At 38.5% G+C, this 57,671-nt stretch carries 60 protein-coding genes and 1 tRNA gene (1 of these 61 running past the window's edge); 45 read left to right on the top strand and 16 right to left on the bottom strand.

The features are described 5' to 3' along the window. A protein-coding gene (locus BABA_RS11950; protein WP_007085449.1) for a hypothetical protein crosses the window boundary here: on the bottom strand, positions 1 to 182 show its 5' portion. 43 nt of this gene lie to the left of the window's left edge; 182 of the gene's 225 nt are visible here — the first part of the coding sequence; it begins with the start codon at positions 180 to 182; its stop codon lies off the left edge, out of view. A 166-nt stretch (positions 183 to 348) separates the two neighbouring features. On the opposite strand from BABA_RS11950, the gene BABA_RS11945 reads away from it, so the two are divergent. Continuing rightward, positions 349 to 421 (top strand) — tRNA-Val (locus BABA_RS11945). A gap of 617 nt (positions 422 to 1,038) precedes the next feature. On the opposite strand, the gene BABA_RS11940 is transcribed toward BABA_RS11945, so the two are convergent. Both BABA_RS11940 and BABA_RS11935 read right to left on the bottom strand, forming a co-directional pair. Further along, positions 1,039 to 1,680 carry an endonuclease III domain-containing protein gene (locus BABA_RS11940; protein ID WP_007085448.1) on the bottom strand — a complete coding sequence of 214 codons (642 nt, stop codon included), beginning with the start codon at positions 1,678 to 1,680 and terminating at the stop codon, positions 1,039 to 1,041. 304 nt (positions 1,681 to 1,984) lie between these two features. Continuing rightward, on the bottom strand, positions 1,985 to 2,902 hold the full coding sequence (locus BABA_RS11935; protein ID WP_007085447.1) for a DNA-3-methyladenine glycosylase family protein: 918 nt from the start codon (positions 2,900 to 2,902) through the stop codon (positions 1,985 to 1,987). 128 nt (positions 2,903 to 3,030) lie between these two features. On the opposite strand from BABA_RS11935, the gene BABA_RS11930 reads away from it, so the two are divergent. From BABA_RS11930 to BABA_RS11915, 4 genes are all read left to right on the top strand, one after another. Continuing rightward, positions 3,031 to 3,615 (top strand): bifunctional transcriptional activator/DNA repair enzyme AdaA, encoded by a 585-nt coding sequence (locus BABA_RS11930; protein ID WP_007085446.1) that lies wholly within the window; start codon positions 3,031 to 3,033, stop codon positions 3,613 to 3,615. Further along, entirely contained in the window at positions 3,612 to 4,130 is a 519-nt protein-coding gene (locus tag BABA_RS11925) for a methylated-DNA--[protein]-cysteine S-methyltransferase (protein ID WP_007085445.1), read from the top strand. The genes BABA_RS11930 and BABA_RS11925 overlap by 4 nt, the downstream gene beginning before the upstream one ends. 179 nt (positions 4,131 to 4,309) lie before the next feature. Continuing rightward, entirely contained in the window at positions 4,310 to 5,317 is a 1,008-nt protein-coding gene (locus tag BABA_RS11920) for a DUF3231 family protein (RefSeq protein WP_007085444.1), read from the top strand. Between the two features lie 118 nt (positions 5,318 to 5,435). Beyond that, a complete protein-coding gene (locus BABA_RS11915) occupies positions 5,436 to 6,362 on the top strand; it encodes an aldo/keto reductase (RefSeq protein WP_007085443.1) in 927 nt (308 codons plus the stop codon). Between the two features lie 52 nt (positions 6,363 to 6,414). Here BABA_RS11915 and BABA_RS11910 read toward each other — a convergent pair whose 3' ends face one another. Then, a complete protein-coding gene (locus BABA_RS11910) occupies positions 6,415 to 7,776 on the bottom strand; it encodes a hemolysin family protein (protein WP_007085442.1) in 1,362 nt (453 codons plus the stop codon). A gap of 234 nt (positions 7,777 to 8,010) precedes the next feature. Here BABA_RS11910 and yknW point away from each other — a divergent pair, with 234 nt between their 5' ends. From yknW to BABA_RS11875, 7 genes are all read left to right on the top strand, one after another. Then, positions 8,011 to 8,682: a YknW family membrane protein gene (gene yknW, locus BABA_RS11905; protein ID WP_007085441.1), complete on the top strand. Its 672-nt coding sequence runs from the start codon at positions 8,011 to 8,013 to the stop codon at positions 8,680 to 8,682. Next, positions 8,682 to 9,809 (top strand): efflux RND transporter periplasmic adaptor subunit, encoded by a 1,128-nt coding sequence (locus tag BABA_RS11900; RefSeq protein ID WP_007085440.1) that lies wholly within the window; start codon positions 8,682 to 8,684, stop codon positions 9,807 to 9,809. Before yknW ends, BABA_RS11900 begins: the two co-directional genes overlap by 1 nt. After that, positions 9,806 to 10,498, top strand: coding sequence for an ABC transporter ATP-binding protein (locus BABA_RS11895; RefSeq protein WP_007085439.1), 693 nt, complete (start codon positions 9,806 to 9,808; stop codon positions 10,496 to 10,498). The genes BABA_RS11900 and BABA_RS11895 overlap by 4 nt, the downstream gene beginning before the upstream one ends. Next, positions 10,495 to 11,688, top strand: coding sequence for an ABC transporter permease (locus BABA_RS11890; protein WP_007085438.1), 1,194 nt, complete (start codon positions 10,495 to 10,497; stop codon positions 11,686 to 11,688). The genes BABA_RS11895 and BABA_RS11890 overlap by 4 nt, the downstream gene beginning before the upstream one ends. A 160-nt stretch (positions 11,689 to 11,848) precedes the next feature. After that, the gene (trpB, locus tag BABA_RS11885; protein WP_007085437.1) at positions 11,849 to 13,015 is read left to right on the top strand and encodes a tryptophan synthase subunit beta; all 1,167 of its coding nucleotides are present in this window, start codon (positions 11,849 to 11,851) and stop codon (positions 13,013 to 13,015) included. A gap of 74 nt (positions 13,016 to 13,089) precedes the next feature. Then, positions 13,090 to 13,974, top strand: coding sequence for a GNAT family N-acetyltransferase (locus BABA_RS11880; RefSeq protein ID WP_007085436.1), 885 nt, complete (start codon positions 13,090 to 13,092; stop codon positions 13,972 to 13,974). 166 nt (positions 13,975 to 14,140) lie between these two features. After that, a complete protein-coding gene (locus BABA_RS11875; protein WP_040346107.1) occupies positions 14,141 to 14,761 on the top strand; it encodes a YitT family protein in 621 nt (206 codons plus the stop codon). A 99-nt stretch (positions 14,762 to 14,860) separates the two neighbouring features. Here BABA_RS11875 and BABA_RS11870 read toward each other — a convergent pair whose 3' ends face one another. Continuing rightward, positions 14,861 to 15,664: an alpha/beta fold hydrolase gene (locus tag BABA_RS11870; RefSeq protein ID WP_007085434.1), complete on the bottom strand. Its 804-nt coding sequence runs from the start codon at positions 15,662 to 15,664 to the stop codon at positions 14,861 to 14,863. Between the two features lie 533 nt (positions 15,665 to 16,197). On the opposite strand from BABA_RS11870, the gene BABA_RS11865 reads away from it, so the two are divergent. The 6 genes from BABA_RS11865 to BABA_RS11840 all read left to right on the top strand — a co-directional run bounded on the left by BABA_RS11865 (position 16,198) and on the right by BABA_RS11840 (position 21,479). Then, complete coding sequence (locus BABA_RS11865) at positions 16,198 to 17,832, top strand: long-chain-fatty-acid--CoA ligase (protein ID WP_007085433.1); 1,635 nt, start codon at positions 16,198 to 16,200, stop codon at positions 17,830 to 17,832. Between the two features lie 18 nt (positions 17,833 to 17,850). Continuing rightward, the gene (locus BABA_RS11860; RefSeq protein WP_007085432.1) at positions 17,851 to 18,630 is read left to right on the top strand and encodes an SDR family oxidoreductase; all 780 of its coding nucleotides are present in this window, start codon (positions 17,851 to 17,853) and stop codon (positions 18,628 to 18,630) included. Positions 18,631 to 18,725: 95 nt separating this feature from the next. Beyond that, positions 18,726 to 19,196: a hypothetical protein gene (locus BABA_RS11855; RefSeq protein WP_007085431.1), complete on the top strand. Its 471-nt coding sequence runs from the start codon at positions 18,726 to 18,728 to the stop codon at positions 19,194 to 19,196. Beyond that, positions 19,189 to 19,809: a hypothetical protein gene (locus tag BABA_RS11850; protein ID WP_007085430.1), complete on the top strand. Its 621-nt coding sequence runs from the start codon at positions 19,189 to 19,191 to the stop codon at positions 19,807 to 19,809. Before BABA_RS11855 ends, BABA_RS11850 begins: the two co-directional genes overlap by 8 nt. A gap of 14 nt (positions 19,810 to 19,823) precedes the next feature. After that, on the top strand, positions 19,824 to 20,390 hold the full coding sequence (locus BABA_RS11845; RefSeq protein ID WP_007085429.1) for a hypothetical protein: 567 nt from the start codon (positions 19,824 to 19,826) through the stop codon (positions 20,388 to 20,390). Positions 20,391 to 20,411: 21 nt separating this feature from the next. Further along, on the top strand, positions 20,412 to 21,479 hold the full coding sequence (locus BABA_RS11840) for an alpha/beta fold hydrolase (protein WP_007085428.1): 1,068 nt from the start codon (positions 20,412 to 20,414) through the stop codon (positions 21,477 to 21,479). 81 nt (positions 21,480 to 21,560) lie between these two features. Here the strand turns inward: BABA_RS11840 and BABA_RS11835 are convergent, their stop codons facing one another. After that, a complete protein-coding gene (locus BABA_RS11835) occupies positions 21,561 to 22,340 on the bottom strand; it encodes an alpha/beta fold hydrolase (protein WP_007085427.1) in 780 nt (259 codons plus the stop codon). Positions 22,341 to 22,642: 302 nt separating this feature from the next. Between BABA_RS11835 and BABA_RS11830 the strand changes: the two genes are divergently transcribed. The 3 genes from BABA_RS11830 to BABA_RS11820 all read left to right on the top strand — a co-directional run bounded on the left by BABA_RS11830 (position 22,643) and on the right by BABA_RS11820 (position 25,765). Beyond that, positions 22,643 to 23,779, top strand: a complete 1,137-nt coding sequence (locus BABA_RS11830) for a sensor histidine kinase (protein WP_007085426.1) — start codon at positions 22,643 to 22,645, stop codon at positions 23,777 to 23,779. Next, positions 23,776 to 24,375 (top strand): response regulator transcription factor, encoded by a 600-nt coding sequence (locus tag BABA_RS11825; protein WP_007085425.1) that lies wholly within the window; start codon positions 23,776 to 23,778, stop codon positions 24,373 to 24,375. Before BABA_RS11830 ends, BABA_RS11825 begins: the two co-directional genes overlap by 4 nt. 169 nt (positions 24,376 to 24,544) lie before the next feature. Beyond that, positions 24,545 to 25,765, top strand: a complete 1,221-nt coding sequence (locus tag BABA_RS11820; protein ID WP_007085424.1) for a multidrug effflux MFS transporter — start codon at positions 24,545 to 24,547, stop codon at positions 25,763 to 25,765. A 26-nt stretch (positions 25,766 to 25,791) separates the two neighbouring features. Here the strand turns inward: BABA_RS11820 and BABA_RS11815 are convergent, their stop codons facing one another. Beyond that, positions 25,792 to 26,637 carry an alpha/beta fold hydrolase gene (locus tag BABA_RS11815; RefSeq protein ID WP_007085423.1) on the bottom strand — a complete coding sequence of 282 codons (846 nt, stop codon included), beginning with the start codon at positions 26,635 to 26,637 and terminating at the stop codon, positions 25,792 to 25,794. A 235-nt stretch (positions 26,638 to 26,872) separates the two neighbouring features. On the opposite strand from BABA_RS11815, the gene BABA_RS26025 reads away from it, so the two are divergent. The 7 genes from BABA_RS26025 (at position 26,873) to BABA_RS11785 (ending at position 32,129) form a co-directional block, all read left to right on the top strand. Further along, positions 26,873 to 27,241, top strand: a complete 369-nt coding sequence (locus tag BABA_RS26025; protein ID WP_051186044.1) for an ATP-binding cassette domain-containing protein — start codon at positions 26,873 to 26,875, stop codon at positions 27,239 to 27,241. Positions 27,242 to 27,251: 10 nt separating this feature from the next. Then, a complete protein-coding gene (locus BABA_RS26020; protein ID WP_051186043.1) occupies positions 27,252 to 27,782 on the top strand; it encodes an ATP-binding cassette domain-containing protein in 531 nt (176 codons plus the stop codon). After that, on the top strand, positions 27,775 to 28,617 hold the full coding sequence (locus BABA_RS11805; protein WP_007085422.1) for an ABC transporter permease subunit: 843 nt from the start codon (positions 27,775 to 27,777) through the stop codon (positions 28,615 to 28,617). Before BABA_RS26020 ends, BABA_RS11805 begins: the two co-directional genes overlap by 8 nt. Positions 28,618 to 28,719: 102 nt before the next feature. Beyond that, positions 28,720 to 28,914: an IDEAL domain-containing protein gene (locus BABA_RS11800; RefSeq protein ID WP_007085421.1), complete on the top strand. Its 195-nt coding sequence runs from the start codon at positions 28,720 to 28,722 to the stop codon at positions 28,912 to 28,914. Between the two features lie 286 nt (positions 28,915 to 29,200). Beyond that, a complete protein-coding gene (locus BABA_RS11795) occupies positions 29,201 to 29,776 on the top strand; it encodes a DeoR family transcriptional regulator (RefSeq protein WP_007085420.1) in 576 nt (191 codons plus the stop codon). 29 nt (positions 29,777 to 29,805) lie between these two features. Continuing rightward, the gene (locus BABA_RS11790; RefSeq protein ID WP_007085419.1) at positions 29,806 to 31,455 is read left to right on the top strand and encodes a copper resistance CopC/CopD family protein; all 1,650 of its coding nucleotides are present in this window, start codon (positions 29,806 to 29,808) and stop codon (positions 31,453 to 31,455) included. A 23-nt stretch (positions 31,456 to 31,478) separates the two neighbouring features. Next, positions 31,479 to 32,129 carry a YcnI family copper-binding membrane protein gene (locus tag BABA_RS11785; RefSeq protein WP_007085418.1) on the top strand — a complete coding sequence of 217 codons (651 nt, stop codon included), beginning with the start codon at positions 31,479 to 31,481 and terminating at the stop codon, positions 32,127 to 32,129. A gap of 51 nt (positions 32,130 to 32,180) precedes the next feature. Here the strand turns inward: BABA_RS11785 and BABA_RS11780 are convergent, their stop codons facing one another. Next, positions 32,181 to 32,825, bottom strand: a complete 645-nt coding sequence (locus BABA_RS11780; protein ID WP_040346102.1) for a YczE/YyaS/YitT family protein — start codon at positions 32,823 to 32,825, stop codon at positions 32,181 to 32,183. 238 nt (positions 32,826 to 33,063) lie between these two features. Here BABA_RS11780 and BABA_RS11775 point away from each other — a divergent pair, with 238 nt between their 5' ends. The 7 genes from BABA_RS11775 to BABA_RS11745 all read left to right on the top strand — a co-directional run bounded on the left by BABA_RS11775 (position 33,064) and on the right by BABA_RS11745 (position 43,872). Then, positions 33,064 to 33,513: an SRPBCC family protein gene (locus tag BABA_RS11775; RefSeq protein WP_007085416.1), complete on the top strand. Its 450-nt coding sequence runs from the start codon at positions 33,064 to 33,066 to the stop codon at positions 33,511 to 33,513. 172 nt (positions 33,514 to 33,685) lie between these two features. Continuing rightward, positions 33,686 to 36,448: a phosphoenolpyruvate carboxylase gene (gene ppc / locus BABA_RS11770; protein WP_007085415.1), complete on the top strand. Its 2,763-nt coding sequence runs from the start codon at positions 33,686 to 33,688 to the stop codon at positions 36,446 to 36,448. Between the two features lie 284 nt (positions 36,449 to 36,732). Then, positions 36,733 to 39,336, top strand: coding sequence for a bifunctional acetaldehyde-CoA/alcohol dehydrogenase (gene adhE / locus BABA_RS11765; protein ID WP_007085414.1), 2,604 nt, complete (start codon positions 36,733 to 36,735; stop codon positions 39,334 to 39,336). A 390-nt stretch (positions 39,337 to 39,726) separates the two neighbouring features. Then, a complete protein-coding gene (locus BABA_RS11760; RefSeq protein WP_007085413.1) occupies positions 39,727 to 41,358 on the top strand; it encodes a long-chain-fatty-acid--CoA ligase in 1,632 nt (543 codons plus the stop codon). Between the two features lie 116 nt (positions 41,359 to 41,474). Continuing rightward, positions 41,475 to 42,209, top strand: coding sequence for a hypothetical protein (locus tag BABA_RS11755; RefSeq protein WP_007085412.1), 735 nt, complete (start codon positions 41,475 to 41,477; stop codon positions 42,207 to 42,209). Between the two features lie 20 nt (positions 42,210 to 42,229). Then, on the top strand, positions 42,230 to 42,772 hold the full coding sequence (locus tag BABA_RS11750) for a hypothetical protein (RefSeq protein ID WP_007085411.1): 543 nt from the start codon (positions 42,230 to 42,232) through the stop codon (positions 42,770 to 42,772). Between the two features lie 20 nt (positions 42,773 to 42,792). Then, entirely contained in the window at positions 42,793 to 43,872 is a 1,080-nt protein-coding gene (locus BABA_RS11745; RefSeq protein ID WP_007085410.1) for an alpha/beta fold hydrolase, read from the top strand. A 70-nt stretch (positions 43,873 to 43,942) separates the two neighbouring features. Here the strand turns inward: BABA_RS11745 and BABA_RS11740 are convergent, their stop codons facing one another. Next, positions 43,943 to 44,725, bottom strand: coding sequence for an alpha/beta fold hydrolase (locus tag BABA_RS11740; RefSeq protein ID WP_007085409.1), 783 nt, complete (start codon positions 44,723 to 44,725; stop codon positions 43,943 to 43,945). Between the two features lie 147 nt (positions 44,726 to 44,872). Here BABA_RS11740 and BABA_RS11735 point away from each other — a divergent pair, with 147 nt between their 5' ends. Both BABA_RS11735 and BABA_RS11730 read left to right on the top strand, forming a co-directional pair. Further along, the gene (locus BABA_RS11735) at positions 44,873 to 45,310 is read left to right on the top strand and encodes a helix-turn-helix transcriptional regulator (RefSeq protein WP_007085408.1); all 438 of its coding nucleotides are present in this window, start codon (positions 44,873 to 44,875) and stop codon (positions 45,308 to 45,310) included. Next, positions 45,291 to 45,878, top strand: coding sequence for a hypothetical protein (locus tag BABA_RS11730; protein ID WP_007085407.1), 588 nt, complete (start codon positions 45,291 to 45,293; stop codon positions 45,876 to 45,878). The genes BABA_RS11735 and BABA_RS11730 overlap by 20 nt, the downstream gene beginning before the upstream one ends. Before the next feature lie 151 nt (positions 45,879 to 46,029). Here BABA_RS11730 and BABA_RS11725 read toward each other — a convergent pair whose 3' ends face one another. Genes BABA_RS11725 through BABA_RS11715 form a run of 3 tightly spaced genes read right to left on the bottom strand, consistent with a single transcriptional unit; the run spans position 46,030 to position 47,858 of the window. After that, complete coding sequence (locus BABA_RS11725) at positions 46,030 to 46,728, bottom strand: hypothetical protein (protein WP_157273170.1); 699 nt, start codon at positions 46,726 to 46,728, stop codon at positions 46,030 to 46,032. A 38-nt stretch (positions 46,729 to 46,766) separates the two neighbouring features. Further along, positions 46,767 to 47,207: a DUF6114 domain-containing protein gene (locus BABA_RS11720; protein ID WP_051186041.1), complete on the bottom strand. Its 441-nt coding sequence runs from the start codon at positions 47,205 to 47,207 to the stop codon at positions 46,767 to 46,769. A 39-nt stretch (positions 47,208 to 47,246) separates the two neighbouring features. Continuing rightward, positions 47,247 to 47,858 (bottom strand): DUF6230 family protein, encoded by a 612-nt coding sequence (locus BABA_RS11715; protein WP_007085404.1) that lies wholly within the window; start codon positions 47,856 to 47,858, stop codon positions 47,247 to 47,249. 291 nt (positions 47,859 to 48,149) lie between these two features. On the opposite strand from BABA_RS11715, the gene BABA_RS11710 reads away from it, so the two are divergent. The 4 genes from BABA_RS11710 (at position 48,150) to BABA_RS26510 (ending at position 50,359) form a co-directional block, all read left to right on the top strand. After that, the gene (locus tag BABA_RS11710; protein ID WP_007085403.1) at positions 48,150 to 49,331 is read left to right on the top strand and encodes a response regulator transcription factor; all 1,182 of its coding nucleotides are present in this window, start codon (positions 48,150 to 48,152) and stop codon (positions 49,329 to 49,331) included. A 189-nt stretch (positions 49,332 to 49,520) separates the two neighbouring features. Continuing rightward, on the top strand, positions 49,521 to 49,946 hold the full coding sequence (locus tag BABA_RS11705; RefSeq protein WP_007085402.1) for a CotY/CotZ family spore coat protein: 426 nt from the start codon (positions 49,521 to 49,523) through the stop codon (positions 49,944 to 49,946). Positions 49,947 to 50,091: 145 nt separating this feature from the next. Further along, positions 50,092 to 50,196, top strand: a complete 105-nt coding sequence (locus BABA_RS26515) for a YjcZ family sporulation protein (RefSeq protein ID WP_083865370.1) — start codon at positions 50,092 to 50,094, stop codon at positions 50,194 to 50,196. A 22-nt stretch (positions 50,197 to 50,218) separates the two neighbouring features. Next, positions 50,219 to 50,359 (top strand): YjcZ family sporulation protein, encoded by a 141-nt coding sequence (locus BABA_RS26510; protein WP_007085401.1) that lies wholly within the window; start codon positions 50,219 to 50,221, stop codon positions 50,357 to 50,359. 46 nt (positions 50,360 to 50,405) lie between these two features. Here BABA_RS26510 and BABA_RS11700 read toward each other — a convergent pair whose 3' ends face one another. Then, complete coding sequence (locus tag BABA_RS11700) at positions 50,406 to 52,142, bottom strand: AAA family ATPase (RefSeq protein ID WP_007085400.1); 1,737 nt, start codon at positions 52,140 to 52,142, stop codon at positions 50,406 to 50,408. Positions 52,143 to 52,252: 110 nt separating this feature from the next. Further along, positions 52,253 to 52,513, bottom strand: a complete 261-nt coding sequence (locus BABA_RS11695; protein WP_007085399.1) for a hypothetical protein — start codon at positions 52,511 to 52,513, stop codon at positions 52,253 to 52,255. 180 nt (positions 52,514 to 52,693) lie between these two features. On the opposite strand from BABA_RS11695, the gene BABA_RS11690 reads away from it, so the two are divergent. From BABA_RS11690 to BABA_RS26015, 4 genes are all read left to right on the top strand, one after another. Beyond that, complete coding sequence (locus BABA_RS11690; protein ID WP_040346124.1) at positions 52,694 to 54,274, top strand: peptide chain release factor 3; 1,581 nt, start codon at positions 52,694 to 52,696, stop codon at positions 54,272 to 54,274. Between the two features lie 114 nt (positions 54,275 to 54,388). Beyond that, positions 54,389 to 54,865: a hypothetical protein gene (locus tag BABA_RS11685; RefSeq protein ID WP_007085397.1), complete on the top strand. Its 477-nt coding sequence runs from the start codon at positions 54,389 to 54,391 to the stop codon at positions 54,863 to 54,865. A gap of 155 nt (positions 54,866 to 55,020) precedes the next feature. Beyond that, entirely contained in the window at positions 55,021 to 55,767 is a 747-nt protein-coding gene (gene sigI, locus BABA_RS11680; RefSeq protein ID WP_040346095.1) for an RNA polymerase sigma factor SigI, read from the top strand. After that, positions 55,764 to 56,843 carry an anti-sigma factor domain-containing protein gene (locus BABA_RS26015; RefSeq protein WP_007085395.1) on the top strand — a complete coding sequence of 360 codons (1,080 nt, stop codon included), beginning with the start codon at positions 55,764 to 55,766 and terminating at the stop codon, positions 56,841 to 56,843. Before sigI ends, BABA_RS26015 begins: the two co-directional genes overlap by 4 nt. Positions 56,844 to 56,884: 41 nt before the next feature. Here BABA_RS26015 and BABA_RS11670 read toward each other — a convergent pair whose 3' ends face one another. Both BABA_RS11670 and BABA_RS11665 read right to left on the bottom strand, forming a co-directional pair. Further along, on the bottom strand, positions 56,885 to 57,088 hold the full coding sequence (locus BABA_RS11670) for an alpha/beta-type small acid-soluble spore protein (RefSeq protein ID WP_007085394.1): 204 nt from the start codon (positions 57,086 to 57,088) through the stop codon (positions 56,885 to 56,887). A gap of 138 nt (positions 57,089 to 57,226) precedes the next feature. After that, positions 57,227 to 57,580 carry a DUF3905 domain-containing protein gene (locus BABA_RS11665; RefSeq protein ID WP_007085393.1) on the bottom strand — a complete coding sequence of 118 codons (354 nt, stop codon included), beginning with the start codon at positions 57,578 to 57,580 and terminating at the stop codon, positions 57,227 to 57,229. Positions 57,581 to 57,671 lie beyond the last annotated feature (91 nt).

Here is a 57,671-nt window from a genome sequence, read left to right as displayed (position 1 = left end):
GATAAAATGTTTTCGCGTTTAAAAGTACGCATTTGTTTTCGTGCCAAACAATAGGCGCGGATGTAATCACCATTTACTTCTTTTACAATGAGTTTCCGCTGTGATAATTCTTGGTTTTCCGCAAGATAAATCATCTCTAGGGGCATATGTTCTTCGATTGATCTGTTTAAAAGCCCATCCATTAAAATCACTCCTTTCTTTATTTAGTATTATTATAACCGAACATTAGTTCTTTATTCAAGAGAGAACAAGAATGTATGTTCCTTTAATAAAAAAAAGGAAAAACCATAAAAATAATATTGACATTTCTAGCTTTTTCACTATAATTAGATTTGTAGCTTAATAAGAGATCTGTTAGCTCAGTTGGGAGAGCGCAACCTTGACAGGGTTGAGGTCGGGGGTTCGAACCCCTCACAGGTCATCCAACAAAAAGCCTGGATAACGTCACAGTTATCCAGGCTTTTTTGCATTATTGATGTAAATTATATTTTTTTATTTTAAGATATAGTGTATTTCGACTTATACAGATTTCGAAGAAAAAACACCCCTTACACTTATTAACGCAGAAATTGATGCAATCAAAAAGGCATTATTTTCTGTAGAATGGAACATAAGTAAGGCAGCAGATGTTTTAAATGCCGCTCATACTCATCTACAAAATGTAAATCCTCAGCCCTTATCACATTTCCTTCAGCAAAAAAGGATGCTTGCATAAGAATGCTATTGAGCTCCCGGCCTTATGTGGTAGATAGTTTATTAGGGGGTAACATAAACTGGGTTCAATTTCCAGTCTACGTTATTGGATCTCTAATTGGTGCAATCGCAGCTGCAATCACTTATAAAATAATTGCAAGTTCAAAGTAATTACCGCTATCAAATGAAACATCTCAAAATGAAGTAGTTAAATAGAAACCACAGCTTTTATTGGTATCAAAACATCATTAAAGCAAACGGTCAAGATATTATACAGTTCCGGGCTATCCCAAAAGGGGGAGCCCTACTTTTGCTATCTTCCTTTATTTAATAAGACAATATATCCTAGTCCAGTCTACAATCACATATCCCCAATAACGGACAGCCTTCACATATCGGTTTTGCTTTGCAATGCTCCTTCGCATGTTCGACGACGAGGGCGTGGAATTCATTATATAGCACTAAGTCTCTTGGTAATTCTTTTTCAATTTGTTTTCTAAATGCATCATACGATTCCGGCATATCATATCCTAAACGGTAAAAGATTCGTCTTGCATAGGCGTCGACGATAAAAATGGGGGTATCAAATGCGTAAAGCAAGATGACATCCCCCGTTTCACGGCCGATGCCCTTAATGCTTAATAGTTCATTTCGCAGTAGATGTTTGTCTATTTTTTTTATCAAATCGATATCATACTCCAAGGTTTTAAACCATGCCATATATGACTTGATCCGCTTTGCCTTTATATTGAAAAAGCCGCTTGGCCGTATTAGCTGGGCAAGATCTTCAATAGGCAATTGAGCAATCCCTTCAGGATGCAAGAAGGGTCGTAAATTTATTAATGCCTTGTCGACATTGCGCCAGCTTGTATTTTGAACGAGTATTGAGCCCATCATCATTTCAAACGGTGTCTCCGCTGGCCACCACCCTTGAGGGCCGTAGTGTTCGTATAATTTGTTATAAATATATTGATAATCGTGTTTCATAGTATCACCGATTCGCTTCCTATTTCGCTTTCTGGGTCAAGTGCGAGGGGAAAGATTCTAGAATTATTCTACTGGGAGTTTGTGGATTTTGGGCCAAACGTTGATGTAGAAGGTTCTAATGGACAAAACTTCATGAATCCGGATGAAAATGTCCAATAGAAGGGTCCTAATGGACAAAACTTCACGAATCTGGATAGAAATGTCCAATAGAAGGGTTCTAATGGACAAAACCTCACGAACCCGGATAGAAATGTCCAATAGAAGCCTTTTCCTTGTCCATCAGAAACTTTTAAGTTTCTCATTTTTAGTAAAGCACCCGCCATAAATAAAACGTGGCATAGGCCTGCCAGCCCTCCCATCGTAACGCTAGCTTTAAAAGCACTTCCTTTGAAGGCTTTTGCTCTGATTTGGTTAGATGTTTGATGGCGTTATGCAGTCCGACATCATCAATCGGATATGCCGAGGGATATCGTAAGCAGCGCATCAAAACATAATTCGCTGTCCAGGGACCGATTCCGCGGATTTTTATTAGACTTTTTTCGGTTTCTTTAAGGTTTTCCATTTTCATTAATTTATCCTTTGATAATTCTCCTCTAGCCATTAATTGGGCAATACCAATGATGTATTCACTCTTTTTCAGGGTCATTTTAATATCAGCCAAATCTACAGGGGTTAATTTGGCTATTTTCTCATAGGTTGGAAAAATCCAATAGTTTTTCCCGTTCCATTCAATCGAGTCACCAAACTTTTCAACAAATTGGCTTTTTAAGGTGTAGGCGAAGGCTAGATTAATTTGCTGTCCTAAGACACCCCAGCAAAGGGCCTCAAATAAATCGGGGACGCCGATTAGACGTAATCCGAAAAACTCATTGACGGGTCTGAGAAGTAGCGGGTCTGCTTTTGCCATTGTGTAAAATGGGGTTAAATCGCGATCAAGGTCGAACCATTCACGAATGTATTTAACCACCTCTTCAAGCTCCAAACGTTTTTGAGGTCTGGAATTTTTTAAAAAAGTTACTATCATCTGATTTTGTTCATTTACGTATATCTTTACTAGGGTTTGCGTTTCTCCAATGACAATTACCCTCGTGATCATTTCATTTTCAACTTCAAACATACACTCATTTTTGTTGCGCTCTAAATAGCCAAGATTGGCTTTGATATTAAAATCCACTGGCAGGTTGATGATGATGTTCCCATTGTCCTCTAGAACTTCTTTCATTTTATCGCCTCCACGTCATTTTCAGTTACTATTATCGCAAAAATATACTTCGTTATCTTGCTTTTTTATTCACAAATGCTTACCTATCGATTGAGACGAAGCTATAATAGTAACTAGGGGTGGACTACATGAAAAGAGAGAGTTCAAGTAATGAAATCATGTCAGATGAAAAATGGCAGGCCATTATCAATAACGACGACTCATACAATAATCAATTTTTCTATGCAGTTAAGACCACGGGGATTTTCTGTAAACCTTCATGCAAATCACGCACTCCTAAAAAGGAAAATGTACGTATTTTTCAAAATGCGGAAGAAGCATTATCTGCCAATTTCCGTCCTTGTAAACGATGTAAACCTACGAATGAGCGATTACCCGACAACGAATGGGTTGCGCTTATTACCGAATACATTGATAAAAATTATACCGAAAAGCTGACACTTGAAACGCTGGCTGAAATAAGTCATGGAAGCCCGTATCATTTGCAGCGGACTTTTAAAAAGATTACCGGCAATACGCCTGTCGAATATATCCAGGAGGTAAGAATAAATACAGCTAAAAAATATTTACTACAATCGGGTCGAACGGTTTCAGAAATAGCAAAGATGGTTGGAATCTCTAATACGCCTTATTTTTTTACATTATTTAAAAAGATGACGGACGCGACACCCGCCCATTTCCGTCAATTACAAGAAAGGGAGGAAACAAAATGAAAGATCACAATAATAAGACCCCCATTTATTGGTCATTTCTCAATTATAAAAATTGGAATCTTTATATTGCTACGACAGACAAGGGGCTTTGTTACGTCGGATCACTGAACAAGGAATTTGAGGAATTGTCTGCTTGGGTAGAAAAACGTTTCCCAGGATGCCCTCTCGTAGAGGACAGGGAGAAGCTAAAGCCTTATGCAAATGAACTAATCCAATATCTTGATGGAAATCGAAAGAATTTTACTGTCCCGTTTGATTATCATGGAACAGACTTCCAAGTTGCTGTATGGAACGCACTTTGTAAGATTCCGTTTGGGGAGACAAAATCCTATTCCGACATCGCAAAACAAATCAATAAGCCAGCGGCAGTACGTGCAGTAGGAGCGGCTATTGGAGCGAATCCGGTGTTAATTACTGTGCCATGCCATCGGGTAGTTGGTAAAAATGGCTCACTAACTGGCTATCGCGGCGGACTAGAGATGAAGACACAATTGCTTGATTTAGAGCGAAAATAATAAAAAGTAAACAACACGACGAGTATAAGGAACATGTCGTTTTTTTCTCCAAAGGTAGCCAGATTTAATTATTCAAAGATCAACAAACCCATCCTCATAACTTTTCTCTATTTGTGGATACTATTCCCAAAGCTTTGCTCATTAAAATTAAAGAGTAGATCATTGGAGGTGGTATGTATATGGAAGACAAATCAAAAATACCATTAACTGCTGCGGAAATGAGTGGATTATGGACTCAATTTATGAATGACTCATTGGCAGTGTGTGTGAATAGGTACTTTTTGGAGACGGTGAATGACGAGGAAGTTCGCCCAATTATTGAATTTACCATACACACAGCAAAAAGGAATATAACGATAATGCAAGACATTTTTAAAAAGGATGATTTCCCAATACCAATGGGATTTACTGACCAAGATGTTAATCCGAAAGCACCAAAGCTGTTTTCGGATACTTTTGTCTTAACATATTTGAGGCATATGTCGATTCTTGCGATGCAGGCAAGTGGCGGTGTTTTAGGTTTAGTCACTCGCCCTGATGTGGTCACTTTTCATAAAAGTGTCCTAAACGCAGGAGTTGAATTACAAGATTTAACACGGAACCTTTTATTGAAACAAGGAACATATATAAAACCACCATACATAACGACGCCTGATGCGGTGGAATTTGTAAAGCAAACCCATTATTTATCAGGGTTTTGGGGTAAGAAAAGGGCTGTAACCTCAGTGGAAATCAGCCATTTATTTTTCAATGTTAAAACGAATGCAATTGGAAAAGCATTAATAACAGGGTTTGCGCAAATTGCTAAGGATAAAGAAGTCAAACAGTTTTTTGTAAAAGGAATGAAATTGGCACAGGATCACATAGACATTTTTAGTAACTTTTTAAAGGAAGAGGGGCTGCCTGTTCCGATGAGCTGGGATGCAAATGTCTCAGATTGTACATCAAGCATTTTTTCTGACAAGCTGTTGATGTTTCATATAGCGGCAATGAATGCATCAGGTATTGGGAATTATGCGATGGCAATGGCGGCAAGTCCGCGAAGGGATATAGCGTTAAAATATGCCTCCTTAATACCGGAAGTATCTCTCTATGCTGAGGACGGTGCCAAAATAATGATTAAAAAAGGATGGTTGGAGGAACCACCGCAAGCAGATGACCGGCAGGAGTTAATCCAAGGACATTAAGTCGTTCACAAAAAATTCATTTAAGCAAATGCAGTGCTTTTCCAGTAGGCATTGCATTTTCAATGTGCTTCCATACAAGAGTATAATGATAGTGAAAAAAATAAAAGGAGGGTTCGAAATGAAATACATAAACATCGCCAATACTGACTTAAATGTTTCTAACATGATTATGGGAAATATGCGTTTAACACAGCTTTCTTTGCCTGAAGCTGAGAAGTTAATCAGAACAGCATTGGATGAGGGAATTAACTTTTTTGACCATGCTGATATCTATGGAAAGGGTAAGTGTGAGGAGATTTTTTCGGAAGCCATTCAAATGAATTCGAGCATTCGTGAAAAAATGATCCTCCAAAGTAAATGTGGTATTATCTCTCCAGAAGGCTATTTTGATTTTTCGAAGAAGCATATCATTGAGTCTGTTAATGGGATTTTAAAGCGATTAAAAACAGAGTACCTTGATATACTGCTGCTGCATCGTCCAGATACATTGATGGAACCAACTGAGGTAGCGGAGGCATTTGAGGAGCTGCATACTGGTGGGAAGGTTAAGTATTTTGGAGTATCAAATCATAATCCGGCACAGATTGAACTTTTACAAAGATATATACCTTATAAATTAGTGGTGAATCAACTTCAGTTTAGTATTGCGCATACACCGATGATTGACTCCGGGATTGCATTAAATATGAAGGATGACCAAGCGATTAACCGCGATAGCAGCATTTTGGAATATTGTCGTTTACATGATATTACGATGCAAGCATGGTCTCCATATCAGCACGGTTTCTTTGAAGGTTCGTTTTTAGGTGATTTGGAACGTTTTCCAAATTTAAATAAAGTAGTAGATTCTATTGCCGAAAAGTATGGTGTAACGAATACCGCCATTGCAACTGCGTGGATTACGCGTCATCCTGCTAACATTCAAGTAGTACTTGGTACAACTAATACTTCGCGATTGAAAGATGCATGTAAAGGTGCTGAAATCAAATTGACGAGGGAAGAATGGTATCAAATCTACAAGGCTGCGGGGAATATCGTACCTTAAAAGCAAAAAACGGACTGAATACTAGATTCAGTCCGTTTTTGGTAGATATTCGTTAAGAAACCGATTTTTCAGGTAGAGTGAACTCCTTTTCAGCCAGTTTCTGTATCTCCAAAAATAAAATATGATGTTCTTCCATTTCCTTTATTCTAAATGAAAAACCGTCCATTTCAATGCTATCACCAATTTTAGCTTCGAATTTATTAGAAAGGAACCAGCCGCCAATGGTATCTAAATCCTTATTTGAATACGATGTGCCTAAAAGGTCATTAATTGTCTCAATAAGAACCTTCCCATTGACAATATAATGCTGATCCTTAATTTTTCGTACTTCAGGAACTTCATCGGCATCGAATTCATCTCGGATATCCCCAACAATTTCTTCGAGGATGTCTTCAACTGTTACGAGACCTGAAGTACCACCAAACTCATCCAAAAGGATGGCCATATGGGTTCTATCTTTTTGCATTTTTAGCAATAAATGTTGAATTGGGATGGTGTCAATTACGCTAATGACCGGTTTAATGAAAGATGTAATTGACTTCTTATTAGCTATGTCATGTGCTAGTTTGCTGGTTAAGATATCTTTGATATTTACTATACCAACAATATTATCCTTATCACCGTTAAAAACGGGATAGCGCGTATATTTTTGTTCTTTAATTAACGAAAGGATATTTTCAGGCTGATCATCGACAGAGATTCCTACCATTTCAGTCCGAGGGACCATAATTTCTTTGGCCATTCGATTATTAAAATCAAAAACGTTATTCACGTAGGTTAATTCTGATTCGTTAATTTCCCCGCTTTTATAACTTTCAGAAAGAATAATCCTTAATTCATCTTCTGAATGGGCTAACTCGTTTTCAGAAGATGGTTTAAGCCCGAATAACCCCGTAATCTTCCTTGAGGAAGTATTAAGCAGCCAAATGAAGGGATAAAACAATTTGTAAAACCAGATCATCGGCTTAGCAAATAAAAGAGTAACTGTTTCAGCTTTTTGGATGGCAAACGATTTAGGAGCCAATTCGCCGATAACCACATTAATAAATGTCACAAACGCAAAGGCAATGATGATGGATAGAATATGGCTGACGGAACTATTAAGATGAATGATATGAAATAGCGGCTCTAGTAGTTTTGAAACAGTTGGCTCTCCTAGCCAGCCTATACCTAGAGCGGTAACGGTAATACCGAGCTGACAAGCGGATAAATATTCATCCAAATGTGTCACTACCTGTTTGGCAGACTTTGCTCCTCTTTTTCCTTCATTCATTAGTTGATCGATTCGTGTGCTTCTTACTTTTACAATTGCAAACTCCACCGCAACAAAGAATGCAGTTAATGCGATGAAGATAGCAATAATGAACAAGTTTACTATGTCCAAATGGCAGGCCTTAACTTCGTTAAGGCTCACACCTCCAGTTGTATATTTTTTGAAAATATTAATCTACTTATTGGTTGGTATTAACATGAACTATAGTTCAATTATTGCATAATCCTTTTGTTTTGTCAATATAACATGAACTATGGTTCATGTTTATGGGCTGGGTTTGAGGTACTATTTTCCAAAAAAAACGAAACTTTCCCTTCATTTTATCGTATACTTAATAGGAATATTTTACATAAGTGGAAATAGGGGTGTTGAAAAATGGAATTAGAAAAAGAAATGAATGTGAAGAAAGAGAGACCAAGTTTAGTAGGAATGTTTACAAGCCCGGGGCTGCAGTTTGAGAGGATAAAGGGAAATCCGAAAATATGGGGGCCGCTGATCTTAATAAGTATCATCTATGCAATTGGGATGACGCTAATGGCACTGTCAATGGATGTGGAAACCTTAATTGGTTCAGGTGTACCAGAAGATCAAGCGGAAATAATTTTAGCAGTTACAAAGGTAACAGTTGCCGTAACGGGAATTTTCGCACCTATTTTGGGTGTTCTTATTAGCAGTGTGATCCAATTAATTATTGCAAAAATAGCGAATGCCGCTGTTACCTTTAAACAGTTATTTTCTATGAATACCTATATCATGATCATCGGAGCAGCCGGACTCTTATTAAATATGGCGATTAGGTTTGGAATTGGCGGCAATCCGGAAATCTATATTACCAGTTTAGCAGGTTTGTTAAATTCAGAAAAAGCGGGGGTCCTAGGCTCATTTGAAGTATTTGGGATCTGGGGCGTTATATTAACCGCTTTAGGACTTAATAGAACAGCTCAATTTTCTAAAGGGCTGGCTTGGACAATCGCAATTGCCTTCTTCCTACTTCAAATTGGATTTGGATTGATTGGAACTCTATTTCAAGGAGCGCCGAAACTATAATGAAGAAGAAAACGTGGATTGTAATTGGTGTTATCTGCTTGGTCATCATCATGATTTCCGTCAGCGTTTACCGGCAGGTTTTTGCAAAAGGACCTTCCGTCAAAACGGCTGAAATCAAACAGGAGGAAATTTCCTCGCTATTGATGGTTCCTGGTACGGTAAAACTACGAGAGGAACAAATTGTATATGCCGCCCCTGATAAGGGGGAGCTGAAGGAACTGCTTGTGGAAGAAGGGCAGGAAGTCACTAAGGGGACTGTTGTGGCAAAACTTCAAAATCCTCAACTAGACTTAGAAATTGAGCAAAACAAATTGGCGATTGAATCGGCAAATTTGAAGATTAATCAAATGGATAAGAAAATAAAACAGTTAAAAGACAAGGAAAAGTCATTAGCAGACCAAGTTGGCAAGGAAGAAGCAAAGAAACAGCTTGCCCCGGAACTCGAACAGCTAGAGATGGAAAAAAAATTAGCTAATTTGGATTTGAAGCAAACCTCACTTCAAAAGGATATGATCAGCAAACGTGAAGCTGAATTGGAGATTAAGAGTACAATAGATGGTGTGGTCTTATCCGCGAAGAAGCCTGACTCTACTTCCTTGGAGGGAACCATGGCTGAACCTGTTATACATATTGGCAAGCTTGAAGAAATGACGGCAACCGGTCTTTTATCTGAATATGACACATTAAAAGTTAGCAGTGGACAAAAGGTTACAGTAAAGTCTGACGCAGTGCCTGATCAGGAATGGCTAGGTGAAATCACTAAGATTGCGGTTCTACCGCAGCAAAGCCAAGCGGGCATGCAAAATGGCAGCCAGGCCGTTCAGTATCCCGTCACTGTAAATATTTTAGGTGACACAAAGACCTTAAAACCGGGTTTCCAGGTGATAATGGAAATTGAAACAGAGAAAAGGACTGCTATGGTGCTGCCAATCGATGCGGTGCATGATGATGGTGATAAGCCTTATGTGTTTATTGTAAAGGATGGAAAGGCCGGGAAGCAGGATGTGAAAACGGGGATTACATCTGGTGAAAAGATTGAAATTCTTGATGGTATTATAAAAGGAGATCGAGTCATCATTAATGGGCCCGACAATCTTAAGAATGGGTTGGAAGTGACAGTCAAATGATCCAGCTCGATTCCATCACTAAATCATTTTTACTTGGAAAAGAAAGTGTGCATGTATTAAATGGGATTAGCCTTGGGATTAAGCAAGGTGAATTTGTTGCCATTATGGGACCTTCAGGTTCAGGGAAATCAACTTTAATGAATATCATAGGCTGTTTGGATAAGCCTTCTGAAGGAGAGTACTACCTTGGAGGGGAAAATGTCTCGCAATATAATGATAAGGAATTGGCGCGGGTTAGGAATCGGTCTATCGGATTTGTCTTCCAACAATTTCATCTTCTGCCGCGCTTATCTGCATTAAAAAATGTTGAACTTCCGATGATTTATGCCGGGATATCCAAAAAAGAGCGTCAGATCCGCGCAGAAGAGGCGTTATTCAAAGTGGGCTTATCAGATCGGATGGATCACCTTCCAAATGCACTATCAGGCGGACAAAAGCAGCGGGTAGCTATTGCCAGGGCAGTCGTTAATAAGCCAAAGCTTATTTTAGCAGATGAACCGACAGGAGCACTTGATACGAAAACTAGTATGGACATTATGGAACAATTTAGAGAACTAAATAATGAAGGCGTTACGGTAATCGTTGTTACCCACGAACCCGAAGTAGCAGAGTATGCCAACAGGACGATTATGGTTAGGGATGGAATGATCCAGACCCCTGATACGACGGAGAGGGGGCGATTAAAATGAGTTTTATGGAAAATCTCTCCATGGCATTAAGTTCACTTAAGGCACATAAGATGCGCAGTATTTTGACAATGCTTGGGATTATCATTGGAGTCGGTGCGGTCATTATCGTTGTTGCCATCGGTCAGGGGGGAGAAGCGATGCTGAAATCTCAGATCACTGGACCCGGTAATACGATTGAACTGTTTTATCAACCCTCTGATGAAGAAATGCGGGCAAACCCTAACGTCTTTATGCAGGCACCATTTAAACAGGAAGATATCCGAGCCCTCGAACAAATTCCGGAAATTAAGCGAGTTGTTGCTTCGAGTACAAAATTATCTTCAGCCAGATTGCAAAAAGATGCATTGGATATCTCGGCAACTGGGATTAATCAGGCTTACTTACAACTTAATGAGTTAAAGGTCGCAAAGGGCAGAAGTTTATCCTCTGCGGATTTCCTTGGAGGCAGACGTGCAGGTCTCATTAGCGATAAATTGAAAGAAGAATTGTTTAAAGAAGAAAACCCAGTTGGAAAGGTTATGATGGTTGCTAACCAGCCAATCGAGATTATCGGTGTCTTGGAAAAGCCGACAGGGCTCCTATCATTTGGTTCAATGGAGGTTTACCTTCCATTTCAAACATGGAAAAATATATATGGAACCAGTGATTTTACCCAGGTAACGCTTCAGGCTGCTTCTCCTGAAAAACTGCAGGCTGCTGGCAAAAAGGCAGCTAAGCTGCTCAATAATATGCATAATACGGAAAAATCCTATCAAGTGATCAATATGGAAGAGATTGCCCAAGGGATTGGTCAGATTACGAAAATTATGACCTTAATTATCGGAAGTATTGCTGGCATTTCTTTGTTTGTTGGCGGAATTGGGGTCATGAATATTATGCTTGTATCAGTAACAGAAAGAACAAGAGAAATTGGGATCCGCATGGCACTTGGAGCAACCAGGGGACAGGTTTTAACACAATTTCTCATTGAATCGATTACATTAACATTGATTGGCGGTATTTTGGGGATTTTTCTTGGCTGGGGAACAGCAACGATTGTCAGCTTCTTTGCTGGCTGGCCATCCCTGGTATCCTGGCAGGTAGTGTTAGGCGGGGTTTTGTTTTCAATGGTTATTGGTGTCTTGTTTGGCTTACTTCCGGCCAACAAAGCCGCCAAGCTTGACCCGATTGATTCGCTTCGGTATGAATAGCGGTAACTTTTACGTTATATAGTGCCTTTTTTAGCTTTGGATTGTTGTCGGAAAGTTGGCAGAAAGGGCACGGTATGATAAGATAATTTGTGGAATATTCAGTTAATCACTTTATAGTTAACTGATCCAAAATGATAGTTTAGAAGGAGACGAGTCGAGGATGGAAAAAGTGAGTGTAGTGAGCAACGGTTATTTTGGAGAGTTTGGCGGCAGTTTTGTCCCTGAGGATTTGCAGCAGGTAATGAATGAGCTTGAGGAACAATTTTTAAAATATAAGGATGATCCGGAATTCATTGAAGAATATAAATATTATTTGAAAGAATATATTGGCCGGGAAAATCCGCTGACATTTGCCGAAAATTTAACGAAGCAAATTGGCGGTGCAAAGATGTATCTCAAACGTGAGGATTTAAACCATACAGGTTCCCATAAAATTAATAATGCGATTGGACAAATTTTACTAGCAAAACGGATGGGTGTGAAGCGGATTATCGCGGAAACCGGGGCTGGACAGCACGGGGTTGCGACGGCCACAGCATGCGCGATGTTTGGGATGGAATGTATTATTTATATGGGTAAACTGGACACTGAGCGTCAGGCTTTGAATGTCTTTCGAATGGAATTATTGGGTGCAAAAGTTGTTCCTGTTGAAAAAGGGCAAGGCCGTTTAAAGGATGCTGTTGATGAAGCATTGGGCGACCTGGTGCAAAACTATAAAAATACCTTTTATTTACTAGGTTCGGCGGTGGGGCCGCATCCATATCCTACCATGGTCAAACACTTCCAGGCGATAATCAGCGAAGAATCAAAGCGTCAGATCCTTGAAAAAGAAGGGAAATTGCCAACAGCTGTGATTGCCTGCACAGGCGGCGGCAGTAATGCAATAGGGGCATTTGCTCATTATATCGAAGAGCCAAATGTTCGCTTAATTGGAGCCGAACCAGCGGAAGCACCGACCTTATCCGAAGGTGTTCCTGCGGTTATCCATGGCTTTAAATGTTTAACATTACTTGATGAAAATGGTGATCCGAAACCAACATACTCCATCGCTGCAGGTTTGGATTATCCTGGTGTTGGCCCAGAGCATAGTTATTTGAAAACAAGCGGCAGGGCAGAGTACGTAAAAGTTACTGGTCAAGAGGCATTGGAGGCCTTCCAATTGTTAAGTAAAACGGAAGGGATCATTCCGGCATTGGAAAGCTCCCATGCTGTTGCCTATGCTATTAAACTGGCAAAAGAATTAACAGCCGATGATGTGTTGATTGTGAACCTCTCCGGCCGTGGTGATAAAGATGTTGAACAAGTATTTCATATGTTAAAAAAATAATAGGTGGGACGGGTCGATTATTGACCCGTCCTTCTTAAAATCCAAAAAGTAAGGTTTCAAGAGGGAGGCTCCACGTGAGAAAATTAACTTTTATAAAAGGCTATCAAGATAACGAACAATTAAGGAACAGCTTTAATCAATTGGCGTTAAACACGTTTGGGATAGAGTTTGAAACTTGGTACCAGCACGGATTTTGGACAGAAAAGTATCAACCGTACTCTTACATAGATAACGGGATGGTCGTAGCGAATGTTTCTGTAAATCTCTTAAACCTGGTAATCAATGATGAAACTAAACCGGCGATTCAAATCGGTACGGTCATGACGCACCCCGATTATCGGGATAAAGGGCTCGCAAGAAGGCTGATGGAGAAGGTTTTAGAAGATTTTAAACACGTTGACATAATCTATTTATTTGCGAATCAAACGGTTTTAGACTTTTATCCGAAATTTGGTTTTCAAAGAGTGGAGGAAGTGCAGTTTTCTATGGGATACAGCCATAAGCCCTCACCTAATCCACCAACAATAAAAAAATTAGACGGCGGGAATTCCAAAGATTTAGCATTCATCTATTCGTTGGCGGCTGATAGGATTTCAGGTACGAGAACCTTTGGAACATCAACCGGTGAAGAACTTTTAATGTTTTATAGTATCATGGTATTCGGACAAGATCTCTATTACCTTGAGGAGGAAAAGGCGCTTGTGATCTATCAAACTGAAGGCGATACCTTACACCTTTATGATATGGTTTGTAGGGAGAAAATAAATGTTCATGGCATTTTGACCAAGATAGCCACAGGAAATATAAATAAAGTGGTATTCCACTTTCATCCCGATGTAATAGAAGTTGCCAAGCTGGACAAGCAGCAACACCAAACAAGCAATCCCCTCTTTATCAAAAACCAAACCAACATCCCCTTACCGGCCGAATTTAAACATCCATTTACATCACAAGCATAAAGTAAATGGTGCCTGACACCATTCCTAATCTACCGCTAGTGGCAAACTTATTTTTGTTTCTTTCTAGCGGGTTTTATTTTTTTATTTGTGCTGAGAAGAATCTTTTTTTGATAGCAGAATATATTTAACCGTACTTAGTGGGTAATTTGAATAAAAGGGGAGTCATATGTATTGGACAAGGGTTAGGTTTTACATAAACTATAGTAGGGCAGAAAATATGTCTTTTTATAAGCGTGGTTGTTTTATTTTTTTCGGTTCGTCTCTTGTTGCCCTATCCTTGCAATTATTTTTGGTGAAAAATTTCGTAATTGATGGGGGTATCATTGGCATAAGCATTATTCTCTCCTATATCACCCGCCAGGAAGTAGGTTTATTTCTCTTACTGTTGAATACCCCTTTTTTCATCATTGCTTATACCTACCTAGGTAGAAGGTTTCTCATGCTCAGCCTATTCGCAATCCTTGTTCTGTCGGCGGGAACGTATCTACTAGAACCGATACCTGTTTTAACTCATAACCCCATTTTAGTGATTTTCCTGGGTGGATTCAGTTTAGGATTGGGTGTCGGAATCACAATTCGGTATGGTGGCTGTTTGGATGGGACGGAAGTATTAGCAATCTTGTTTAGTAAACGTTCCCCTTTTTCGATTGGGCAATATGTTCTTTTATTTAATTTATTCATCTTCGGAAGTTCCATTTTCATATTTGGCTTGTACGAAGCGATCTACTCATTAGCCACTTTTTGCGTCGCTTTTAAAACGATTGATTTATCTATTCAGGAACACTAATTATTTACTGAAACTATGTTAACACTGTTTTCCAGGTTTTTTAAGTAACTAAATTAGAAAAATGCCCGATCGCCATTAAGATTGGGCATTTTCATGTTCTCATTGTTTTTCCAGAAACTCTAGTACCTTTTTGTTCACTAAATCATTTGCTTCGGTAACATAGATATGTCCGGCACCTTGAATGGTTAGAAATTCAGCTCCTTTTATATTCTCCGCTAAGGTAACTCCATTTTGATAGGGAACTAATTTATCTTCATTACCATGTATGACTAAGGTCGGGGCCGTAATTTGGTCAAGCTCACCAGAGGAATCATGTGCCATGCAGGCTTGAAGCTGGAGTATATATGCATAGGGCTGAACCGGTAATTCGATTCGCTTTTGGATATCTTCTGCGACAAAATTGCGATGATTTTCAATAAAGGATTGGCTGTATAGAATAGGGGCTGTGGCCCAGGCCATTTCTTCAGGTGTAGCAATGGAAGAAGCCCTTGAAAGCATAAGCATGGAGACATCGGCGCTTGCTTGTACACTACTAGCACCGCCAGGGGTTGTGCAGCCTAAAATAAGGGAACGAATTCGTTCGGGATATTTAATGGCGAGCCTTTGGGCAATCATTCCCCCCATCGAAATTCCATATACGTGTGCAGCTTCAACACCTGCAGCATCTAAAACAGCCCGTGCATCTTCCGCCATAAGCTCGATGGAATATGGGCTATTTGGTTTACCGCTTTGTCCTACACCACGATTATCAAAGATAATGACCTTGTATTTCTCACTTAAGGCAGGTACTGTTCTAAACCATGATTTTGAATCAAGTGACAATCCCATAATTAGTAATAATGGTTCGCCTTCACCATGGATTTCATAATAAAGGTCAATTCCATTCGCCTTCGTTATTGGCATGTCAAACAACACTCCTCTTCTTCCAGATAATAGTAGATTATATGAGGATAGGAACATCAGAAGAACTAAAACAAGGAAGATTGCTTAGAAAACCAAACAAGTATTTCGGAGTAAAACAAAATGATATTTATTCTGTCTTAAAACAAATAAAAGTCTTATAGGGATATATTATATATGTTTTGAAAATCATGTTAAGCATAAGTTAAAATTGATATTTTTTATGAAAGCGGTTTCTCGTTAAGGGAATATTTTCCGACAAATTTCGTCACTATCCTTCGTGATTGGTAGAGTGATTAATAAAGAGAATGTATCTAAATAAGGAATTTCAAGAGTGGTAAATTAAATATTTTAGGTCAGCCTGTTCAATTGCGGAAAAATGTCGATAATGATTGGTTTACAAAACAACATTTTACGACAATAATCATAATTATATTAATATTCTAATTAATACGGTATTCGATGACATCCAAGAAATGTAACAGCTTTAAAAGGAGTATTGATATGATCAAAAATTTTAGGAGGCATCGTTGTTTATGGTTTATCAGCAAAAGCCGTGGTTGAACACTTATGACTCAAGAATTGAAGAACATGTCAGTATTGAACATTTTTCACTTTATGATTTCTTAGAAGATGCAGCAAACCGTTATCAAAATAAACCGGCATTTACCTTCTTTGGTAAGGTCGTAAGCTTTAATGAAACAAAAGCATTAACCGATCGTTTAGCCTCTGCTCTACATAAAGAGGGCTTTAAAAAGGGGGATCGGCTGTCGATCATGCTTCCGAATGCCCCGCATTATATTTTTACCCTTTTTGCCGTTTTTCGTCTTGGGGGTATCGCAGTTCAAGTGAATCCAATGTATGTTGAAAGAGAGATCGAACACGTTTTAAATGATTCTGGTTCGGAATACATAGTCGTTCTGGATGCATTATATCCAAAAGTAAAAAAGGCTCAGCCAAAAACATCGTTAAAAAAAATAATTGTGGTTAGCTTTGGCGGTCAGAAGATTGACCTTGCCGAGGGTGACTGTTATTTTGATGCATTCCTTAACTGCGAGCTTAACATACCTGATGTTGAGATTAATCGTGATGAGGATGTTGCCCTTTTGCAGTATACGGGGGGAACTACTGGGCTTTCCAAAGGCGTTATGCTTACACACACAAACCTTTTAGCAAATTTCAATCAAGTCTGTGATTTTGCCTATAAAACCTGTGAGGATAAGCCGGAAGATTTTAAAATGATTACTGTCCTTCCGATGTTCCATGTTTACGGACTTTCTAGTACTGCCCTATGCGGAATTAGAGAAGGTGCGAACCAAATCTTGCTACCCCGCTTTGATCCGAAAGAGATTATGGAGATCGTTAAGCGGGAAAAGCCTTTCCAAATGTCAGGCGTACCTACGATGTTTTTTGCCTTAAACTCTAGCCCTGGACTAGAGGAAAGCGGCTTTGATGATCTTTACTATATAAGCTGTGGCGGTGCACCATTGCCAGTGGAAGCAGCGAAATTATTCGAAAAGCGTACAGGTGCCATGCTCTTGGATGGATATGGACTTTCTGAAGCAGCCCCAACCGTTATTTTTAACCCGCCGTTCGTGCCTAGAAAATATGGCAGTATCGGCATCCCTGTTCAAAGCACAACTGTTCGAATCGTTCAAGAAACAGATGATGGTTACATTGATGCACCTGTTGGAGAAGAGGGTGAGTTAATTGTCCAAGGCCCGCAGGTAATGAAAGGCTACTGGAATCTTCCTGAAGAGACTGCTGCCGTATTGAAGGATGGCTGGTTATTTACTGGTGATATTGGCAAAATGGATGAGGAAGGCTATTTTTATATCCTTGATCGGAAAAAGGACATGATTATTGCAAGCGGCTACAATGTTTATCCGCGCGAAATCGAGGAAGTTCTTTATCAGCTTCATGAGATTGAAGAAGTACTTGTTGTCGGTGTACCTGATCCTTATCGCGGGGAAACAGTGAAGGCCTATGTCAAGCTAAAACCGGGACAAATGATTTCCGAAGAGGAAATCAAACAATATGGTAAGGAAAACCTTGCACCGTATAAGGCGCCAAAGGATGTAGAAATACGAGAAGACCTGCCTAAATCAACGGTTGGAAAACTATTAAGAAGAGTACTGAAAGATCAGGAGAAAATGAAAGTAAAAGCTTAATAGAAAGAAGTGGAGAAAATGAATATTCAAGATTTATTTAGCTTAAAAGGGAAAACCGCGATTGTTACTGGCGGCGGAAGAGGCTTAGGGCAGCAAATTGCCATTGCCTACGCGGAAGCAGGGGCCAATATCGTTGTTTGCTCAAGGAATGTCGATGCCTGCAAGCAATTTACTGAAGCACTTCAAGAAAAAGGGGTTCGTGCACTTGCCTTAAAATGTGATGTATCCAATTCGGATGACATCCAGCATGTGGTAGACCAAACGATGAAAGAATTTGGCCGGATTGACATTTTAGTCAATAATAGCGGGACTAGCTGGGGGGCGCCTGCGCTCGAGATGCCTGCCGATAAATGGGATAAGGTGATGGATATTAACCTTAAAGCCGTTTTCCTATTTTCTCAGGCTGTGGGGAAAATTATGGTCGAACAAAAATCCGGTAAGATTATTAATATTGCTTCGATTGCCGGTATGGGCGGGCAAGACCCATTAGTAATGGATGCGATTGGCTATTCTGCCAGTAAGGGTGCCGTCATTACCTTTACAAAGGATTTAGCTGTTAAATTGGCTCCATACAATGTCCATGTAAATGCGATTGCCCCAGGATTTTTCCCAACAAAGATGGCAAAAGCTATCTTGGATTATTCAGGAGAAAAGATTCTTGAGCGGACACCTGCAGGCCGCTTCGGATCAGATGATGATATGAAAGGGCCGGCGTTGTTTTTAGCTTCAGATGCTTCAGATTATGTTTTTGGCCATGTTTTGGTTGTTGATGGCGGAACGACTGCCGGTGTTCAATAATTTTTCAATATTAATGTAATATTATGATTGACTTAATGACTTGTATTTATTATGTTTAGGTAAACATACCAACTGGTTAGTTAAGAGGGGGAGTCATGGATTCTAAGCATTGTGATCTCGTTTCAATCTATAAAAAAATCGAAGCACAGATGAATAATAGAATCCATGCAGAGACCAATACACGAACCTTTACGATGGCATTTGGAAGGGAAATGGAGGCACATCTGAAAAAGGCAAGGATTCACAGAAGGTTAACAACTAGGTGGTTAAATCGCCAAGGACTTGTGAATAAAGATGAACTAGCCGCTATTTCTAACAGAATTATAGATTGTGAAGAAAAGATTGATCTTTTGGATGACTCCATTTATCACCTTAATAAGATCCTAAAGGAAAATTATATCCAGCTAAGAATGGTTCGGGAATCGTGGGATGAATGGTTTATTTTTCTAAAAGATGAAGTAAGGGCAATACATGACGATAATGTCAATACACTTGAAAAAGAACTGCAAGAATTAAAACTATTATTTCATAATGAATTTGATTTGGAGGAGAGCGACAATGACTGAAACAAACGAAAAAATACTAGAAAGTCAAGAAACTGAGGGCAGCATGGATAAGGAGCTAACGAGCCTTGACCTATTATGGAAGCTTGGTTTTGACGAAGTAGATGCATGGGCTGAGCGTTTTAATAAACGTGATGAACGTTTCCTAGAGGCAGTGAGGAACTTCGTCGAAAAAGTGAAACAGAATCAAGAAAATGTGATCACGATTGCAGCTCAATTTAGTGTGGAGCTTAAGGACTGGGAGAAGGCGGCTCGCGAGGAATTCCTAGCAACCACAACGCCATTACAGCATTTCTTCCCGGTTAAATCATATGAGGAAATTAATCAAGTTGTGGAAGACATTCAAAACAAAACTACTCAATTATTGTTAACACCAGCACAAGCGCTAACAACTGGCCAATTTCAAGCCCTCGATAAGTACTTAGAAACCGTTGAACAATATATTTCTTTCAGAAAAAAATCGAGAGAAAAGTATATTGAAAGTGTGAAGAAAACAACGAATGTCTTATATGAAAATCAAAAATTATTTGTAAATTTGTTTGCAAAGCAAGTAAAAACAGCGATGTTCCCGTTTCAAAAGTATATGAAAAGTGTATCTGAGTTAACAAAAGCATAACGAGGTGAATGTAGATGTCTGGGAAAAAGCCATACGATCCATATGAATCCCTTCATAAGTTTAGCTTATTATGGGAAAAACAGGTCAATGATTTTATCTATCTTTGGACAAATAATAAAGAATTTGTGAAAATGTCTCATTTAGGGACGGAACTTCACTCCCGTTCACTTGAAACATTCAAAAAAAACCAAGAGGCAATCGCAAGTATGTTAAATTTGCCTACTAAAAACGATGTGACGAATGTAGCCAGCCTAACCCTTCAAGCAGAAGAAAAAGTCGAAGCTTTAGAGGAGCAAATTTGGGAGCTGCAGGATTCCGTGAAATCCCAAAGTAAAGAGATTGAAAGTGTTGTCGAGGTATCCAAGGAAATTATTAAACTAACAAAGCAGTTGAAAACAGAGTTAGTGAAAACAAAAAAGGAACTGGCCGATAACAAGGATTTACATGCTGAACTTCAGGAATTGAAATTTGAATTATTGAAACTTAATGATTTTAAAGAGGAATTTGAGACAATTAAAGGTCTTATTAAACAGGACAGGGCGGCAGAACCGGTATTAACTGGTACCGGTTCAGGAAATTAATAGAAGGGAGCGGAAAACACCTTGGCGATAGAATCACCTTTTAAAGAATACATTCAAGAATTGGATGTTGAGAAAGAAAAGAAGCGCTGGGAACAGCTGTTTAAGGTTTTTAGTGAACCGGAGCCGAAGATTGGTCATACACCAAGAACTGAAGTATGGCGAAAAAATAAATCGGTTTTATGGCATTATCCAGCGAAACAGAAAAAATATGAAATCCCATTATTTTTCGTGTATTCCCTTTTTAATAAACCATATATCTTAGATATCGCCCCAAAGGCAAGTGTCATTGAAGGACTTACCAACATGGGTTATGAGGTGTATTTATTAGATTGGGGTTCCCCTGGCTATGAAGACAAAAAAATGGGTCTCGATACGTATATTGAAAAATACCTAAGGACAGCTGTCAAGCGGGCAATACGCCATTCAGGGGCGGAAGAAATTACCCTTATCGGTTATTGCTTAGGGGGTACGATTGCATCCATCTACGCTTCGATAGCTGATGAGCCGATAAAAAACTTGGTTGTGGCAACAGTACCGATTGATTTCAAACCTTTTATCGGGCCAGATCAATGGGCAGAAGGCATGAGACAGGGCGATATAAATATTGACCGCTTTATTGACGCTTATGGGGTTGTCCCGCCACAATTAGTAGAGGGGATGTTCAGAGCAATAGGAGCACCAATTTATTTTACGAACTATACCATGCTGTTAAGTCGAGCACATGATCAGCGCTATGTAGATAAGTGGCGCAGGATGAATAGATGGACACGTGATCAAGTTCCTTTTGCCGGTGAAGCCTATAAACAATTAGCCAATGATCTTTTTAAAGAAAATAAGCTTGTTAAAGGCGAATTGATGATTGGCAATAAAAAGGTAGACTTAAAAAATATCACGGCAAATCTATATGTAGTTTCCGGGTCTAGAGACAATTTGATTTTGGAAGAGCAAAGTAAACCACTAATGGACTTAGCCTCAAGCGAGGATAAAACCTATGTTTCGGTTGAAGCTGGCCATGTTAGTTTAGCCCTTTCCGGACTGTTCGCTAAAATTGTTGATCAGTGGGCATCAAGCCGTTCAAATCAACTTTAACAGAATTTTGTAATAAATTTGGGTACAAGTAAATATATTATTAATAGGCAAATAAAGAGGGGAAGGATTAGTCCTTCCCCCTTAGCTTGCCATTTTGTGCTTATTTAAAAAATTGCGCAGTACTTTGTTAAAATCATCCTTGGCTTCGAGTTTTGCAATATGGCCGGTATTCCTAAAAATGACAAATTCTGAATGGGGAATTTGTTTGTGCATCAACAATTGAACCCAAACAGGAATGACAGAATCATATTGTCCACCTATGATTAATGTAGGGACATTAATTTTAGGCAGTAATCCTAAATTATTTACTTTTAGGCAGGCCTCCATTGATTTGAAATAGAATTCGCTATTTGGCCTGTAAAATTGATAAAAGTCTTCGAAATTCTCTCTTGTCCAGGAATAAAGACATATCTTTGCAGCTGTTTCTCTCAGGACTTCTGGGGATTTATTTTCAGCACGGGCCTGGCGGTATTTTAAAAATAGCTTTCCAAGATTTTTCGGGGCATAATGGAAGGTGCTGACAAGCATTAATGAACGGCACATTTTAGGGGCCTGGCGATAAATTTCTTGCGCAACCATGCCACCCATCGATAATCCGCAAATGTGCGCGCTTTCAATTCCAAGACCTTTTAAAAGAGTAATGATGTCATCGGCAAAGTGTTTAATTGAGATTTCACCAGGTGATTGATACTCACCGTGTCCGCGTAAATCCGGTATAATTAAGTCGTATTGTTCAGCAAAGTCAAACTGGTTTGACCAGCCCTCTTTTACCTCTCCAAGACCATGAATAAAAACTAAAGGTTCACCAGCGCCAAACCGCAAATAAGGAATATCGGAGCATAGCTTAAATAATTCTCCCAACTTGGATTCCTCCTAATGTTTTTAATAACATATGTTGCCTAGATTTGCGAGGTGTAAACATTTATAATATTCAGATTAGTTAAGTATATCATGACGATAAACATTTTATTACCTTATATATGTAAATTACATATATGAAACAGGCCAAAGATCCATATTTCGGATGAGGAAGGTAAAAAGCTTGTAAGGTTTAAAGATGTAGGGATTTCAGCTAAAATAGAAAATATAATAGAGGAAAATGAAGGCACTGTACGGTAATATAGAGTAAGTAAGACAATTCATTTTGCAAATGAGGTCTCGTTATGATTAAAAGGTATTTCACTTTCCAAAAAAATAATGGCATTGCGCCATATACTTGGACTATTCTTGCAATATTACCATTTTACTTTATTTTCCAATCCTCCTCCGCTATTAAAATAGTTGTGGGGATTTTACTTACCCTTGTGTTCTTTATCCTCTACCGGATTGCGTTTATTTCTAAAGGCTGGCCGGTATACCTATGGACATTGATTCTCATTGGAATCTCCATCACAGCGTCAAGCCTTTTCAGCTATGTTTATTTTGCTTTTTTCTTAGCCTATTTTATCGGGAATATTAAAGATCGGATTCCCTTTTTTACCTTGTATTTTATTCATTTGATTAGTACCTCTGCTTCGATTAACTATAATATCGTCATACATGAGAAGTTATTTTTAACACAGCTGCCTTTTGTTATTATCATTTGGATTAGTGTTATCCTTCTACCGTTTAGTATTTATAATCGGAAGGAGCGGGGGCAACTGGAAGAAAAGCTCGAGGATGCAAACAAAAGAATTTCTGAGCTCATCAAAATAGAGGAGCGGAATCGAATTGCTCGTGACCTTCATGATACGCTTGGGCAAAAACTCTCATTGATTGGTTTGAAGTCTGATTTAGCCCGGAGATTGATTGTGAAGGATCCAGAGCAGGCGCGCCAGGAATTAAAGGATGTTCAACAGACAGCCCGAACAGCGTTAAGCGAAGTTAGGAAAATGGTTTCTTCGATGCGGGGTATTCGCTTGAAGGATGAGATTCTTCGGGTTAAACAAATAATCAAAGCGGCTCAAATCAATTTCGTAAGTGAAGGTGAATTCACCTTGGTAAATGTGTCGCTGCTAACTGAGAATATATTAAGTATGTGTTTGAAAGAGGCCGTAAACAATGTGGTGAAACATAGTGAAGCCAACACCTGTTTCATTTCAATCGAACAATCGGGGAAGGAAACAGTGATGACGATTCGTGATGACGGTGTTTTTAAGGATAAAACGGGGATTTTAGCGGAGGGTCATGGACTGATTGGGATGAAAGAACGGCTGGAATTTATTAATGGCAATTTAAAGCTATTGACTAAGAATGGAACTACATTAATTATTAGCGTACCGAATGATGTCAAGCCATTTGAAAAGGAGGGGCGAAAATGATTAGAATCGTCATTGCCGAAGACCAGCAAATGCTTTTAGGTGCTTTTGGCTCATTGCTTAATTTAGAAGAGGATATGGAAGTAATCGGAAAAGCCTCAAACGGCGAAGAGGCCGTTACGTTAGTAAAGAAATTTCTGCCTGATGTCTGCATTATGGATATTGAAATGCCGGGTAAGAGTGGTCTTGAGGCCGCAGAGGAGATTAAAGGCCTTGGTTGCAAGGTAATTATTTTAACTACCTTCGCCCGCACAGGTTATTTTCAACGTGCGTTAAAGGCTGGTGTTAGCGGCTATTTGTTGAAGGATAGTCCAAGTGAAGAGCTGGCAAGCTCCATTCGAAACGTGATGGCGGGCAGACGGATTTTTGCACCGGAATTAATGGACGATGTGTATGGCGAAGAAAATCCGCTAACTGATCGGGAAAAAGAAGTGTTGGAGCTTGTTGCAGATGGGAAGAATACGAAAGAAATCGCCGAAGAATTGAGCATTAAAACTGGAACTGTACGGAACTACATTTCCATTATTTTAGATAAACTTGAGGTAAAAAATCGCATTGAAGCCATCACCCAATCAAAAGAAAAGGGATGGTTTAAATAAGGTATTTTTACGGTGTGGTACACCGTAAAAATACCTTATTTTATTTCAATAGCACAAATTAGTTTTATTTTTCTGAATAATGTACTATTATTTTTTTATTGGGTTGAAGGGAATGGACGCCAATCCTGTTCGGCTTTTTATAAAAATTTGAAAGGAATTGATTCACTAAATGGGAGAACCTTTAAATAACGTAATAAATAGTGAGGGAATCTCTCGCTCAAAAAGGCTATGGATGGCAGCTGTATTGGGAACATTAGCAGGGTTTGGCCCGTTATCCATTGATATGTATTTGCCAGCGCTTCCTGAACTGGCAAAAGATTTTCATGCAAGTCAGTCACTTGTTCAATTAAGTTTAACCTTTTTCTTACTCGGGTTATCTTTTGGGCAGTTATTGGCAGGACCAATCAGTGATGTTCGCGGTCGCCGCTTGCCGCTTCTTATTGGATTGATAACCTATTTTGTCGTTTCACTATTGTGCGTATTCAGTCCTTCAATCTGGACACTAATTGGATTACGGTTCGTACAGGGGTTAGCAGGTTCCGCCGGGATTGTCATCTCAAGGGCAATCGTCCGCGATTTATATTCCGGCCCAGAATTAACAAAATTCTTCGCATTGCTTGCATTAGTTAATGGTGTTGCCCCGATTTTGGCGCCTGTATTGGGTGCACAACTTCTTAAAATGGTTCCTTGGCAAGGCGTGTTTGTGGTCTTAAGCATAGTGGGATTAGTTATGTTTTTTGTCGTATATTTCGGTTTACCGGAGACACTTCAGAATGAAAGAAGATCAGCAGGTGGAATAAAAAATACATTCAGTACCTTTTGGAATTTAATTACGGATCGCAGCTTCTTCGGCTACGCTCTTGCTCAAGGACTTGTTTTTGCTGCCATGTTTGCCTATATATCTGGCTCCCCTTTTGTTGTGCAAAATATATATGGCGGTTCCCCACAATTGTTTAGTCTGATTTTTGCCATCAATGGTGTAGGGATTGTAATCGCCAGTCAAACAACCGGCAGACTGGCTGGAAGGGTTCACGAGTCCAAGCTTTTTGTTTTCGGATTGGGAGCATCCTTAATCGGAGGAATTGTGTTACTTACTCTTTTGTATTTACATGCAAGTTTATTTCTTATTTTGCTGCCGTTATTTTTTGTCGTTTCAAGTGTTGGAATGGTGAATACATCAGGATTTTCACTTGCTATGCAAAGCCAAGGGAAAAATGCGGGCAGCGCTTCCGCTCTGTTAGGGGTTTTGTCACTTGCAATGGGTGCGCTCGTAGCACCGCTTGTTGGGATAGGGGGAGGGCAAACGGCTATTCCAATGGGAATTGTGATTTTATGTGCTGGTGGGAGTGCAGTCCTTTCCTACATTTTTCTTGTCCCAAGAAATAAATAAATTCAAAATGGCAGCCGAACCCACTTCTAATCGGCTGCCGTTTTAAATGATCCTATAAAACTTTTGATATATTCGAATACCTCAATGGGACGTTCTTCTGGGAGTGCATGGCCAGTTTCTTTTAAAATGATCAGTTCCGAGTTGGCTAAATCTTTGTTAAGCTGTTCTCCGACTTTAAGTGGCATCGATTTATCATGATCCCCCCAAAGCAATAGGCAGGGGGTTTTAATTTGTCTAAGAATGCAGGCAGGAAGATCCCCCTCGCGGTCACGAATCATTCTGGTAAGTGCCACGAAAATTTCATCTTGTAAAAATGGCTCAAGGTAGCCATTAATCATTTCATCATTGATGATAGCGTGGTTATAAAGTGTATCCTCTAAGTTTTTCTTCACTCCCATTCGGGCAAACTTATACTTCACAAATAAATGGAAATAGGGAATGTAACTGGAGATGATTAATGGCAATTTAAAACGCTTTAGATAGGCTGAGCTGCAAAGAAGAATAGCTTTGTCGGCAAGCTCTGGCATCATATGCAGGATATTTAGAACTATTTGCCCACCCATGGAATGACCAATAAAGGTCATTTTTTTTAACCCTAATGATTCTGTAAGTGTGATGACAGTTTGAGCAAGATTCTTATAAGAATACACATATTGATTGCATTTCGCACTTTTACCAAAAGGGGGAAGATCAATCGACAACACTTGATATTCTTTCTTTAAAAGAGAAATTAAATGGCGGAATGTAAAGGTGGAAGAAAGAAAACCATGCAATAAAACAAACGTTTTTTTTGATGTTTGGTGTGGATAAAATTCATAATAGACATTAATGTTATTGACCGGTTGACAGCCAGTGAATACGGCTTGTTCCATTTATCCTTCCTCCTGTTCCTAGTTGTAAATAATTAAAATTAATATACCCCAATTATCAATCCTTCCATCAAAAAAAATGAGAAAAGACAAATGGAAATACGGGAATTGATTTGTGACTCTTCAAAATATTAGTACAAATCTCCTATGCAAATCTGATAATATTAAGTCAAATTGCTATTTAAAATGGTGAGAATGTTTTTTTGGTGCCTGACACCAATATTAAGGGAGTGATGGTTTGAATATTATTGAGGTTTTTCAAGTGGATAAACTGTTTAATGGCCGTCCCATTCTGAAGGATGTTTCTTTTTCGATTGAGGAGGGAAGTATCAATGGTCTTTTAGGGCCAAATGGTGCGGGAAAGACGACGATGATCCGTTTGCTTAATGGGGTCATTGAGGCTACAAATGGAAATATGAAGGTGATGAATTATGATCCCAAAACGCAGGGGGATGAAATTAGAAGGAAGTCAGGTATCGTGACAGAGAGCGCAGCCTTATACCATGACATGAGTGCATGGGACAATCTAGTCTTTTTTTCTAAGATTTATAATGCCTACGATCCAAAGCGCATCACCCATTTACTTGAACAATTTGAAATGGGATAAAAAAGACCAATTGGTTGGAACGTATTCGACAGGGATGAAAAAAAGAATAACCTTAGCAAAGGCCCTTCTTCATAAACCTAAAGTTTTATTTCTAGATGAACCAACCAACGGATTAGATCCGGAGGGAATTAATGATGTGATGCATTTATTAAAGAAGGTAAATAAAGAGGAAGGGGTAACCATTGTTATTTGCTCTCATGTCCTCCACCAGCTTGAAACAATTTGTGATTCTTTCTTGTTTTTACAAGAAGGTCGGATTATTGAAAAGGGAACTAGAAGAGATCTGGAAGAGAAGTATTTAACAGAGATTAAGCTATTGGTCGAAACGGGTCTAAAACTAGCCAATACCACCGGAACTTACATGGGATTCCAATACACAAGAAAAAGTCCAACACAGCTTGAATTCACGTTACCTTCAAAATATGAAATTACCCAGCTGCTTCAGGGAATTCTTAAAGAAACATGGGTGCACTCAAGTGAAATTACCAACAGGAGTCTTGAAGCCCTTTACTTTAAAATAAGAGGTGAAGACTATGAATAAACAAATCATATCGGCCATTGCCCGGAAAGATCTTAAGGCGACCTTTTCTTCCAAAAAGATTTGGGTTCCGATGATTATTCTTCCATTACTCCTTTGTATTATTTTTCCGACAATCTTTGCTTACATTGGCATCCATACGGGTTTAATTGGCGATTCCTCCAAGGATTTGGAAAAACCAATTAATGACCTTATAAGGAGCTTTCCAAATGAGCACATACGAAACACGCTTGCAGCCTTACCGAATTTGGGATATCAATCAGTTTATTTCTTTTTAAACTTTATGATGATTCCTTTTTTCTTACTAGTCGCAATCATCAATTCGATGGTAACGGCCTCGAATAGTTTTGCCGGAGAAAAGGAAAGAAACACACTAGAAACATTGTTGTTTGCGCCCATTTCCGTAAGTGAATTATTCTTAGGAAAGGTTATTGCTTCCTTAATTCCATCCTTACTGATATCATTTGCTGCCTTTATAGTTAGCGCAATTATTGTTAATTTCATTACCTATCCATATTTCAAAGAAATTTTATTTTTAAATTCCACATGGCTCATTTTAATGTTGTGGGTGATTCCCGCGCTGGTAATCTTTAATATCATTTTAAATGTGCTCGTTTCTGCAAGGGTGAAATCTTTTCAGGAAGCACAGCAATTTGGTGGGCTTTTGGTATTACCGGTTGTTGGCCTTTTAATTAGCCAAGTGAGCGGTCTGTTTTTCCTAAGTCCCTTCATACTTCTTATAATTGGTGCAGCCCTGCTCATTGCCAATGGATTATTATTAAATGTTATCACAAAATTCAACCAAAGAAACACCTTATTCGAAAGCCAAATTCATTAATTAATAAAACAAATAAAAAATATTTTTGAAAAGTAAAATAAAGTGTTTGAATTTTTAGAAAACTAAAGGTATAATAAAAAAAAGCTCAAGGAGTTGATTTCCATGGAAAAGAAATTACTAAATTCACCACAACATTCGGAAGAGTATACAGATGCTGCAGTCGCTGAGATGTTCTTAAACAATGTCCTGCTTGAATTTAAAAAGGAAAAGATCCGTAAGGAAATCGACCAAACATTACAAGATGGCAACAAAGAATTGTTCCTCAAACTAACAGAGGAATTAAAGAAAATTTCGTAATTCAATTACTAACGAACCTACTTCTATTAAAAAGAATCCCCAATCCATTGGACTGGGGATTCTTGGCCGTAATTAAACATTTAGAACCGTTTGGGATCCTCCATTCGGTTTTTTTATTTTTCTTTTCTCAAAAGGGGCATAATAATGGTTATGTTAGTTTTTGTTTAAAAATGTGAAAGTTCAACAATAATTCACAAATTATTCATATTGTTATATTGTTTACATCGTTTACCTCGGTTAAACTAGAGCCATGGGAGCGGTCATTTAGAATAAAGAGGGGATGAAAATGTTACCGATTGAACGGAGGCAACAGTTGTTAAAATGGTTAAAAGAAGTGGGCTCATTATCCATTGCTGAAATTAGCGGCCGTTTACATGTTTCTGAGATGACGGTGTATCGGGATATTAGACCATTATTAGATGAAGGACAAATTATTAAAACTTCTGGGGGCATTTCGTTAGCACCAGTTTCTCAAATGTCTTCAAATACCTGTAATTATTGTCTAAAAGAATTACATAATCGTCATCCTTTTCAAATCATTACCAATGATTTAAAAGTGGAGCAATTATGCTGTCCGCATTGTGGTTTATTAAGGTACAAGGATATCGAAAAGGATGTATCGCAAATTATCTGCCGTGATTTTCTGCAGAATTCTACCATTAGTGCCAAAATGGCTTATTATCTAATGGACACAGATTTCAACTTGAATTGTTGTCAGCCACAAGTATTAACATTTGAGTCTTTAAAGCACGCAGAACAATTCCAAAAAGGTTTTGGCGGAGTTGTGATGCGCTTTGAAGAGGCAATAGATGAAATTCAAAAAAGAATGAACGGCGCAATGGGATGTTTATGTAAAAAATAAACAATTATTTTCTTTAGGGGAGTGGTGGATTGAAAATAAAAATGAAATTCAGCATGTTTATGGTGATCGTTTCCCTGTTTCTATTTTTATTTCCATCTATTTTTTCTGCCCATGCTTATATTAAAAAGTCGACACCGCTAGAAAATGAGATGATTGAAAAATCACCAAATGAAGTAACCATTCAATTTGATGAAACCATTCAGCCTGCCTTTAATTCGCTTAAAGTCTTTGATTCGGAAGGGAATAGGGTCGATAAAAAAAATGGACGGATTGATCCAAAACAGCCGTCTATTCTAAAAAGTGGATTAAAGAAAAATCTTCCGGATGGGATGTATCGAATAAAATGGAAGGTTGTATCAAGCGACGGCCACCCTGTTGAAGGAGTTATTCCTTTTCAAATAGGTACTGAAGATCAAGGCTCAGCAGTTATACATAAAGAAACAAACGGCTACACACCGAAAGCAGATCTTATTATCATCCGCTGGCTGCAATATTTCAGCAATTCTTGCTATGTCGGGCTTCTGTTTTTTTACATGATTATTTTGCCAAAAGAATATCGGCAAAATGGTTCCAAAGATAAACTGTTCATTAGGTTGTTAAGTTCGAGTTTTGTGCTTTTATTCCTTAGTATTCTGCTCAGTTTGCCATTACAGGCCACAATTGAATCTGGTTTCCCATGGAGTGAAGTGTTCAGCTTTCAAACATTCGAAAATATGTTAATGAACACATCCTTCGGCCAAACATGGATTTACCAGGTTGCCATCCTGTTGACACTTGCCCTAATAACGTCATTTATCGGAATGGCAAAAAGCACGAAAAAGATCATTTTATGGGTCTGTTTAGCTTTAGGCACAGCATTGCTTCTGACAAAGGCACTAACAAGCCATGCAGCAGCCCAAACCAACCAATTATTAACGGTATCATTGGATTTTCTTCATTTACTGGCTGCATCAATTTGGATAGGAAGTTTAATTGGATTTGTAGCTTTGTTACCTTGGCGTAAGACCGAAGAAACGAAGCAAGAATTTATCCAAATGATAAAAAGCTTCTCTAAGTGGGGGATTATCCTTGTACTTCTTTTAACCTTTACTGGGGTGTTTGGCAGTCTATTATATATCCCAAACCCTTCCTCTCTTGTTCAAACGAGCTATGGAAAGGTATTAGGTATTAAGGTTATATTGTTTTTGTTCATGCTCATCCCTGCAACTGTAAATTTTATAATTGGAAAAAGGAAAAAAGAAAAGGGACTTGCAGCTTCACTATGGGGCGAACTTTCCGTTGGAGTGGTGATCCTTATTCTTTCCGTTGTTTTAACCAATTTACCAACTGCAATGCAATCACCTGGGCCATTTAAGGAAACAAAAAATGTGAACCAGGGGGAACAGGTTATATTAAGTGTGACGCCCAATAGTATAGGGGAAAATTTATATGAAGTTACGTTAAAAGACCGTAAAGGGAAGCCAATCAATGATATTGAACAACTACACCTAACCTTTACCATGCTTGACATGGATATGGGAAAGGAAACAGTTAATATGGAAAAAGTTGCTGAAGGCAAGTACAGGGTGCAAGGTTTACATTTCATAATGGCTGGCGACTGGAACGTCCATGTTCACGTTTTGACTAAATCGTTAGAAAGCATCGATACCGATTTTAGCGTTTTGGTGGGAAGCCAATAATAAAACATTCGAGGAGAATTCATATGAAAAAAATGATGAGTAAGATTTCAAAAGTATTTATTCCAGCCGTAATCAGTTTGTTTTTCTTTTCAAGTATTGCAAGTGCGCATGTAACAGTAATTCCGAAAACCTCCGCAACAGGTGCATGGGAAACCTATACCTTAAAGGTTCCGGTTGAAAAAGAGTTAGCAACAACGAAAGTTACCGTTAAAGCCCCTGAAGGAGTAGAGGTAATGTCCTATCAAGCAGTTCCTGGATGGACCTACTCTTCTGAAAAAGATGCTAGTGGGAAAGTAAAAACCTTTACATTCGAAGCAACTGGTGAAGGGATTTTACCTGGTCAATTCCAACAATTTGTTTTCGTGGCGAAAAATCCTGATAAGGCAACAAAGGCAGCATGGGATGCTTTTCAATATTACAAAGATGGCAGTGTCGTTGAATGGACTGGCGATGAAGGTTCTGATTCTCCCCATTCCATTACGGATATTGTGACAGCAACTTCAACCGATCACCATGATACAGCGACGACGGAACATGCTGAAAAAACGGATAAGGCGCAAACAACTGATACAGAGAAAGAGGACGAAACTTCCGATTCTCTGCCACGTATCTTATCTGGTGTAGCAGCATTACTTTCACTTATAGCGCTTGTTCTTGCTATTCGAAAGAAATAACTAAATATTTAATTTGAAAACAGGAGAAGCCTTTTTGCTCTCCTGTTTTCATTATATAGCAATTTTTTCATTTGCCTGGTCTTTTTTCTTCTTGACAGTTTCCACCAACACTTTAAATAGCATTAAAGAGCGTTGAAAAACAGGGCTTTGTATGAAGGTATAAAGGAATGTGGCGATAAACACCGGGCCGCCTAATAAGAACCCAATCACGAGGACGAAACTTTCCACGATCATACGAGCTTGGCTTACTGACAATCTAGTTTTATCAGAAATCGAAAGCATAAAGCCATCCCGTGGACCGGCACCAATCCCTGCTGCGACATACATGCCGCCGCCGATACCTGTAATCACTATCCCAGAAAGGAGAATCAGATAATCTAGCCAAGTATTTGTTGCCTTTGGAAGAATATCTAGCCAGAGGAAAAAATCCATGATAGGTCCAATACACAGTGCATTTAAAATGGTTCCCAGGCTTATATAATTGCGGGCGACAAACAAGGAAATGATGATTAAGACCAGCCCGCATATTACGCCCCATGTGCCGATGGTTAATCCAAAATGCTGATAAAGTGCCACATTTAGAACTTCCCAAGGGTGCAATCCCACATATTTGACCTTAACGGCGATGGCATTACCCAGCCCAAAAAAGGTTAACCCCAAAAAGAATAAAAAATACTGAAAGAGTTTCAATCTTATGTTCCCCCAATGGTTTTGATGACTTTTCTGAATATTAAAACCTATCTACATATCTTAAAATGTACTGTCCATTATTTCAATAGCTAATTTGAATTATGATTAGAATAATACAACCATAACATTTACGGTAAATGGGGATATGTTTCTTCTATAAACAAAAAATTCAACATATATTTTAAAAATAGACCTTCAGTGATTTGAAGGGTTTTTACATTGACAATGAAAGAGGGATACAACAATGCCAAGTGAATTACAACAAGTAGAATTAGATATCCCGATTGAAGTGATTTGGGACTTTATCAGGGACGAAAATAATTGGGCACCCCTTGTCCCAGGGTATATACAACATGAAAAAATTAATGACCGGCAGATCAGCTGGGAGTTTAAAAGTGACCTTGTTGTCATGAAAAAAAAGGTCACGCTTGTCATTGATATTAAAGAGTGGAATGAACCAAGTAAGGTAAGCTTTGAACTAAAACGGAAGAACGAAAAGTATATTGGTGAAGGCTATTTTGAAGCAAAAGCAATAAATAGAAATAAAACACGGATTACCGGGTTTCTCGAAATCAACGCAACAGGGCCAATGGGAACTTTAGCAAATACGCTCTTCAAAAAGGCCATCCAAATAACAGACGAAGAAGTGGCCGTTGCCATCTCTTCAAAACTCGAAGATTTTACTAAAAAATAAAAAGTAAAGTCGTAAATCCTGATAAACAATGGGTTTCGGCTTTTTAATTTGTCCTTTTTCTGCCTAAAGTGATAAAGTAAATATTAATTAATTATTGAACTTGTTCAATAAAGAATGTTATATTTATATAAAAAATTTAGCGAATCTTTTGAATAAAGGGAAGGTGATCAATATGGCAACAGAAGAATTGAAAGTGAATGACAGCAGTCTTCCATTGCGCCGCGATGTAAAATTACTAGGGAATATGCTAGGAGAAATTCTGGTTAACCATGGTGGTCAAGAGCTTTTTGAAAAAGTAGAAAAAATAAGACTTATGTGTAAAACACTTAGGACTCATTTTGATCAAGAGATTTATAAAGCCTTAAAGGAAGAGATTGCCGGCTTAAGTTCGCCCATGCGAAAACAAGTCATTAGGGCATTTTCAATGTACTTTCATTTAATCAATGCTGCGGAGCAGAACCACCGTATAAGGAGACGTAGACAGTATCAGCTTCAAGACGAAACAATTGTTCAGCCTGCCTCGATTGAAAGTGCTATATTAAAACTTAAAGAAAATGACATTCATGATGAGGTCATTCAAAATGTATTGCAAACCTTATCGCTTGAATTAGTCATAACTGCACATCCAACAGAGGCAACCAAACGTTCCATCTTAGAGATTCAGCAGAGGATTGCCGTGTTATTAAAACAGCTCGATCATCCATTACTATCGACAAGAGAACAAAAAAAGATAGAGGAAAGCTTGTTTAATGAAGTAGCTATTCTTTGGCAAACCGATGAGTTACGCGAACATAAACCGACTGTTTTGGATGAAGTACGAAATGGGTTGTATTATTTTGATCAGACTCTATTTGAGGTGCTGCCTGAAATTCATCAGGAGGTCGCAGAGTGCCTTGAGAAAAATTATCCGAACACATCTTGGGATGTTCCCAATTTTCTTCGTTTTGGATCATGGATTGGCGGCGACCGTGATGGAAACCCAAATGTTACCCATGATGTGACTTGGGAAACCTTAGCTAGACAGCGAAGACTTGTCTTAAAAAAGTATAAAAATGTATTAATAGATTTAATGAAACGATACAGTCATTCCACGACAAGGGTTGAGGTTAGTGACGAGCTTCTTACCTTCCTTGAGGAAAAGGAAGACTTATTTTTAACAGAAGAGAAAAAATGGCCGATAAAAACCGAAGTTTACCGCCGGGTCTTTGCTATGATAATTGAAAGAATACGGCAAGTCGGTAAATCCGGCTTAGGTTATCAATCAGCTGATGAATTATTAGCCGATTTGTTCATGATAGATAATAGCCTAAAACAACATCATCCAACGGCACATGAATTAAAAATTATTCAAAAGCTGATTCGTCAAGTCCAGATGTTTGGCTTCCATTTAGCCACACTTGATATCCGTAACCATAGCGGTGAGCATGAGGCTGCTATGACGGAAATTCTGCACAAAGTCCAGATTGCTGAAAATTATGCAGCACTGTCTGAGGAAGAAAAGATAAAAATATTGCAAGATATTCTTATGGATCCGCGGCCGCTTCTTTTACTAAATGAAGATTATTCAGCGGAAACACAGGAAATGATTAAAGTGTTCCAGATGATTAAATCTGCTCAGGAGGAATTTGGAAAACGAGCAATCACTGTATATCTTGTTAGTATGACAAAATCATCTAGTGACTTATTGGAGGTTCTTGTGTTAGCAAAAGAAGCGGGACTTTACCGGCTTCATGCGGACGGAACCCTAGAAAGTCATTTACACGTTGCCCCATTATTGGAGACCATTGATGATTTAACAGCCGGTCCAGTGATAATGGAAAAACTTTTCAACATGCCTGTATATCGCAATCATTTGCAGATCTTAGGAAATCAGCAGGAAATTATGCTTGGGTACTCTGATGGCAGCAAAGACGGCGGAACATTAACGGCTAACTGGAAGCTGTATAAGGCACAGATTGAAATTCATGAAATGGCCAAAAGGTATCATATTGGACTAAAATTTTTCCATGGCCGCGGGGGATCATTGGGACGTGGCGGCGGTCCATTAAATAAAAGTATCCTTTCTCAGCCGGCGGAAACAGTTGGCGATGGCGTTAAAATTACCGAACAAGGTGAAGTGTTGTCTTCAAGATATCTCCTTGAGGATATTGCCTTTCGTAGTTTGGAACAAGCGACATCTACCTTAATTCTAACTGCAACGCATGTTTTGAAAGAAGAGCACGGGTATTTTCGGAAACAGGAATGGGAAGTTGCGATTGAGGAAATTTCCAGCGATGCTTTAGCAAAATATCAATCACTTGTCTTTGGAGACCCTGATTTCCTAACCTACTTTACGCAAGGAACACCATTAAAAGAAATCGGTGACTTAAATATCGGCTCGAGACCAATGAGCCGTAAAAATAAAGGCCGATTTGAGGACTTAAGGGCGATTCCATGGGTGTTTGCTTGGACACAAAGCCGTCAGCTCCTTCCGGCATGGTATGCTGCTGGTACGGGATTAGAAAGCTTTGCTGCAAATAACGAGCAAAACCTTAAGCTTCTACAGGAAATGTATGAAAAGTGGCCATTCTTTCAATCAACGATTGATAATCTCAATATGGCATTGATGAAGGCAGATATTACTACTGCAAAAGAGTATTTAACACTTGTTGAAGATCAATCAATTGCAGATAGAATTTTTACCGATATTCTAGATGAGTATGAAAAAACAAAAGCAATTCTTCTTAAAATTACCGGTGATAAAGAATTACTTGATCACACACCAAATATTAAAGAATCTGTATTCAGACGAAATCCATACGTGGATCCGTTAAACTTTTTGCAGGTGGATCTAATTAAAGAATTACGAAAACAGGACGAGCCGAATGAAGAATTATTAACGGAAGTCCTCCTCACCATAAGCGGAATCTCTGCCGGTTTACGGAATACAGGTTGATATAGCTTTAAAAGGCGATAAACTTTTTCAAAAGGTTTATCGCTTTTTTTTATCGCGAAATTTGAGAAAAAACAAACACTTTAAGTGCGTTATATTTTTGAACATTTTGTGAACCTTTTAAAAATGAATGGCTATTCATTCATTTTTGCGCAAAATTCGACACTTTTTGATTAATGCAACATGGTATATTTTAGCCAACAGAGAGATAAAGGAGTGAATCTGAAAAGTTCAAGTACTGTTCTTGTTAAAATACAAAAGTTTATGAATTCTGGAGGGGATTATGAATGGCTGTAAAAGAAAAAGTTGTACAAGAAAAACATTTAGTTCCAGAAATGATTGATACATTAGCCAATAACGCTGCAAAGGCACTAGGAGAATTTCGCAGCTTCAATCAAGAAATGGTGGATGAAGTTGTCAAACAGATGGCTCTTACAGCACTCGAAAACCATAGATATCTAGCGAAACTAGCTGTTGAAGAAACAAAAAGAGGTGTTTATGAGGATAAGGTTTTCAAAAATATGTTTGCTACTGAGTGCATCTATAACAACATTAGAGATATGAAAACAGTGGGAGTAATAAGTGAAAATGAGAATGAAGGTATGGTTGAAATGGCTGAGCCAGTAGGTGTCATTGCTGGAATTATCCCAATAACAAATCCAACTTCGACTGTGATCTTTAAATCGTTAATTTCACTTAAAACGAGAAATCCGATTATTTTCGCCTTTCCTCGTTATGCTCAAAAATGCTGCACGGTTACAGCTGAATTGCTAAGGGAGGCAGCAATAAAAGCAGGGGCACCAGAACATTGCATCCAGTGGATTGAAATTCCTTCCCATGAAGCGTTCCAAACCTTGATGAAACATCCAAAAGTTTCGCTCATTCTTGCAACAGGCGGACCTAACCTTGTGACAGCTGCTTACAGTTCGGGAAAACCTGCACTTGGTGTCGGCGCTGGGAATGTTCCATGTTATATCGAAAAAACAGCCAATATCAAGCGGGCCATCAATGATCTTATACTGTCGAAAACGTTTGACAATGGGATGATTTGCGCTTCAGAACAGGCGCTTATTATTGACAAAGAAATATATGACGAAGTAAGGCAAGAATTAATTGCAAACCATTGTTATTTCCTAAATGAAGAGGAGCGGCAATTGGTTGAGCAAATTGCTATTGATCCAAAACACTCCGCCCTGAACCCAATGATTGTTGGATTGTCTGCTTATTTGATTGCAAAAATGGCAGGTGTAAATGTTCCCGTTCATACGAAAATCCTAATTGCCGAGTTAGAAGGAGTAGGTCCGAAATATCCGATTTCATGTGAAAAATTAAGTCCGCTTTTGGCCTGTTATAAGGTAAATAGTACGGCAGATGGTTTGCAAATTGCTGAGGAAACATTAGAATATGGCGGCCTCGGGCACTCTGCGGCAATTCATACAGCTGACCAAAATCTTATCAATCAATTTGCACTGCGGATGAAAGCAGGACGAATTATTGTCAATACACCTTCAACACATGGGGCAATCGGGGATATCTACAATACATCATTGCCATCCTTAACAATTGGATGTGGAACCTATGGGGGTAACTCTGTGTCGCAAAATGTTGGAGCAGCAAATTTAATCAATATTAAAAAGGTAGCAAAAAGGAGAAAAATGACGCAATGGTTTAAAGTGCCCTCACAGGTTTTCTTTGAGCAAAATTCAATTCAAATGCTGGCTCAGATTCCAGGCATCTCAAAAGCATTTATCGTTACAAGTGGAAGCTCTATAAAAAATGGTTATGTTGATAAAGTTCTCTATTATTTGAAAAAGAATGGCGCTCATATCCAGTTTGAATCATTCTCAGAAGTAGAACCAGATCCTTGTATTGAGACGGTCATGAATGGTGCAGAAAGAATGAAAAAGTTCCAGCCGGATTGCATCATCGCTCTTGGCGGCGGTTCCGTTATGGATGCTGCAAAAGCAATGTGGTTATTTTACGAACATCCAGATACGGATTTCCATAGTCTAACGCAAAAATTCTTTGATCCGTCTAAGAGAGTGGTGAAATTTCCCGCTCTTCGCAGGAAAGCAAATTTGGTGGCAATTCCAACCACATCCGGGACAGGTTCAGAGGTTACTTCCGTTACCGTTATTACTGATAAAAAGACCAATAAGAAATATCCGCTGGTAGATTTCCAACTGACGCCTGATATTGCCATTATCGACCCGCAGTTTGTCATGACAGTTCCGAAACATGTTACCGCAGACACAGGGATGGATGTTCTGACCCATGCAATTGAGTCTTATGTATCGGTTTTGGCAAATGATTATACAGACGGATTGGCACTTAAAGCCATTCAACTTGTTTTTGAATATTTACCTCGGGCATTCAGTGATGGAAGTGATGAACTAGCACGGGAAAAGATGCATAATGCATCGACAATCGCCGGAATGGCATTTGGTAACTCCTTTTTAGGTATCAATCATAGCCTTGCCCACGTGCTAGGCGCCGAGTTTAGTATCCCGCATGGACGTGCAAATGCTATCCTCTTGCCGCATGTAATTCGCTATAATGCCGCAAAACCAAATAAATTTATGACCTATCCTAAATATGAACATTTTATTGCGGATGTGCGATATGCGGAGATTGCCAAAATGCTTGGACTCCCTGCTAGCACAACAGAAGAAGGGGTTGACAGTTTAATCAAGGCGATTGTCAGCCTAGCAGAAAAATTAGATATTCAGATGAGCATTCAAGCAAATGGTGTCGATAAAGAAGTGTTTGAAAACAAAGTAGCTTTACTTGCCGAACATGCATTTGACGATCAGGATACCATAGCAAATCCAAAACAACCGTTTATTAGCGAACTTGCAGAAATATATCGTAAAGCGTACATGGGCGTATAAGTGTGAGAATCAGTGCCAGGTTTCTGGGACTGACTCATAATGTTAACACAGTAAACTCCTTCTTTATGGTAGATTCCTTTATTGCTATAACAATTTGCTCACATTTTGAGTTGGGGAAAAATCGAATATTATGTGAACAAATAATGGTATATTGTCAAAATCTATCAGGATTTCCATGGGATTTTGTTGTGTTTTGTAGAAATTCGTCATAAATGTTCCCTTCTTAAATTTTATTGTTATGAAAATTGATGAAGGGTGTCGAAATCAGTGCATTTACAAAAAACTTTTTTACAACAATAATTTAAATGGATACAACTTCTTCCAAGTTTAAAAGGTTTCGATTTTACCTAAATGTTTAAATTTGGGGGAGAAAATAAGGAGGGGAATAATGTGGTTTATCAGAAAAAGCCATGGTTAAAATTTTACGATCCTAGAATTAGCAAGGAAGTATCAATTGAATATGATTCATTATTTGACCTATTAAAGCAGGCAGCAAATATTCATAATGATAATTCGGCACTGTCATTTTTCGGGAAATCCTGGAGCTATAAAGAAACTAGAATGATTTCTGAATGGTTTGCAGCCTCATTATATCGAGTCGGGCTTAAAAAGGGTGAGCGGCTGGCAATTATGCTGCCAAACTGCCCACATTATATTTTTAGCCTTTTTGCTACATTCCGTTTAGGCGGCATTGCCGTTCAAGTAAATCCAATGTATGTCGAAAGAGAAATTGAATATATCCTTAATGATTCCGATGCGGAATACATGGTTGTATTTGAAGCCTTTTACCCTAGAGTAAAGCAGGTTCAGCCAAAAACATCTTTGAAAAAGATTATTGTCGTTGGATTTGGAGGAAACAGAATTCCGCTTGCAGATGGAGATATTTATTTTGAGGACTTTCTGACACATGATAATGTGATTCCTGATATTCCAATTGACATCCATGAAGATGTGGCTCTTCTCCAATATACTGGTGGAACAACTGGGGTATCAAAAGGGGTGATGCTGACACATCATAATTTACTGGCCAATATTATTCAGGTATGTGATTTTACCTATAATGCTGTAGATGAGAAACCGGAAAACTTTAAAATTGTTAGTGTCCTGCCAATGTTTCACGTGTATGGGCTCTCTTGTAATGCTTTATCAGCCATAAGAATTGGCTGTAATCAGCTCATTTTACCTCGATTTGATGTTAATGAAGTGTTAGAACTAGTTAAGCGGGAGAAACCGTTTCAAATGACGGCCGTGCCGACCATGATTTTTGCTTTGAATAGTCACCCGCATTTAGAAGATAGTAATATCGGTGATATTTATTATTTAAGCAGCGGCGGTGCTCCACTGCCTATTGAACAAGTTAAATCATTTGAAAAAAGAGTAGGTACAAGATTATCAGACGGCTACGGTCTATCAGAAACTGCTCCGTCTGCCATTTCGACACCGCCATTCCTGCCGCGAAAATTAGGAAGTGTTGGTATTCCGCTGCCAGGAACCGAGGCAAGAATCGTTGAAGAAACTTCAGAAGGTCTTATAGATGTACCCGTAGGTGAGGCTGGAGAATTGATCCTTCGCGGGCCACAAGTAATGAAAGGATATTGGAAGCGTCCTAGCGATACAGAAATGGTGTTAAAAGGCGGTTGGCTATTTACCGGTGACATCGCAAAAATGGATGAAGACGGCTACTTTTATATCTTGGATCGTAAGAAGGATATTATTATTGCCAGTGGCTACAATGTTTACCCGCGTGAGATTGAAGAGGTGCTGTACCAGGATGAAGCGGTAGAAGAAGCGATTGTGATTGGTGTTCCAGACACATACAGGGGTGAAACAGTAAAGGCCTTTGTTAAGCTAAAACCAGGTTCAGCTGTAACACCGGAAACACTGATCGAATTTGCAAAGGTAAATTTAGCGCCATATAAGGTGCCGAAAGAAATAGAAATACTTGATGAGCTTCCTAAGTCATCTGTCGGCAAGCTTTTAAGAAGAATGTTACGCCAAGAGCAAGAAAAAGCACAGGTATAAAACACACCCCAGAAAAAGCAGCATTAAACACAAGTGATTCTTCTCTACTAAACTACATCATTGACAAACCTTCACAACAATTATTCATAAAATTTCTTTAAAAGGAAGCGAGAAAGATGGCCGGAAAAAAAGAAAATGAAAAAGAATTAGAAAAAGCTGCAGAAAAGGATTCCCATGTAGCATCGCCGGCAGCTGAAGCAAATATAGTAAATGAAGCAATCGAAAATAAGGAAGAAGTGCCAGTACTAGAGGCCAATTCAGCAGTTGAGAAAACTGTAGAAAAAGACGATAGCGAAGAGCAGCTCTCTAGTCTAGACATCCTATGGTGCACGGCGTTTGGAGAGTTAGATGAATGGGCGAGCCGAGCTGATTATCGTGATGAGGTTTTCTTGAATAAGGCAAACCTTTTTGCTGAAAGTGTACAGCGTAACCAAGGAAATGCAATCGAAATCGCTGCACAATTTTACCAAGAATTCTCTGCTTGGGAAAAGACCGCTAGAGAGGAATTCTTAATGTCTACTACCAGTCTGCAGCATTTTTTCCCGCTTAAGTCTTACGAAGATATAAATGGGAAAATTGACCAAGTTCAAGAAAAGACATTAGCAATGCTAGTAACTCCATGTCAAAAGGTTGCAAGTAATCTGTCAATGGATAAGTATCTTGAATTGATAGACCAATACATTACATTACGAAAAAAAGGCAGAGAGCAATATATTAAAACTGTTAAGCAAGCCGGGAGCTTAATATATGAAAATCAGAAGGGCTTTGTAAATCTCTTCGCCCGACAAATTAAAACGTTAATGTTCCCATTAAATAAATACTTAGAAAAAACCGAAGAACTTACCAAATGATAATTAAGGGGCGCTGCATCATGTCTAATGAACAAAATTTTGATCCATTGTTGGGGTTCAAGCAATTAAGTGGAATGTGGGAAAAACAATTAAACGGTGTATTATACAATCTGACCGACAATAAAGAATTTGTTCGGACAGCAAGTGCTGGATTAAATACCTATTCACGATACATGAAGCAGCTGAGGAAAAATCAAGAATTTGTTGCAGCTTTAATGAATATCCCCACTAAAAAAGATGTTGCTAATGCCGCAAAGCTATCAGTTCAGGCGGAAGAAAAAATGGATCTATTAGAGGAACAAATTTGGAATTTACAAGATAGTGTTAGCTCAATTTCGAAAGAAAACGTAAGAATGTTCGAAGAGGTCGTTACTATTGTTATGCAAATGAAGAATGAATTTCAAAAGGTATCTCAAGAGATGGCGGAAATGCAAAATGTTAAAGCTGAACTTTCTTCATTGAAAAATCTTATTGAAAAAAAAGAGAAGGAACAGCAGAAGAAAGAATCAAAAAAATTACAAGATAAGGAATTAGTGCTCACCGGTACTAACACATCTAAATAACAAGGGAGGGAGCAATGAAAATGAGCACTAAAGTTTTAGGAACAAACTTTTTTCCATTATTAAACATAGAAAAAGAAACAAAACGGTGGAACAATCTTTATAAAATAATGACTGAGCACAAACCGGAGATTGTCCCCACACCACGGCAACGTATCTGGAAGAAAAATAAGACAACTTTATGGTATCATCCTGCGAAAGATAAAAAACATGATGTGCCAATTTTTCTAGTTTATTCTCTTTTAAACAAGGTATACATTCTTGATGTAGGAGAAGGAAGCAGTGTTGTCGGGGGGCTGACAGAGCGCGGCTATGATGTCTACTTGTTGGATTGGGGTTCACCAGGTCTTGAAGATAGTGATATTACTCTCGATAATTATATTATTGATTATATGGAGAATGCCCTTAAACGAGCACTAAGACATTCAGGTGCAAAGGAAATTTCTCTTGCAGGATATTGTTTAGGCGGAACGATTGCAGCCATCCTGGCATCTATTACGAAATTACCAATAAGGAATTTAACTCTTGCTGCTGTTCCAATTGATTTTAGTATAGGAATTGTCCCTGATAAGTGGCTCGAAGGTCTTCAAAAGGGTTCTCTGAGTTTTGATCAATTTACGGATGCGCATGAAACCATTCCATCCGAATTTCTCTATTTAATGTTTAGGGTGTTATCACCCGTTTATGGAAGCCCTAAAATCAATCTTATCACCCGTGCGCATGACGAGGAATATGTAGAAAAATGGCGCCGCATGGACAAATGGACAAAAGACACAGCTTCATTTACAGGTGCTGCATTTAAGCAGATGTTTAATGATCTCTATAAGGATAATAAACTCTTAAAAGGTGATTTGATGATTGGTGGCAGGAAAGTAGATTTAAAGAATATTACATGCCCACTTTTTGTTTTCTCTTGTTCACGCGATACACTTGTGTTAGATAAGCAAAGCCTGCCAGTTATGGATCTAGTCTCAAGTGAAGATAAGACTTATGAGGTTTATGAAGGGGGACATGTATCACTGGCATTGACGGGAGTGTTCGCTGAAATTTGGGACAAATGGCTTTCATCACGTTCACTTGATGCCGAAAAAGAACCTGTATAATTAAGAGGAACCAGAATAAATGATTAACGGGAAGATGGGTAGGGGTCTGATTCTTCCCGTTTATCATAGATTATACAGCTGTTTTTTGTTGATTGAGGAACCTTCTTAAGAGGCGGTTAAACCGGTCTTTTGCTTCCAATTTGGCAAGATGACCGGTATTCCTCATAATAATAAATTCAGAATGTGGAATCAACTTGTGCATGGATGCCTGAATCCAAACTGGTAAAACAGAGTCATATTGTCCCCCAATGATTAGCGTAGGGACATTGATCTTTGGTAATAAGGTTCGGTTATTGACTTCAAGGCAATTTTTCAAGGATTCAAGAAAAATTTGCTGCTTTGGCCGAAAGAAATGACGAAATAATTCCCTTGTTTCCTTACTCCAGGAATACAATGCCATCCGACCAAGAAATTCCTCTTGTTTTCCTGCTGCCGTAACGGCCTCAAACTTTTCTTTGCGATTCTTAAATAACCAACTTCTTAGCTTCTTCGGGAAAAAATGGAATGTACTAACAAACATGAGTGAACGGCAGAGGTGTGGAGCTTGACGGTAGATTTCCTGTGCAACGGCACCGCCCATTGACAGACCTAGAATGTGGGCGTTTTCAATATTTAACTCCTTCAATAATTCAATTAAGTCTGCGGCAAAGTTTGGAATGGAAATACCCTCCGTTTTTGTACATTCCCCATGACCGCGTAAATCAGGAATAATTAGCTCAAATTGGTCGGCTAATTCAAATTGGTTACGCCATCCTTCTTTCACTTCACCTAACCCGTGGATGAGTACCAGTGGTTCCCCTTTTCCTAAATGCAAATAAGGTACACCTAATTTGCTGATTCTCGCTTTTTCCATTTTACACCACCTTTTCATTTTATACAGTTTATAACCATGTTCACCGAATTGTAAACATATAAATTCTAATGATACATATATTTATTTTACGCATTGACATAATATAACTCATAGATGTAAAATACATGTAGGTGAGGTGATAAAGATATGGTAAACAAAGATAATCAATCAGTCAATCCATCAAAAAATTTTGTACTGCCATTTATTTTATTGCTTCTGAGCAAAGTTTCTCTTCACGGGTATGAACTAAGCCAAAGGTTGGAGACATTCGGATTTAAGACCCTTGATCAAGGGAACTTATATAGAATGTTAAGACAGTTGGAAAAGGATGAACTTGTTTCATCGGAATGGGATACAACAGGAAGCGGGCCAGCCAAAAGAAGGTATTCCATTACAAAAGCGGGTGTTACATATTTAAAGGGCTATGCCAATCAACTAGAAACCTATCAATCCATCCTAGACCAATTCTTCAAGATGTATTCCAGTTTTCTTGAGCTCTATATTCCATCTTTTCAAAAGAGGGATCCAATAGAGAAAGTAAATAATAGTAGGAGGAGGAAGGACGATGGCACAGAAGAAAAGTGAAACGGTTTTTACTGCGGATGAAAAAGTCATTCCAACAGCAGAGGAACCGATCGTTGTAGGATCATTTGTTACCACATTATGGGATCAGTATGAGCAATCACGCGAACGTGCTGAGCAGCTACGGGAAAACCGTGAAGATACCTATATTAATGCGGTTAGGGAGGTCATCAAGTTCAATAAACAATACCGTAAATCCTTTGCCAATTTATATGAGCAGACGAAAAAAACAAACAAGGATATGGTATCAGAACTGATGCATCAAATTAATACAGGTAAAGAAGAAGATGCCCCTGTAAATGACCGAGAAGAATTAAAGAACCAACTGAAAGAGGTTACAGGTCAATTAGAGAAATTAGCGCTAACCCCAGTTCGATCTATTTTCCATATCGTTGAACAGTTGGAAGATAATTTCGAAAAAAATGCGGAATCAAACGTATCCTATGCGCGTGACCGTAGAAATGCATGGCTTGCTGTTCGGAAGGAATATGTGAAGAAAGCAAGAAATACTCATTTAAATCTTGTAGAACGCGGCAAGAACAGTTTTAAAGAACTTGTCAAAACTCCGTAAGTTTACTAAATAATTAAGGGGAATTAACAGCATTGACTGACAACAGAATCCTTAACAAAAGCTAAAACCACAATCTTTTTACAAAATAAAAGATTGTGGTTTTTTATATATTGAACCTTTTGAAAGACTAATAGAAAACAATCGATGCTATTCAGTCAGCATCGATTGTTTTTATGGGTTGAGGATCTTCTGAAATCGGATTTGCATCACTTTCTTCAGAAACACTTGGTTCAGAGGTATTGTCTTTTGCAAGATTTTGGTCTTGCCCCCCTTGGGGATCAATACTTGCTTGATTAGCCTGTGATATTAGTATAGTTTCAATATTGGATTTAACCATTTTTAGCACTGTTTCATTCATTGGTTCTAATTCAACTTTACCGCCCTCTTCAAAACTTAAATTAAATTTTGGAAGAATCGAGTGGTCACTTGTCACAAGGTGTGCAAGGAGTTTAACATTTTTTAGACCAATATTACCACTAGCTGGGGTGTAAGTCTCAAATTCACCCGGATTTGTAACAGATAAGGACAAGTTATTAAATAGGACTGTATCACCAGAACTAATAATATTCGTGACAATCCCATTTGGAGTCTTTACTAACTTTTTAATCTTTAATCCTTTAACCGTTGTATGTTCAAATTTTAGTTCAAGCATGGGGCGACTTGGTTGATCAGCTGTTTCCCCATTTATTAGATTAGTGCCTTTAATAGTGCCCTCTAATTGATCAGCTTCAATAACAAAGCCTATTAATATAGATTCAACTGCAGAACTATGATTCGTTGGGATTAAAAACCCGCTCATTGCAATAATAAATATGAGTCCAATTCTGAAAAGTTTTCTTCTCTGCTTCAAATCTATCACCGTTTTCTGTAACAAATAAACTGCCATTATTATTCGGATATTGTTTCTTTGCTTGATGCAACCTCTATTTCTGCTATACGGGTTTTATTTGAATCATCTTGAGTATCTGCAGGAGCCATTATGGGTTTCCAAGCAATCATCATTGCCCCGCCAACAATTCCTAGAATTGTTCCGATTAAGAAACCGCCTAATGCTCCCATAATCGATAAAACAGAAGCGAAAATTCCCACTATTCCAAGCAGGGTAGAAAGTTTCGGCATGAAATATCCTAGGACACCCATTAGAAGGGTTAACCCTCCTAATAAAAGGCCAATAACAATCATACTCCCTGGTGCAGCCGCAATTTCGTAAAGCTGCGCAGGCACAATTAAAATGATTATTCCAGATAATATTGACAAGGTCGCCCCCCAAAAAGGGCGCCTTGCTCTCCAATTCTTAAACTTATTACGTTTTGAATATCTAGAGCTCATTCATATCATCCCTTACCTGTTAATTCCCCGATGTCAATATTATTTAGACGGTTGTTGAATTGGTTCAAACAAAACCTTCATACCCCCAAGAGTTACTGTTTTTTGGAAAAGATATACTGTATCAAGTACACCATTCTTGATGGTAATAGAATTAGCAGTTTGTGTAAAATGTTCTGCAGCTGCCCCTGCAAGTACTTCAGGCTTACTAAGGTCACGATCTCCGACATATTTTTCGGCCATGGTTAGGTTATTAAATGAAGCATCGCCCCTTACCATCGTTGCTTTTTGTTGAAGACCAGTAATCTCAACTGGTTTTTCTGCAGTAATGACCGCGTTGATCTTTAAAAACGGTATAGATTTTGAGATTTTCAAATTTGTAATCGTTGCTTTGTCAATTTCATTAACAGCAACTGGATTGTTTTGTTGCATGGCACTATCGGCAAGACTGCCATAAAGCTTGAATCCTGTACCTTGCATTTCGTCAAAGCTTACGGTAAACCCACCCACTAATGGCATTGCAGCAGCCATACCTGTCAATCCAAAAGTACCTAATAGTGCTCCTAAAAATAAAAAGCCCCCTACCAACGCAATGATGAGTTTCTTCTTAACCGTCTGACCTCCAATAATTGCTGTTTCTGTTGCTAAATTCATACACATTCCTCCTTTTGGATTTGAAAATGTGAAATCATTCCAATAAATATGTAAATGCTTTCACCATTCGTCATAATTTTATGACAAACCCATCATCCTGGAAATCCCTACATTTGTAGGAGGTTTATCCTAGTAAAAAATGATGGAGAGCTTGAGGTGACAAAATATTAAAAAAGATGCAGGATATGCAGGAATTTTGGAAGGTTTCGGGGAATTATGTTAGTAAATATAAACTGTTATAATACAAGAAGATGAACAGCCTAGATTTACAAGAAAGGGTGTATGCGGAGGATGTCAAAATCATTAAATCATCATTTGGATAACCTTTTAAACGATGCTGTTTTCATGCTAAGTCATTATCAAGAGGATCTTTTACAAGAATGGAGTCTTATGCTCCAATCGCTTAAAAATACGAATAAAAAGTCAATCTCAGTTTTCGAATTTATTAGTGAATTTTTAGTCAAATTTCTACGTTCAGTAAATGAAGGAACCGTTGATATATATCGGATGTTAAATGAGATTCAGGATGAATGGAACGATCAATTTCACAGACAGCCTGAACCGGAAGCATTAATCTTTCATCTGAATTTGTTGGAGAACGCAGCCCACAAGGTTTTAAAATCGACAATCGCTTACTCATCAAAATTACATCCTTCTGTCCATTACTTGTTTTCAAAAATCAGCGAAGTAATGCTGTTTCAATCGAAAAATGAGAATAATAGTATTTGGAAGGATGCTGTTATCTTATTTAATGAGTGGATCATCCGCTCGCAAAACTTTAAGGAGTCAGTAGAAAATATTTGCTTTGGATTTGGTTATTTTCTTCCTTTTGAACGGTGCGCTCTTTTTAAGTTTACCAATGAGGAAAGTGTAGGGGTTGGTTTATTTGGCCATCATTTAAATACGGAGGAGATTCAAGCAATCGCAGAAAAGATCACCAATATCCCAGTGCTGAATGACAGCCTTGTAAAATTAAAATCACAGGGCCATGAAATGAAAAATTTCCAGCCAATTTTTATACCCTGTGCAGAACATGATCTTCCGGAAAAGTATGTGAGGAAATTTGAACTTACTTCGTTAATTATTGTTCCCATTTATGTTCCGGAGGAAGGAAAAATAATTGGAGGGGTCGTTTTAGATCAAGGTCCCGGAAACCTCTTTACTGCGGATACAAGTTTGTTTCCTGCGCTGATGAAATTTGGACAAAGTTCCGGAGAATTGTTGTCAAAGTTTATCGAAGCAGATATTAAAAAGCAAGAACTGCCAGAAAGAGATTCCATCACTTTGTCACCAAGAGAAATGGAAATTATTAAGCTTTTAGCGGATGGTGCTTCAACTGCAGAAGCGGCATTAAAGCTTTATTTAAGTGAATTTACGGTCAGGGATTACATATCAAATATAATGAAAAGGCTTAATGCGCAAAATAGAACGGAAGTAGTTGTCAAAGCGATACGAATGGGAATTATTGATTGAAGCCGCCTGAGGCTATTCATAACCTCCTTATGCCTAAAAAACTGTCAGCAAATGCTGACAGTTTTTTTAGGTATCTATCCTATTCGGATAAATACCTGTTTTTAGTATGAGAGGAGCCTATACCATCTGCTAAGAATAGAATAATTTAAAATAAGGTATGTATGTGAAACAAAAGGAAGGAGGATGGGTATGGGAATAAGTGGAGTTGAACAGTGTATATGTCATGAGATGGAACAACTTCTTGAGGAACAGCAAAAACTATCTTTTGAAGGCTTCCGTTTCATTTGTGAAGATATTGGATTTGATACAATCCCATTTATCCTTTCAAATGGGAAATGTCCATTTGAAACATTTGGGGTAACAAGGTATGGGGAATTTTTCACTACACAGGTTTTTCGGTTAGAAAAACTTGATCCAAGACATTGTTGCGCAACACTATCACTCTTAATGCCAGTTGATATGGATGGCTGCCCGGTGGATTTATGTGATGATGTATATTCGCTGTTTAAAACAGATAACTGTATGATAATCGATTTGAGATGTTTTTGTACAATTCAGCCGTTATCCCCCAAATTAGTTAATCGGGAACTTCCTATTATCGAACCAAAATGTTAATAAAAGTGGAAATATGTTAAAAGCTCATTCGCAAAAGAATGGGCTTATTCTTTTTTTCAAAATTAATTATTATGGATATGTGTCTATCGCACATTTTTATCTGGGTGAATAGGATATATGGAATTCACAAAGGGAGGTAATGTAAATGTCTGGTGTAGCAGGTGGCTTTGGAGGCGGATTTGCCCTACTAATCGTTTTGTTTATTTTGTTAATCATTATCGGAGCTTCTTGGGGTTGCGGATTCTATTAATATAAATAAGGAGGAATAATAAATGTACGGATATGGTGGTTTTGGAGGCTGCGGCTATGGTGGTTGCGGCTATGGTGGAGTTGGATTTGGCGGCGGTTTCGCGTTAATCGTCGTATTATTTATCCTTCTGATTATTGTCGGTGCGGCTTGCTTTAGATGGTAATCATAATAGCTCCAGTGCCAAGGGTACTGGAGCTTTAAATTTTGGTTTATGCCATCACTAGATCCTCTATGTTGTTCGATTTCTTCCAAACAATTTCTTCTACCTCTGAACCTTCGATTGTTTCTTTCTTTAATAAAATATCAACCAATTGCTGATACTGATGTTGATGGCTCTTAATTAAAGCCTCTGCTTTTTCTAAGCCTTTAGCAAAGAGTTCTTGCATTTTTACTTCTTTATCTTGTTTGTTAAATGTCAAGGTGAAACCGTCTTGAAGCATTCCTATATCCACCATCTGTTCAATGATTTGTTTAGCCTGCTGTACATCGCCGCTTACACCAATGCTGTGTTCACCCAGAAACATTCTTTCAGCGACACCGCCTGCTAATACCATGGCAACACGGTCAAGGAGGTCAGAGCTTGTGGATAAATGCAATTCTTTAGGAATTGGTGCTACATATCCAAGCGCCTCTCCGCGGGGAATGATGGTAGCTTTTCTAACCGAACCAGGCTTGGTTAATGAGGCGACAATTGCATGACCAGCTTCATGGATGGCAACCCTATGTTTTGTTTCATATTCCTGTAAGGAACGAGAGGTGTTGCCTAGAATGGTTCTGTCAAGGGCATAATCCAGATCATGCTTGTGGATCATATCCTGCCCATTTCTAACTGCCCGTCGGCTGGCTGTTTCAAAAAGGGACTGAAGTTCTGCACCAGAAAAACCTGAAGTACTCTCAGCTAAGTCATCTAACGATGCGAAAACATCTTCCGCAAGAGACTTGCCCTTTGTATGAATGTTAATAATTTCTCTTCTTCCCCTTGTATCTGGCAATGGTACTTGGAAGGAAAAGTCGATCCTTCCCGGCCTTAGGAAGGCTTCATCAAGCATGTCTTTTCTATTAGTAGCGGCAATAAACAATATGCCATCATTAGAATGACCGCCATCAAGCTGAACGAGAAGTTCCGTTAAGGTTTTTTCTGCTTCTTCACCTCCATGGGCTTTTCGTTTGCCTGCTAAAGCATCCACTTCATCGATAAAAATTACTGCTGGCCCTTGTTTCCTTGCTGTTTGGAACAAGGAGCGGACACGGCTGGCACCAATACCAACAAACAATTCATTAAAAGCAGATCCGCTGGCAGTGAAAAAAGCTGCATTTAATTCGCGTGCGATGGCTTGAGCCAATAACGTTTTCCCTGTACCAGGAGGTCCGTATAACAAAATTCCTTTTGGTGGTTTTATACCTAATTTAATAGCCCGTTCCGGCTCCTTTATGGTAGAGAGTGTCTGCATTATTTCTTCTTTCATTTCCTCTCCAAGTCCACCTACATCTTGTAAGCTGATAGTAGGAAGAGGACGTGACTTAGAAACACTATTTTTCATTGAGTTATGAAGGCCGAAGCCCCCCTTTTTCTTTTGCAGGGCAATTGCCGCACCGGCAAGTAATAAAACGATCCCGCCCATAAACCACTTTCCATACTTGCTGCTAGTGGTATATGAATATTCGATATTATATTTTTCAACAAGTTTATCAATCATTTGACTGTTTGGTGGAACATGGGAAATATATTCTTCTTTTCCTGCTTTCATGTTTAGGCTGCCATCTGCACGTTCAGTAAGAGAAACTGGTTTCCCATTTTGAGCCTGAATTGTTTTTTCAACAGATGAGAAGGGGATGGTGACCTCATTATTTGAAGTTTGGACATACCAAACGATACCTACCACTACAAGAATAAACGCTGTGAATAACGGGATAAACTTTGAAACTACTTTTTTACTTTTATTCATCCAACAACATCTCCTTTAAAAGGGTCATCCCCTATTATAAAGGAACTTCCAAAAAAATGGATGTGGGAATCAGTGGAAGAAAAAAACACACGAAAAGTGTGTTTTTGATTCTATGATAATAAACGAAGATGGGGAATAATTGGCATTAAGACACTTTGGGCAAGTACACCAATACTTACGCCAATGCTCGATGCTTTACTCCATTTAAAAACATGAACTTTTTCATCTTTTCCTTCATACAAAAATAATAGCTGCTCACCTTCTTCAGCAATGCCAATTTTATGAAAAGATACCTTATTTTGCTCAAGAACAATTTCAAATGCTTTATGCAACAATGCTAAGGTCTGCTGATCAAATTTAGTAACTTCCATATTTCCTCCTAAGGGAATCTTATTTTATATCCACATAACACCTATTATATTATTTTACCATAAGTGTTAAAAGAAAAAATCAGTGTCAGTCAATTGAAATATTGCAAAGATATCATTTGCTCTGATAAGATTGAAGTTATGATTAAAAATTTTTTCATTGGCAAAAGAGAGGAAGACATGATGGGTAAAAATTTTATAGAAGACGTATTATCGCGCCGGACATTTGCGATTATTTCCCACCCGGATGCCGGTAAAACGACACTAACAGAGAAATTATTATTATTCGGCGGAGCCATTCGCGATGCTGGTACTGTAAAAGCGAAAAAGACGGGGAAATTTGCCACAAGCGATTGGATGGAAATTGAAAAGCAACGTGGAATTTCTGTCACTTCAAGTGTGATGCAATTTGACTATGACGGGTTTCGCGTCAATATTTTAGATACGCCTGGACACCAGGATTTCAGTGAAGATACGTATAGAACGTTGATGGCTGTGGATAGCGCGGTTATGATTGTTGATTCGGCAAAAGGGATAGAGGAACAAACATTAAAATTATTTAAAGTATGCCGGATGCGCGGAATTCCTATTTTTACGTTTATGAATAAACTTGACCGCCAAGGGAAGGCACCACTTGAGCTTCTGGCCGAACTGGAAGAAGTTCTTGGAATTGAATCCTATCCGATGAACTGGCCGATTGGAATGGGAAAAGAATTCCTTGGTATTTATGACCGTTTTAATAATCGAGTGGAACAATTCCGGGTTAATGAAAATGAGCGATTTATCTCGTTAAATGACAAGGGAGAAATTGCCGGTGATCATCCATTAAAATTGTCAGGACTGTATGATCAAACACTTGATGAAATTATGCTGCTGAATGAAGCGGGTAATGAGTTTTCAGCTGAAAAAGTGGCTTCAGGCGCTTTAACACCTGTTTTCTTTGGAAGTGCGTTAACCAACTTTGGTGTTCAAACCTTTCTAGAGTCGTACCTGAAATTTGCTCCAGCACCGAAGGCACGTAATTCGTCTATCGGAGAAATAGATCCATTAGGCGAACAATTTTCGGGCTTTGTCTTTAAAATTCAAGCTAATATGAATCCTGCCCACCGGGATCGGATTGCCTTTATACGCGTTTGTTCGGGGAAATTTGAACGCGGTATGACTGTTAATATTCCGCGGTTAGGAAAGCAATTAAAGCTTTCCCAATCAACTTCCTTTATGGCTGAAGAACGAAATACAGTTGACGAAGCGGTTAGCGGCGATATTATCGGCTTATATGACACTGGCACATACCAAATTGGTGATACCTTGACCACTGGCAAGGATCATTTCCAATATGAAAGATTGCCGCAGTTTACTCCGGAATTATATGTGAAAGTTACCGCTAAAAACGTAATGAAGCAAAAATCCTTTTATAAGGGGATTGAGCAGCTTGTCCAAGAGGGAGCGATTCAGCTATTTAAAAGGGTAAGTATCGATGAGTATCTATTAGGTGCTGTGGGTCAGCTACAATTCGAGGTATTTGAGCATCGGATGAGAAATGAGTACAATGCAGAAGTTTTAATGGAACGAATGGGTTCGAAAATTGCGCGCTGGGTGGACGGGGAAACAGTAGATGAAAACCTTTCAAGTCCACGTAGTCTTTTGGTGAGGGATCGTTTTGACAATTATGTATTTTTATTTGAAAACGACTTTGCCCTACGCTGGTTCCAAGAAAAAAATCCAAACGTAAAACTATACAATCCAATGGATCAAAATGAGTAGAATGACAAAGGCTAGGAAAAATTTTTTCTCGCTAGTTATTTTGGCACAAGGAATGGGAAAGCTATACTGAGAAGTTTTTATTCTAAAATTGCCAAGTAGAAGCGGGATTGTACTATGAAAAAATTGAGCAAATTGGAAGCCGTTTTATGGAATATTGCCTTTCCTGGTTTCAGTCAATTATTAACAGGTCATTATATTAAAGGTGTTTTGTTTGTTGGTTTGGAATTTGTTATGAATGGTAAAAGCCGCTTTAACCAGGCAATCATGTATAGTTTCTTGGGTGAAATTGAAATGGCTGAGGCGGTCGTAAACTATCAATGGCTAATGTTTTATCCATGTGTCTATATGTTTTCGCTGTGGGATGGTTATCGGCAGGCAATGCCGCCTGATGAAAAATATACCTTTTTGCCGTTTGTCTTTTGTGCATATTTTGTTACTGTTGGTTTAATGGTCTCGCCAAAGGTAACGATTTTTGATTTACACCCAGGTCCTATTTTTTTACCAATGCTGTTTTTGATTCCAGGTCTATTAATTGGGTTTATGATTAAATTAATGTTGGCAAAAAACTTTAGAATAAATAATTCTTCTTAAAACCTCAAATCAGGAAAAACTGGTTTGAGGTTTTTTTATTGGGAACCCCCATAAACCATTTAAGAAGAAACGTAATTATGTAAAGAAAAAGCTTTCTCCTCTTAAAGTCCAAAATAGCGAAATATGTTATAATTGGTCGAATAGAGGTGAGCAAAATGCTAAGTTTATTGTTTATGACTAAGAAGAAAAAGAGAACTTTAGAAGAAATGGTTCTTTTGATTCAACAAGGTGACCGTGACTTGCTTGATGAACTAATTGATGCTTATAAGCCTTTTATTGCCAAAACAGTTTCTTCTGTTTGCAGGCGTTATATATATGAATCCGATGATGAATTTAGCATTGGTCTTATCGCATTTAATGAAGCCATTGAAAAATACTCAACTGAGCGGGGAAGCTCACTACTAAGTTTTTCAGAGGTAATTATCAAAAGAAGGATTATTGACTATATTCGTAAACAGACTAAAAATCAACATATTAGTATTGATATAACTAATACCAGTCAAGAGGAAGAGTCAGCGGGTTCGATCATTGTTAATGAACTTTCCCTTGATGATTATCAAAAAAAGAATGATGAACAATTAAGAAAAGAGGAGATTCTCCATTTTCAGAGATTATTAACAACTTTTGATTTGAGTTTTAGCGACTTAGTCGAAAATTCTCCTAAACATGCCGATGCGCGGAAAAGTGCGATTTTGACAGCGAAAATATTAGTCGAGGATCCTGAGTTGAAAGAATCATTATTTGAAAAAAAGCGCCTTCCCATTAAACAATTGGAAAAAATGGTGAATGTCAGCAGAAAAACAATTGAACGGAACCGGAAATACATTATTGCGATTGCACTTATATTATCTAATGATTATTTGTATATGAAGGATTATATAAAGGGGGTGTTAGAAACATGAAAAAAGGAATTGTAATGGAAGTAGATGAAGCTTTTTTGACGCTTTTAACCCCCGAGGGTGAGTTTTTCCGCACAAGGAGACAGGACCATCCGTATACAATCGGTGAAGAAATTCACTTTTTTCCGATTGAAAGTGTTAAATCTACTAAACCATCCTTTTCACTAAAGAATCCTCTTAAATTCAAAACGGTGTGGATTATGATGGCTGCTTTATTGATTTTAATTGGCTCATTAATCCCAAATTATCAAAATAATACTGCCTATGCTTATATGTCTATTGATGCGAATCCTAGTATCGAGATTGGTGTAAATAAAAAAATGCAGGTGATAGAGTTGACCGGTTTCAATAAAGATGGAAAGAGGCTTATCTCAGAACTCCCTAATTGGAAGAAAAAAGATGTTTCGCAATTAACCAACTCCATTTTAGTTAAAATGAAAAATGCAGGTTTCATTAAAAATAATGACCCTGTTATCATTTCTACCGTGAGAACCGAACAACCTATGGAAAAAGCAGAGAAAGCACTGCAAAAGAAAATTAATAAGATTAAATCAACATTGAACGACCAGCAATTAGAGGTAAAAGTGCTAACCGCTTCCCAAAAGGAACGAGAAAATGCACACGAACTTGGGATATCGACAGGAAAATACCGAGAAAAAATAAATCAGTCAGAACAAAAGAAGAAAGCTAAATCAATTGAGAAAATACAGGAACAAAAAGCCCTGACGTCAGAGCAGGAAAAAGTTCTTCCACCTGGACAATTGAAGAAACAGGTTAAAACTAATGCTGTTCAAAACTTAGACGTTCCAGAGGATACCCCTAAAAATGAAACGATTCGTTCCGAAGGAAAATCGATTCCTCCAGGTCAATTGAAAAAAGATGATGACGAACGATGGAAACAAAATCAAGAGCAATCAAAAAAGCATGAACAACAGTGGGAAAGGCCAAACCAACAAAATCAAGGGCAATCCAAAAAGCAAGAACAACAGTGGGAGAGGCCAAACCAACAAAATAGAGGAAATCAGAAACAAGAGGTTTCTAACCCTAATCAATGGAAGAAAGATCATAAAAACAAGTAAAAGTCCGGCAATCAGCCGGACTTTTTTCCATATTTATTTAATTATTGTTTTGTAAACTGACCAGACATTTGGGCTTGTGCTTGTTGTACAAGTCTTTTCGTAATTTCGCCGCCTACGGAGCCGTTTGCTCTTGAAACTGTATCTGAACCTAGATTAACGCCGAATTCATGTGCTATTTCGTATTTTACTTGATCTAAATACTGCTCAATCCCAGGTACTAATAATTTGTTGCTGCTATTTGCCATGTTTTTCAACTCCTTTTTTCTTCCAGAGGATTTTCTAACCTCTGTAAATGTAGTATTTAATTTCTGTACCCATTTCATGAGTGGTAATGTTTTGCCAAACTGGAAGTTGAAACTTTAAAGCACTTCCGCTATTCGTATTTAGTCAGTTCCTTTCCCTACATCTTTTGTAGGGTGCATAAAGGGGGAGGCTAGGGGTTTTCTTTTACTTTCAAGCAGCTCACGATTTTCTGTTGTATTCCAGCCAATATCATTTGTTGGATGAACCCATTCGTCACCAGCCATAATTGACGGGTCTGTATCCTGTGTCCAGTTCTCTAAGGGGGAATTTTCAGAGGCATATATACTATCCCCAATTGTCACACCATGTTTATTGACAAAAGGTGCCTCCATTTTGATGCCGGTTCCTTCAAAGCTTGGCGCATTTATTTGATGTGGCATTGTTTCGTCTATCGTTAATTTTTTTGAGGTCTGTTTATTCTGTGACTGTTTCATGTCTGCTCACTCCTGTTTTTCCTTATCCAGCTCCAGCGCCCTAGCGGCTAGTGTCCTTCGCTCTCCGCCCTACGATAAGTCAACATCGAAT

Source organism: Neobacillus bataviensis LMG 21833 (assembly GCF_000307875.1).
Lineage (GTDB): Bacteria > Bacillota > Bacilli > Bacillales > Cytobacillaceae > Neobacillus > Neobacillus bataviensis.
Note: the sequence above shows the minus strand (reverse complement) of the source record. Positions and strands in the feature narration are given on the sequence as shown.

Bases quoted from the DNA above. Each gene is read 5' to 3' on its own strand.
- BABA_RS11705 (WP_007085402.1), top strand. From the start codon at position 49,521: ATGGGAATAAGTGGAGTTGAACAGTGTATATGTCATGAGATGGAACAA.
- BABA_RS11775 (WP_007085416.1), top strand. From the start codon at position 33,064: ATGCCAAGTGAATTACAACAAGTAGAATTAGATATCCCGATTGAAGTG.
- BABA_RS11695 (WP_007085399.1), bottom strand. From the start codon at position 52,513: ATGGAAGTTACTAAATTTGATCAGCAGACCTTAGCATTGTTGCATAAA.
- BABA_RS11830 (WP_007085426.1), top strand. From the start codon at position 22,643: ATGATTAAAAGGTATTTCACTTTCCAAAAAAATAATGGCATTGCGCCA.
- BABA_RS11865 (WP_007085433.1), top strand. From the start codon at position 16,198: ATGGTTTATCAGCAAAAGCCGTGGTTGAACACTTATGACTCAAGAATT.
- BABA_RS11730 (WP_007085407.1), top strand. From the start codon at position 45,291: ATGGCACAGAAGAAAAGTGAAACGGTTTTTACTGCGGATGAAAAAGTC.
- BABA_RS11855 (WP_007085431.1), top strand. From the start codon at position 18,726: ATGGATTCTAAGCATTGTGATCTCGTTTCAATCTATAAAAAAATCGAA.
- BABA_RS11720 (WP_051186041.1), bottom strand. From the start codon at position 47,207: ATGAGCTCTAGATATTCAAAACGTAATAAGTTTAAGAATTGGAGAGCA.
- BABA_RS11940 (WP_007085448.1), bottom strand. From the start codon at position 1,680: ATGAAACACGATTATCAATATATTTATAACAAATTATACGAACACTAC.
- adhE (WP_007085414.1), top strand. From the start codon at position 36,733: ATGGCTGTAAAAGAAAAAGTTGTACAAGAAAAACATTTAGTTCCAGAA.
- BABA_RS11860 (WP_007085432.1), top strand. From the start codon at position 17,851: ATGAATATTCAAGATTTATTTAGCTTAAAAGGGAAAACCGCGATTGTT.
- BABA_RS11710 (WP_007085403.1), top strand. From the start codon at position 48,150: ATGTCAAAATCATTAAATCATCATTTGGATAACCTTTTAAACGATGCT.
- BABA_RS11825 (WP_007085425.1), top strand. From the start codon at position 23,776: ATGATTAGAATCGTCATTGCCGAAGACCAGCAAATGCTTTTAGGTGCT.
- BABA_RS11785 (WP_007085418.1), top strand. From the start codon at position 31,479: ATGAAAAAAATGATGAGTAAGATTTCAAAAGTATTTATTCCAGCCGTA.
- BABA_RS11685 (WP_007085397.1), top strand. From the start codon at position 54,389: ATGAAAAAATTGAGCAAATTGGAAGCCGTTTTATGGAATATTGCCTTT.
- sigI (WP_040346095.1), top strand. From the start codon at position 55,021: ATGCTAAGTTTATTGTTTATGACTAAGAAGAAAAAGAGAACTTTAGAA.
- BABA_RS11690 (WP_040346124.1), top strand. From the start codon at position 52,694: ATGGGTAAAAATTTTATAGAAGACGTATTATCGCGCCGGACATTTGCG.
- BABA_RS11670 (WP_007085394.1), bottom strand. From the start codon at position 57,088: ATGGCAAATAGCAGCAACAAATTATTAGTACCTGGGATTGAGCAGTAT.
- BABA_RS11820 (WP_007085424.1), top strand. From the start codon at position 24,545: ATGGGAGAACCTTTAAATAACGTAATAAATAGTGAGGGAATCTCTCGC.
- BABA_RS11895 (WP_007085439.1), top strand. From the start codon at position 9,806: ATGATCCAGCTCGATTCCATCACTAAATCATTTTTACTTGGAAAAGAA.
- BABA_RS11805 (WP_007085422.1), top strand. From the start codon at position 27,775: ATGAATAAACAAATCATATCGGCCATTGCCCGGAAAGATCTTAAGGCG.
- BABA_RS11715 (WP_007085404.1), bottom strand. From the start codon at position 47,858: ATGAATTTAGCAACAGAAACAGCAATTATTGGAGGTCAGACGGTTAAG.
- BABA_RS11920 (WP_007085444.1), top strand. From the start codon at position 4,310: ATGGAAGACAAATCAAAAATACCATTAACTGCTGCGGAAATGAGTGGA.
- BABA_RS11700 (WP_007085400.1), bottom strand. From the start codon at position 52,142: ATGAATAAAAGTAAAAAAGTAGTTTCAAAGTTTATCCCGTTATTCACA.
- ppc (WP_007085415.1), top strand. From the start codon at position 33,686: ATGGCAACAGAAGAATTGAAAGTGAATGACAGCAGTCTTCCATTGCGC.
- BABA_RS11890 (WP_007085438.1), top strand. From the start codon at position 10,495: ATGAGTTTTATGGAAAATCTCTCCATGGCATTAAGTTCACTTAAGGCA.
- BABA_RS11930 (WP_007085446.1), top strand. From the start codon at position 3,031: ATGAAAAGAGAGAGTTCAAGTAATGAAATCATGTCAGATGAAAAATGG.
- BABA_RS11750 (WP_007085411.1), top strand. From the start codon at position 42,230: ATGTCTAATGAACAAAATTTTGATCCATTGTTGGGGTTCAAGCAATTA.
- yknW (WP_007085441.1), top strand. From the start codon at position 8,011: ATGGAATTAGAAAAAGAAATGAATGTGAAGAAAGAGAGACCAAGTTTA.
- trpB (WP_007085437.1), top strand. From the start codon at position 11,849: ATGGAAAAAGTGAGTGTAGTGAGCAACGGTTATTTTGGAGAGTTTGGC.
- BABA_RS11845 (WP_007085429.1), top strand. From the start codon at position 19,824: ATGTCTGGGAAAAAGCCATACGATCCATATGAATCCCTTCATAAGTTT.
- BABA_RS11735 (WP_007085408.1), top strand. From the start codon at position 44,873: ATGGTAAACAAAGATAATCAATCAGTCAATCCATCAAAAAATTTTGTA.
- BABA_RS11815 (WP_007085423.1), bottom strand. From the start codon at position 26,637: ATGGAACAAGCCGTATTCACTGGCTGTCAACCGGTCAATAACATTAAT.
- BABA_RS26510 (WP_007085401.1), top strand. From the start codon at position 50,219: ATGTACGGATATGGTGGTTTTGGAGGCTGCGGCTATGGTGGTTGCGGC.
- BABA_RS11925 (WP_007085445.1), top strand. From the start codon at position 3,612: ATGAAAGATCACAATAATAAGACCCCCATTTATTGGTCATTTCTCAAT.
- BABA_RS11745 (WP_007085410.1), top strand. From the start codon at position 42,793: ATGAGCACTAAAGTTTTAGGAACAAACTTTTTTCCATTATTAAACATA.
- BABA_RS11935 (WP_007085447.1), bottom strand. From the start codon at position 2,902: ATGAAAGAAGTTCTAGAGGACAATGGGAACATCATCATCAACCTGCCA.
- BABA_RS11800 (WP_007085421.1), top strand. From the start codon at position 28,720: ATGGAAAAGAAATTACTAAATTCACCACAACATTCGGAAGAGTATACA.
- BABA_RS11900 (WP_007085440.1), top strand. From the start codon at position 8,682: ATGAAGAAGAAAACGTGGATTGTAATTGGTGTTATCTGCTTGGTCATC.
- BABA_RS11755 (WP_007085412.1), top strand. From the start codon at position 41,475: ATGGCCGGAAAAAAAGAAAATGAAAAAGAATTAGAAAAAGCTGCAGAA.
- BABA_RS11740 (WP_007085409.1), bottom strand. From the start codon at position 44,725: ATGGAAAAAGCGAGAATCAGCAAATTAGGTGTACCTTATTTGCATTTA.
- BABA_RS26515 (WP_083865370.1), top strand. From the start codon at position 50,092: ATGTCTGGTGTAGCAGGTGGCTTTGGAGGCGGATTTGCCCTACTAATC.
- BABA_RS11665 (WP_007085393.1), bottom strand. From the start codon at position 57,580: ATGAAACAGTCACAGAATAAACAGACCTCAAAAAAATTAACGATAGAC.
- BABA_RS11795 (WP_007085420.1), top strand. From the start codon at position 29,201: ATGTTACCGATTGAACGGAGGCAACAGTTGTTAAAATGGTTAAAAGAA.
- BABA_RS11915 (WP_007085443.1), top strand. From the start codon at position 5,436: ATGAAATACATAAACATCGCCAATACTGACTTAAATGTTTCTAACATG.
- BABA_RS26015 (WP_007085395.1), top strand. From the start codon at position 55,764: ATGAAAAAAGGAATTGTAATGGAAGTAGATGAAGCTTTTTTGACGCTT.
- BABA_RS11870 (WP_007085434.1), bottom strand. From the start codon at position 15,664: ATGCCAATAACGAAGGCGAATGGAATTGACCTTTATTATGAAATCCAT.
- BABA_RS11850 (WP_007085430.1), top strand. From the start codon at position 19,189: ATGACTGAAACAAACGAAAAAATACTAGAAAGTCAAGAAACTGAGGGC.
- BABA_RS11875 (WP_040346107.1), top strand. From the start codon at position 14,141: ATGTATTGGACAAGGGTTAGGTTTTACATAAACTATAGTAGGGCAGAA.